The sequence below is a fragment of the Rathayibacter sp. AY1E6 genome (assembly GCF_002931115.1).
GTDB lineage: Bacteria > Actinomycetota > Actinomycetes > Actinomycetales > Microbacteriaceae > Rathayibacter.
The window spans coordinates 56,506-114,176 of record NZ_PSVK01000002.1; the positions used below are offsets into that span (position 1 = coordinate 56,506).

Sequence of the window (57,671 nt, forward strand, 5' to 3'; positions counted from 1 at the left end):
CGCGGCCAGGCGCTCGCCGAGGACGCGCGGAGCCTGTTCACGGTGGCGATCGGCCTGGTCTTCGTGCTGCTCGTCTCGGGCGTGATCGAGGGGTTCGTCACTCCGGCGCCCTGGCCCTGGTGGCTCAAGATCGGGATCGGGGCGCTCGCCCTCGGCGCGTTCCTCTTCTACATGATCGTCGTCGGCGGGCGCGCGGTGCGGGCGGGGGAGATGGGCGACCTCGACCGGTTCGAGGCCGGGTCGCGGAGCATCGCGGCCGGCTGAGCCGAGCCGGACGAGCACGGCCGTCGAGTCGCGCTCCCGGGAGCGGCGACGGCCCCTCTCGCAGGTCAGAGCCGTCCGGCCGCCTTGAGGGCGAGGTAGCGGTCCGCGAGCGCCGGCGGGAGCGCGGAGGGGCTGCCGAGCACGACGTCCCCGCCGAGACGGCGGACGGCGGCCGAGAGCCGGTCGACGTCCGCGAGCGAGCGCTCCGCGGCGGCGGCGGAGTAGACCGCGGCCCGGTCGCTCCGGTCCTCCGCCATCCGCTGCAGCTCGGGGTCGAGCGCGCAGGCGACCACGACCGTGTGCACGCGGGTGAGCTGCGGGAGCACCGCGAGGAGCCCCTCCGCCGAGCCGACCGAGTCGAGCGCGGTGAGGAGCACCACCAGCGAGCGCTGGGAGACCAGGGTGCGCACCTGCGCGGGGACCGCCGCCCAGTCGGTCTCGATGAGCTGGGGCTGCACGGGGGCGAGGGCGTCCACGACGCGGGTCAGCACCTCCGTGCCGGTGGCGCCGTGCACGCGGGCTCGCCGGGTGCGGTCGAACGCGAGCACGTCGACCCGGTCGCCGGCCGAGGCCGCGAGGGCCGCCAGGAGGAGCGACGCCTCGATCGCCGTGTCCAGGCGCGGCTCGTCCTCGATCCGTGCGGCGGACGTGCGGCCCGTGTCGAGCACGACGATCACGCGCCGGTCGCGCTCCGGGCGCCAGGTGCGGACGACCGGCTCCCGGCGCCGCGCGGTCGCCCGCCAGTCGAGCGAGCGGACGTCGTCGCCGCGGACGTACTCGCGCAGGCTGTCGAACTCGGTCCCCTGGCCGCGGATCATCACGCTGGTCCGCCCCTCCAGCTCACGCAGCCGCGCCAGGCGCGAGGGCAGGTGGCGGCGGGAGCGGAAGGCGGGCAGCACCCGGACGACGGCCGGCGCGGCCCGCGTCGCCTGGCGGCCGGCCATCCCGAGCGGCCCGCGGGAGCGGATGGTGACGTGGAGTGCCCGGCGCTCGCCGCGGCGGATCGGCTCCAGGACCGTGGTCACCGCGCGGCGCTCGCCCGGCGGCAGACGCAGGGGCGACCGGGTCTCGAGGGCACCGGCCGAGGGCTCCCAGGCGTCGCGGAGGACCCCCGTGATCCTCCTGCGGCCGGTGCTCGTGACCAGGAGGGTCGCCTCGGCCCTCTCGCCGAGCCGCACCCGGTCCGGCACCCGCCGCTCGAGCACCACGGCCCGGGGCGAGCCCGCGACCGCGACGTCGATCCCGACGAGGACCGCCCAGGCCAGGAGCCAGAGGCCGAGCACGGCGAAGGCGACCTCGGGGCGGCCGCCCAGGAGGACGACCGGCACCAGGCCGACGAGGAGGACGAGGATACTGCGTCCGGTGAGGTGCACGGCTCAGACCGGGACGCGGACCTGCTGCAGGATCCCGCCCAGGACGGCCTCGGTGCGGACGCCCTCGAGCTCCGCCTCCGGCTCCAGCTGGATGCGGTGGCGCAGCACGGGCAGGACCATCGCCTGCACGTGGTCGGGGGTGATCGAGCCGTAGCCGTTGAGCCAGGCCCAGGCGCGGGACGCCGCGAGCAGGGCGGTCGAGCCGCGGGGGCTGGTGCCGAGCTTGACGCTCGGGCTCTCGCGGGTGGCGCGGGCGAGGTCGACGATGTAGCCGAGGACGTCGGGACCGGCTCCGACTCGCCGGGCCGAGGCCTGGGCGGCGCGCAGACGGGCGGCGTCGAGCACGGGTCGCACGCCCGCGGCGTCGAGGTCGCGCGGGTCGAAGCCCGCGGCGTGGCGCGAGAGCACCTCCACCTCGACGTCGCGCGGCGGGATGTCGAGCACGAGCTTGAGCAGGAACCGGTCCAGCTGGGCCTCCGGGAGCACGTAGGTCCCCTCGTACTCGACCGGGTTCTGGGTGGCGGCGACGAGGAACGGGTCCGGCAGAGGCAGGGTGCGCCCGTCGACGCTGACCTGGCGCTCCTCCATCGCCTCGAGGAGCGCGGCCTGGGTCTTCGGCGGCGTGCGGTTGATCTCGTCCGCCAGCAGGAGGTTCGTGAAGACCGGGCCCTCGCGGAAGGCGAAGCCGGAGGTGGAGGCGTCGTAGACGAGGGAGCCGGTGATGTCGCCGGGCATCAGGTCCGGCGTGAACTGCACCCGGCGGGTGTCGAGGCCGAGCGAGACGGACAGGGCGCGCACGAGCAGCGTCTTCGCGACTCCGGGGACGCCCTCGAGCAGGACGTGGCCGCCCGCGAGGAGGGCGATCAGGAGCCCGGAGACGGCGCCGTCCTGGCCGACGACCGCGCGGCCGACCTCGGAGCGGACCCGGTCGAGCTCGGCGCGCAGGTCGTCGTCGGAGACCGGCGCTCCGTCGCGGGCGGAGGGGGTGGTGTCGCTCATCGGGAGGGGCCTTCCGGTCGTCGGGCGGTCGTCGGGGAGAGGGCGGCGCGGAGCGCGCTCTCGAAGCGGAGGAGCTCGTCGGAGGCGGCGACGAGGGCGGCGTCGTCGCCCGGCAGGTCGTCGACGAGCAGACGGCGCAGCGCGGCCTGATCGCGGCCGAGGCGCTCGGCGGCGACGGCGACGATCTCGTCGACCCCGGTCGCCGGAGCGAGTCCCAGGAGCGCGGCCGTCCGCCGGAGGGTGCCGATGCGCAGTGCGTCGAGGGCGCGGGGCCGCAGGGCTCCGCGCGCGTAGAGCCGCGCGCGGCCGCGGGCCGTCTCGCTCGCATGCACGACGACCGGCAGCGGCTCGACCGCGAGCGGGCCGAGCCGGCGGCCGCGCCAGACGGCGGAGGCGACGAACACGGCCACCAGCAGCAGGAGAGCCGGAGTCACCCAGCCGGGGGCGAGGTCGGCGGGTGCAGGGGTGGTGCTCGCCGAGTCGGCGGCTCCGGCGCGGTACCAGACCAGCCGGTCCTCACCGCCGAGCAGTCCGAGTGCGAGAGCGGCGCGGCCGTCCTGGCCGATGGTGCCGTTGCGGAGGAGGTCGGCGTCGCCGATCGCGGTGACGTCGGCGCCCTGCGGGAACCCGGTGCTCACGAGCAGGAAGCCGTCGTCGCCCGAGGGGAAGCAGCCGACCGCGTCGCCGTCGTCGAGGATCCGGTACGTGCTCCCTCCGGCGGGGAGCGTCCCGGCGCGCTCGGCCGCCGGGAGCGGGCACTCGGCGCGGAAGGGGCCGTCGCCGGCCGGGGAGCCGGCGAAGCGGACGTCCGGCAGCAGGGCGTCGAGCGCGGCTCCTCCCGGGGTCACCAGGACGAGCGAGGCCGAGGCGCGGGCGAGCCGGCGGTACTGGGCCTCGTCGAGGGCCACGTCCGGGTCGTCGACGAGCAGTGTCGCGTCCGGGGAGGAGGCGGCGAGAGCGGAGTCCAGGTCGTCGGCGCGGACGACCTCGACGCCCTGATCGCGCAGCACCTGGGCGAGCGCGCGGGCGCCGTCCGGGGTCGCGCTGTCGACGTCGAGGTCCGGGGCGGCCACCCGGGTCCCGGTCGCGACGGTGAGCAGCAGAGTGCCGACCGCGACGATCACGAGCAGGAGCACCCACACCCGTCCGCGGCGCAGCAGCGCGCCGAGGGTCGGGCTGGAGACCGTGTCGGCGCTCACCGGGGCGCCGCCAGGGCGTCCAGGACCGGCGAGGCCGCGGCGAGCTCGCGGTCCAGAGCCGCGACCCGCTCGTACTCGGCCGGGCCGCAGGGCTGCCCGAGGTAGCGCACGCGGTCGAAGTCGTCGGCCGTGCGGCGCAGCGCGGCGGCGGAGGAGGGGAAGGCCGCGGAGGCGCGCGACGCCAGGCCGAGCGCGGTCGTGCCGGGCGAGACCCGCAGGACGGTCCGCTGGTCGAGGGAGCGCACCAGGGCGCGGAAGCGCTCGACGAGCGCCTCGTCCCAGTCCCCGCGGGCGGCCGCGGCCTCGGCGAGCGAGCGGAGGGTCGCGGCCGAGCGGGTGTCGTCGTCGGCGAGCACCGCTCCCGTGACGGTGCTGCGGCGACCGGCGCGGGGCCGTCCGGCGATGACGAGCGCGGCGACCACGAGCGCCACCAGCACCAGCACACCGATCACGGCGGCGATCGGCACCGGCGGGCCGTCGCCCTGCAGCGTGAGGGAGGCGAACCAGTCGCGCACCGCCTGCACCACCCGGTCGAAGAGGGTCGGCTCGGCCGCCCGGTAGCGCGGGTCGGCGAGCTCCTCGAGGAGGAGTCGGCGCGCCTGCTCCGCGTCGGGCTCGAGAGGGGCCGCGGCGAGGATCACGGGCGCTCCGGCACGGGGAAGGGATCGGGGGAGGGGCGGCCCGCCGCGCGCTCCTCGACGTGGCGCATCAGCACCAGGTCGAAGCCCTCGCGGCGCATCCGTCGGTCGAGGTAGACGAGGCCCGTCACGGCCGACTGGAGCACGGTGCCGACGGCGCCGATCACGAAGCCCACGGCGACGGAGGCGATCGTCACCACGAGCGAGGTGACGAGCTGCGCGTCCGGGTCGGTCGGGGCGATCAGGGCGCCGGCGATCGGGATGAGCAGGCTGAACGGCGTGGCCACGATCTGGCCGGCGACCTGGATGATCACGGTCATCAGCGCGAGCGCGCCGAAGGTGCGCCAGAAGCCGCCCGCCACCAGCCGCCAGGAGCGCGCCACCGCACGGCGCAGCGGCAGCCGCTCGACGACGATCAGGCTCGGAACCAGGGCGAGCTTCGTCGACAGCCAGACCCCCAGCGCGAGGGCGAGCAGGCCGGAGCCGACGAGTACCAGGATCCCGCCGACGATCGCGCTCGACGTCCCGTCCATCGCTCCGATGACGAACAGCGGCACGGCGAGCGCCACGGCGAGGAGCACCAGGAGGAGGTAGCCGACGCCCTGCAGGACCGTCCAGCCGATCAGCGCCCAGAAGCGGCCCCGCAGCCGGGCGAGCAGCTGTCGGAAGGTCGCCCGCTCGCCGAGGACGCCGCGGGTGACCTCGAGCACGACCACGCCCTGCACGAGGGCGCCGCTGGCGAGCGAGACGGCGAGGGGGATGAGGGCGGCCAGGACCACGACCGCGAGGGAGCCCGCGCCGACGGCGTCGCGGTCGGCGGACTCCGCCTGCGCGATGCGCCCGACGGCGAGCACCGCGATCAGGCCGTAGACCGCCAGGGCGAGCACCGACCCGAGGCCCTGCACCAGCAGGGCGACGCCCAGGGTCGTGCGGGGGCTGCGGCGGAGGACCTGGAACGGGGCGCCGAGCAGGGTGCCGAAGCCGAGCGGGCGCAGCGGCACGAGACCGGGCTTGGGCGGGGGAGTCCAGCCGGGCGCTGGGCGTCCGGGCGACCAGGGGCCGGCGCCGGCGGGCGACCAGGAGCCCCCGGCGGGACCGGGTGGTACGGGGCCTGCGCTCGGCGGCGCGGGCGACCAGGCCGGGGCGACGGGAGCGGGCAGCGGCCTGCGCCGGTCGCCGTCCTGCGCCGGGACGGCCGCGTCGTCCGGACGCCCTGCGGGCGGGGGCCACTGAGCTGCGTCGGTCATCCCCTCCATGCTGTCACAGGCGTGCGGGCGGGGTCCTCCCCCGAGCGGACCCCCTTAGCCCGCAGAGCCCGCTCCCCGCCCACGGAGAGGTGCGTCGGTTAGCCTGGGTCGGGTCACCGTGCGCGCCGTGGGCGGGCGCGACCCGAGACGAGGAAGAGCAGACCGATGAGCGCGCGCATTCTGGTGGTCGACGACGACGCCGCCCTGGCCGAGATGATCGGCATCGTCCTGCGCGCCGACGGGTACGACGTCTCCTTCTGCGCGGACGGCTCAGGCGCCCTCGAGGCCTTCCGGCGGGCCCGGCCGGACCTGGTCCTGCTCGACCTGATGCTGCCCGGGATCGACGGGATCGAGGTGTGCCGCGCGATCCGCGCCGAGTCCGGCGTCCCCGTCATCATGCTGACGGCCAAGTCCGACACCTCCGACGTCGTGCAGGGCCTCGAGTCCGGCGCCGACGACTACATGGTCAAGCCGTTCGACCCCAAGGAGCTCGTCGCGCGGATCAGGACGCGCCTGCGTCCCGCCACCGCCGCCGCGAACGCGGTGCTGCAGGTCGGGGACCTGAGCCTCGACGTCGCCGGCCACGAGGTCCGCCGCGGCGAGACGCGCATCGGCCTGACCCCGCTCGAGTTCGACCTCCTCCTCGCCCTCGCCTCCAAGCCCCAGCAGGTCTTCACCCGCGAGATGCTGCTCGAGCAGGTCTGGGGCTACCACTACAAGGCCGACACCCGCCTCGTGAACGTGCACGTCCAGCGCCTGCGCGCCAAGGTCGAGAAGGACCCGGACGACCCCCGCATCGTGATGACCGTGCGCGGCGTCGGCTACCGCGCCGGCGCCGTCCTCCCGGGCTGACCGTGCCCCGCCTCGCCGCTCCCGACGTGCGCCGGTGGCCCCGCCGCGTGCTCGGGGTGTGGCGCACGTCGCTGCAGTTCCGCGCGGTCGCGATCACGGTCCTGCTCAGCGGCATCGCCATCGGCTCGACCGGCGTCTACCTCTCGTACAGCATCAGCGACAACCTGTTCCAGTCACGGCTGACGCAGGTCACGGGCGACACGTCGCGCGCGACCCGGGCCGCGCAGGGATACCTCGACGCAGCCACAGTCTCCACCCGCCAGGACATGGAGGAGGTGATGAGCTCGGTGCGCACCGCCGTCCGGGACGCCTCCTCCTCCGCGCTGATCGCCGTCGTGCGCTCGCCCGACCAGGAGGCGTCCTCGCTGGCGCCTCAGGACATCTACAACCGCGAGCTGCAGAACGGCGTGATCAGCGACGCGCTGCGCGAGCGGGTGCAGGCGGGCTCCGACGGGCAGTACTGGCAGTCGGTGACGCTCGACGCCTCCGGTCAGCAGCAGCCCGGCATCCTCGTCGGCTCGACCCTCGAGCTGCCGAGCTCGGCCGGGCGCTACGAGCTGTACATCGGCTACTCCCTCGCGGACGCGGAGCGCACGCTCCAGTTCGTGCAGCAGGTGCTCAACGTGGCGGGGATCCTGCTCATCCTGCTGATCGGAGCGGTCAGCTGGGTCGTCGTGCGGATCGTCGTCGCCCCGGTCCGGGTCGCGGCCGAGACGAGCCAGCGCCTCGCCGCCGGCGACTTCGACGTGCGGATCCCCGAGCGGGGCCAGGACGTGATCGCGACCCTCGCCCGGTCCTTCAACGGCATGGCCGACAGCCTGCAGGACCGGATCAGCGAGCTCGCGACGCTCAGCCAGGTCCAGCAGCGGTTCGTCTCGGACGTCTCGCACGAGCTCCGGACGCCGCTGACGACGATGAAGCTGGCCGGGGACGTGCTCTACGACCAGCGCGAGGACTTCGCCCCGGTCGCCGAGCGCACGGTCGAGCTGCTGCACAGCCAGATCGACCGCTTCGAGAGCCTCCTCGCCGACCTGCTCGAGATCTCCCGCCACGACGCGGGGTCGGCCGAGCTCGAGCTCGAGCCGGTCAACCTGGTGAAGCTGGCCGGCGACGAGATCGAGGCGATGCGGGGGATCGCGGAGGCGAACGGCTCCCGGCTCACTCTCTCCGCCCCGGGCGGCTACTTCGACGCCGACCTCGATCCGCGCCGCATCCGCCGGATCGTCCGCAACCTGCTGGGCAACGCGATCGAGCACGGCGACGGCCGCGAGGTCGTCGTCACCGTCGACAGCAACGCCAGCGCGGTCGCCCTCGCGGTGCGCGACTACGGGCACGGCATGAGCAGCGAGGAGGTGGTGCGCGTCTTCGACCGCTTCTGGCGCGCCGACCCGTCCCGCCGCCGCACGCTCGGCGGCACCGGCCTCGGCCTCTCCATCGCGCAGGAGGACACCGCCCTGCACCACGGCTGGCTGCAGGTCTGGTCCGTGCCCGATCGCGGCGCCTGCTTCCGCCTGACCGTGCCCCGGCACCGCGGCGAGCGGATCGAGGCCTCGCCGCTCCCGCTGCCCCCGGTCGACGCGGGCGAGCAGGCCTACAGCGGCCCGATCGTCCTCCCGCCGCTGCAGGCTCCTCCGGTCGGGGCCGCGGGGGTGCTCCCGTGAGGCGCGGCGTCCTCCGCGCCGTCGCGGCCGCCGCGCTGCTCGCGCTCGGGCTGGCCGGGTGCGCCGGCATCCCGCGGGACGGCGACGTCGGAGTTGGACGGCCCGACACCGCGCCGCAGGACCTCCAGTACGACTTCCTCCCGTCGGGACCCGCCGTCGGTGCGTCGCAGCGCGACATCCTGACCGGCTTCATCGACGCCGCGTCGAGCCCGCAGAACAACTACAAGATCGCCCGCGAGTTCCTCTCCACCGGAGCCGACTGGACGCCGGGCGAGCACGTGACGGTCGACGAGGGCCAGCGCTCCGCCTCGCCGCAGTCGGGATCCACGCTCTCGCTGACGATCACGCCCGTCGCCGAGGTCGACGCGACCGGCGTCTACACCGACGTCGCCACCACGGCCGGCCTGACCCTCGACTACGGCTTCGTCCAGGAGAACGGCGAGTGGCGCATCAGCGCGCCGCCGAGCGGCGTGGTGATCGACCGCACCACCTTCGAGCAGGTCTTCTCGACGCACGCGCTCTACTTCTTCGACCCCGGATACCAGTACCTCGTGCCGGACCTGCGCTGGTTCGCCTCGCGCGCCGACAGCTCCACCAGCACCACGATCGTCACCGAGCTGCTGCGCGGCCCCACGCCGTGGCTGCGGGACTCCGCCGCCGTCGTGTCGGCCTTCCCGACCGGCACGACGCTGGCGGCCGAGACCGTCCCGGTCGAGTCGCAGCGTGCCGTGGTGGACCTGAACCCTGCCGCGCTCGAGGCCGATCCGGCGCAGTGGCGGCTGATGGCGCTGCAGCTGAACCAGAGCCTCGCGAACGTCTCGAACGTCACCGGAGTCGCGCTCTCCGTCGAGCAGAACCCGATCGACGTCCCCCCCGAGGTCACCGGGCTGCCGACCTCGCCCCGCGTCGACACCCGGCCGCTCGTGCTGACCGACGACGCCTTCGGATTCCTCGGCTCCTCCGGGCTGGCCGGCCTCGGGATCTCGGATCGGATCGAGGCGCTGCAGCCGCGGGCCGCGGTCCTCGGCGAGCAGCGCGGGGCCGACTCGGACGCATCGGCCGCCGTGCTCACCGCCGCGGGCGTGAGCCTCGTGGAGCCCGACGGTGCCGACGTCCTCCTCGACGCGCGGTCGGGCCTCGTCGCGCCGTCCATCGATCCGCTCGGGTACGTCTGGTCGGTGCCGTCGGCCTCGCCCGGGCAGCTGGTGGCGTACTCCGCGGACGGCTCGCGCTCGATGCAGGTCGCGACGGCCTGGAGCGAGGTCGAGTCGCTCGCCTCGATCGCCGTGTCGCGCGACGGCACCCGGATGCTGGCGCTCGCCCAGGACGGGCAGCAGGCCACGGTGCTGGTGGCCGGCCTCACCCGCTCACGGGACGGCGACCCGGTGGCGGTCGGCGAGCCGGTCGTCCTCCGCTCGACCCTGGGGACCGCGGTCGCCGCGGCCTGGACGGACGAGCTCGACGTGGTGTCGGTCGTGCGCGGCTCGACGGGGGAGGACGCCGTCACGATGAACCTGCTCGGCGGAGGCGCCACGGCGCTCGGCACGACGACGGGCACGGTCCAGATCGCCGCGGGCAACACCTCGACCCAGGTCCGCATCCTCGCCGAGGGCGGGGAGCTCCGGCAGCAGCGGGGCTCGGCCTGGCAGACGACCGCGACGGACATCCGGCTGCTCGCGACGCAGACCGGCATGGGGTCCTGACGGGTCCTGTCGGCGACGACGAGCCCTGTCGACGACGGCGCTCCCCGGATGCTCCTCCCCAGGCGCGTCGGGCGGGCGGATCGTCCCGATCCGACGGATCCACCCCCCGCGCCGCGGCCCGGACGGCGAACGTGGAGGCATGCTCTCCGATCACCTGCTCGACGCCCTCGCCGTCCTCCTCCCGCTGGAGTGCCCCGCCTGCGGAGAGCCGACGAGCCGGGCGCCCTGTCCGGACTGCTCGGCCGACGCGGCCGCCTCGGCCTGCCTGCTGACCCGCGTCGTCGGGCCGCCGGACGATCCGCTCCTCGTCGTCACCGGTGCCCCCTACGAGGGCACGGTGCGCCGCCTCGTCGTCGCGCTGAAGGAGGAGGGCCGCACGGCCTGCCTCGCCCCGCTCGGCGCGCTGCTGCGTCCCGCCCTGGGTGCGGCGCTCGCCGGCAGCCCCGCGATCCTGGTCGTCCCGCCCGGCTCCTGGCTCGGCCGCGTGCGGCGGGGCGCCGATCCCGTCGCGCAGCTGGTCGCCGCGGCGGGAGGGCGGGCGGCGCGTCCTCTCCGGCGGTCGCGGATGGTCCGCGACCAGGTCGGGCTCGGCCGCATCGAGCGGCGCGGCAACCTCGACGGGGCGTTCCGCGCCTGCCGTCCGCTCTCGTCGTGGCCGCCGGTGGTCCTCGTCGACGACGTGGTCACCTCCGGCGCGACCCTGCTCGAGCTCCGGCGCGCCGTGCGTGCGGCCGGCGGGACGGTCCGGGCCGCGGCGGCCCTGGCCGGCACCGCGCAACGAGGAGGGAACGTAGCAGCAGAATCCGGACGAACTCCCGGTGACGATCCGGTGGCCGGGGTCTACGGTGGGGGCACGGCGTGAACGGTCCGCCCCGGAGAAAGGCGGCACGCCGTACTCGACTGGGAGGTTGTCATGGACATCGACATCACAGGACGCAACATCGACATCACCGATCGCTTCCGCGCGTACGCGACGGAGAAGTCGGACAAGGTGGCGCACCTCGCCGATCGTGCTCTCGCACTCGAGATCAAGGCGAGCAGGCACGCCGAGGGCAAGGGCTCGGCCGGCGGCGACCGCGTGGAGCTGACGCTGATCGGCAAGGGGCCCGTGGTCCGGGCCGAGGCGAGCGGAGCCGACAAGTACGCGGCGTTCGACGTCGCCATCGGCCGGCTGCTCGAACGGGTGAGACGCGCCAAGGACCGGAAGAAGGTCCATCGGGGCCAGCATCGGCCGACCTCGCTCCGCGACGCGGCCGCCGACGACTTCAGCGTCGTCGCCATCCAGCCGGCCGACGCGGCGGTGCTGGAGCAGCTGAGCACAGGCGTCATCCCCGTGCAGGAGGCGCCGGAGCCGGTCGAGGACGAGGTCGAGGAGCCGTACTGCCCCGTCGTCATCCGCAAGAAGGTCTTCGCCTCCGTCTCGATGACCGTCGACGACGCCGTCGACTACATGGAGCTGGTCGGACACGACTTCTACCTCTTCATCGACTCCGACACGAACCGCCCGAGCGTGGTCTACCGCCGCAAGGGCTGGGACTACGGCGTCATCGGCCTCGGCGACGAGGCCGACGAGCTCGCCGAGCAGGCCGCCGGCTGAGATCCGACCCCGGGCCCCGGAGCATCCGCTCCGGGGCCCTCCCCGTGCCCAGGCAGGGAGTCCGCCCAGGGCGGACGCGTCGCCCCGACCGCTCGCCGCCCGCCCCGGCTAGGCTGGTCGCGGTCCGCGCTCCGGCGCGCGACTCCTGTCTTCTACTTTTTTGGAGTACCCCGTGGCCTCTGTCCTCGAAAAGGTCCTTCGCGTCGGGGAGGGGCGGGTCATCCGCCGCCTCGAGAACTACGCGAAGGCCGTCAACGCCCTCGAAGAGGACTTCACGCACCTCAGCGACGAGGAGCTGAAGAACGAGACCGTCGAGCTACGCGAGCGCTACTCGAACGGCGAGTCCCTCGACGACCTGCTGCCGGAGGCGTTCGCCGCCGTCCGCGAGGCCTCGCGCCGGACGCTCGGCCTCCGCCACTTCGACGTGCAGCTCATGGGCGGCGCCGCCCTGCACCTGGGCAACATCGCCGAGATGAAGACCGGAGAGGGCAAGACGCTCGTCGCGACCCTTCCGGCCTACCTCAACGCGATCGCCAGCCGCGGCGTGCACATCGTCACGGTCAACGACTTCCTCGCGTCGTACCAGTCCGAGCTGATGGGGCGAGTGTTCCGCGCCCTCGGCATGACGACCGGAGTGATCCTCTCGGGCCAGACCCCGGAGCAGCGCCGCGAGCAGTACTCGGCCGACATCACCTACGGCACGAACAACGAGTTCGGCTTCGACTACCTCCGCGACAACATGGCGTGGCAGGCGCAGGACATGGTCCAGCGCGGCCACTTCTACGCCATCGTCGACGAGGTCGACTCGATCCTCATCGACGAGGCCCGCACCCCGCTGATCATCTCCGGACCGGCCTCGGGCGAGGCGAACCGCTGGTTCGCGGAGTTCGCCAACCTCGCCAAGCGCCTCGACGAGGGCGAGGACTTCGAGGTCGACGAGAAGAAGCGCACCGTCGGCGTCCTCGAGCCCGGCATCGAGAAGGTCGAGGACTACCTCGGCATCGACAACCTCTACGAGTCGGCGAACACCCCGCTGATCTCGTTCCTCAACAACGCCATCAAGGCGCGCGCGCTGTTCAAGAAGGACAAGGACTACGTCGTGCTGAACGGCGAGGTCCTGATCGTCGACGAGCACACCGGCCGCATCCTGGCCGGACGCCGCTACAACGAGGGCATCCACCAGGCCATCGAGGCGAAGGAGGGCGTGCAGGTCAAGGCCGAGAACCAGACCCTGGCCACCGTCACGCTCCAGAACTACTTCCGCCTCTACGCGAAGCTCTCCGGCATGACCGGAACGGCCGAGACCGAGGCCGCCGAGTTCATGTCGACCTACAAGCTCGGCGTCGTCCCGATCCCGACGAACCGCAAGATGCAGCGGATCGACAACGCCGACCTCGTCTACAAGAACGAGCAGGTCAAGTTCGCCCAGGTCGTCGAGGACATCGCGGAGCGCCACGCGGCCGGGCAGCCGGTCCTCGTCGGCACGACCAGCGTCGAGAAGAGCGAGTACCTCTCGCGCCTGCTCGCCAAGAAGGGCGTGCGCCACGAGGTCCTGAACGCCAAGAACCACGCGCGGGAGGCGGCCATCGTCGCCCAGGCCGGCCGCCTCGGCGCCGTCACCGTCGCGACCAACATGGCCGGTCGAGGCACCGACATCATGCTCGGCGGCAACGCCGAGTTCCTCGCGGTCTCCGAGATGACGGCCAAGGGCCTGAACCCCTCCGAGACCCCGGAGGAGTACGAGGCCGCATGGGACGAGGTCTTCGCCGCCGTCAAGGAGAAGGTGGGCGAGGAGGCCGAGAAGGTCCAGGCCGCCGGCGGCCTCTACGTGCTCGGCACCGAGCGCCACGAGTCGCGCCGCATCGACAACCAGCTCCGCGGACGCTCGGGCCGCCAGGGCGACCCGGGGGAGAGCCGCTTCTACCTCTCGCTCACCGACGACCTCATGCGCCTGTTCAACTCCGGCGCCGCCGAGGCGCTCATGGGCCGGGGCAACGTCCCGGACGACATCGCCATCGAGTCGAAGGTCGTCTCGCGCGCCATCCGCAGCGCCCAGTCGCAGGTCGAGGCCCGCAACGCCGAGATCCGCAAGAACGTCCTCAAGTACGACGACGTCCTCAACCGCCAGCGCGAGGCGATCTACTCGGACCGCCGCCACATCCTCGAGGGCGACGACCTGCACGAGCGCACCCAGAAGTTCCTCGTCGACGTGATCGACGAGATCCTCGAGGTGCACACCGGCGACGGCAACGGCGACGACTGGGACTTCGACGCCCTCTGGACCGAGCTGAAGACGCTGTACCCGATCAGCCTCACGATCGACGAGGTGGTGCAGGAGGCGGGCAGCCGCGGCCGCATCAACAAGGAGTTCATGCGCCGCGAGATCCTCTCGGACGCGCAGCTCGCCTACCAGCGCCGCGAGGAGCAGCTGGGCTCTCCCGCCATGCGCGAGCTCGAGCGCCGTGTCGTGCTCTCGGTGATCGACCGCCGCTGGCGCGACCACCTCTACGAGATGGACTACCTCAAGGACGGCATCGGCCTGCGCGCGATGGCCCAGCGCGACCCGCTGGTCGAGTACCAGCGCGAGGGCTTCGCCCTGTTCCAGCAGATGATGGGGCAGATCCGCGAGGAGACCGTCGGCTTCCTCTTCAACCTCGAGGTCGAGGTGACCCAGAAGCAGGGCGAGGTCGCCGGAGTCGCGGCCAAGGGCCTCGCTCAGCCGGTCGCTCCGGCCGAGAAGCTCAGCTACTCGGCTCCGAGCGACACCGGCGGCGTCGAGGTCCGCGACCAGCGCGGACAGGTGCAGCAGGCGGCCACCGCGAAGGCCCGCGCCGAGGAGGCCCGCAAGGCGCTCCCCGAGGGCGAGGCGGAGGAGACTCCGACGACCGGCGCCTTCGGCCAGAAGCCGGGCGGCTCGGACGCCCCCGCCAACCGCGAGGAGCGACGCGCGCAGTCCAAGCGCCGCTGAGTCCTCCCCGGACGACGCCGACGGCCCCGGTCCCGCAGCAGCGGGTGTCCGGGGCCGTCGGCGTTCCTGCGGAGGCTCGGACCCCGCCTCGCCCGCCGTCAGGACTCGCCGCGCGCGAGGGCCGAGACGAAGCCGCCGGCGAAGGTGTCGCCGAGGCCGATCGTCGTCGGCCGGTCCGTCTCGAGGACGAGCCCGGGGACGCAGCAGGCCTCGAGCGTCGACTCCACCGCTGCGCACACCGCTTGCGAGCCGGGCTGGGGAGGGAGTCCGCCGATGTGGTCGTAGTCGGCGGCGGTGAAGCCGTCCCCGAGGAGGTCGCGGAGCTCGGTCGCGCGGATCATCTCGTCACCGCCGCCCCCGGAGCTCGAGGAGGCCCTGCGCGACAGGGGAGTGGAGATCGTGCTCCCGGCCGGTGCGGCCGCCCGGGAGCGCTGACCCGCTCCTCACAGCACGTTGATCGCGGTGGCACGCCAGCGCGCGTCCGTGCCTTCGAGCCGGATCGCGACGGCCCGGCTCCGTGCGCGGTGATGCACCAGCACGACTCCCTCGACGACACCGTCCCGCGGCTCCGTGACGATCACCCGTCCGACCGTGAACGGGACGCGCTGCGCCGTCCGCTTCCGCAGGCTGCGGGCGCGGGCCGCGAGCACGACCCGCTTCTGCAGGTGGTGGTAGACCTCGTCGCTCAGCCACCGCGCGATCTGGTCGATCTCGCGCGAGCCCTCGAGGATCTCGATCACGAGGTGCGTGAGCCGGGCGAGCAGGGGCTCCGGTTCGGGCAGCTCCGCGCGGGTCGCAGGCTGCGGGGCGAAGAACTCCGCGAGGGTGAGCCGCTCCACGGCCGCCTCGGGGTCGAGGGGGAGGGTGCGGTAGTCGAAGGCGTGGAGGGGAAGGCTCATGCGGCGATCTCCTGGGGCAGGACGAGCTGTTCACGGGTCCGGGTCACCTCTCTGCTCGACGGGCGGGGCGCGCTGGGTCGGCACGCGAGGACGACCTCATCGAAGCAGTCGAGGGATGCTCATGGAAGGCAGAGGCGCAGACTGTGGATAATCGTCGGCCGTCCCGAGCTGTGGACAGCGAGCCCGGCGTGCGCCGCCCGGCCGCGCCCTAGGCTTGTCGGGTGTCGACCCTCAGTGACCTCGTCCTCTCCCACGGCCGATCCGACGAAGCGGACGTCGAATGGCTGCACCTGCTCGTCGGCGACCTGCAGCTGCTCGCCGACCTGGCCTTCGCCGACATCGTGCTCTGGGTGCCCACGGCCGACGACAGCTTCGTCGCCGTCGCCCACGCGCGCCCCAGCAGCGCGGCGACGCTCTTCTACCGCGACTTCGTCGGGCAGAGGATCAAGTCGGAGTGGCGCGCCCAGGTCGTCGAGGCGTTCGAGACCGCGCGGATCGTCGACACCTCCGCCCCGGACTGGTTCGAGGAGACGCCCACCCGCGTGCGCGCGGTGCCCGTCCTGCGCCGCCTGGGGGCCTCCGACGGCGGGACGACGGACCGCCCCATCGCGGTCGTCACGCGCCACACCAACCTCAGCGAGACGCGCACGCCGAGCCGGCAGGAGCTGACGTTCAACGACTGCGCGAACGACCTCTTCTCGATGATCGCCTCGGGCGACTTCCCGGACCTGGGCGCGCCGACCGGTCCTCGTCGCGGGGCGCCGCGCGCGTCCGACGGACTGATCCGCCTGGACGTCGACGGCGTCACCACGTTCGCGAGCCCCAACGCCCTCTCGGCGTTCAACCGCATCGGCTTCGCCGACGAGCTCGAGGGGGAGTCGCTCGCCGAGGTCACCACGAAGCTGATCGCGGGGAAGGTCGTCATCGACGAGTCGCTCCCGCTGGTCGTGACCGGCCGGGCGCCGTGGCGCACCGACATCGAGGCCCGCGGAGTGACGGTGTCGCTGCGCGCGATCCCGATCCGCGACCGCGGCGAGCGGGTCGGCGCCGTCGTCCTGTGCCGCGACGTGACGGAGCTGCGCCACCAGGAGCGGGAGCTCATCACCAAGGACGCGACGATCCGCGAGATCCACCACCGCGTGAAGAACAACCTGCAGACCGTGGCCTCGCTGCTGCGGATCCAGGCCAGGCGCACCCACTCCGACCTCGCCCGGGAGGCGCTCACGCAGGCGATGCGCCGCGTCGCCGCCATCGCGGTCGTGCACGACACGCTCTCGGAGGGGCTGAACCAGAACGTCGACTTCGACGCGGTCTTCGACCGGGTGCTGCTGCTGATCGCCGAGGTCGCCTCGACCCACAACACCACGGTGCACCCGAAGCTGACGGGGAGCTTCGGCAACCTGCCCAGCGAGTACGCGACTCCGCTCGCGCTCGCCCTGACCGAGCTGGTCACCAACGCCGTCGAGCACGGCCTGGCCGGACGGGAGGGCGACGTGGAGATCGTCGCCTCGCGCAGCGACGACGAGCTCACGGTGAAGGTGCGCGACACGGGCGTCGGGCTGCCGGAGGGCAAGGTCGGATCGGGCCTGGGCACGCAGATCGTGCGCACGCTCATCCAGGGCGAGCTCGGCGGCACCATCGACTGGCACACGCTGGTCGGGCGCGGCACCGAGGTCACCATCGAGGTGCCGCTGCGGTGGCTGGAGCGCGCCCGCTCCTGAGCCCGGAGACGACGCGACCCCCGCTGCCGAGAGGCGACGGGGGTCGGGGTCGTTCGTGCCGCCGAGCGGCTCGTGCGCCTAGGAGGCGCGGCGTGCGCGGGCGGCGCGGCGCTTCAGGGCTCGGCGCTCGTCCTCGCTGAGGCCGCCCCACACGCCCGAGTCCTGGCCGGTCTCGAGGGCGTACTGGAGGCAGACCTCGGTGACGGTGCAGCGTGCGCACACCGACTTCGCCTTCTCGATCTGGTCCACGGCCGGGCCGGTGTTGCCGACCGGGAAGAAAAGCTCGGGGTCTGCGGTGAGGCAAGCGGCCTTGTCGCGCCAGTCCATGCGGGTGCTCCTTGTGTGAAGGCGTGCGTGGAGGAACCACGCAGTGTTCGGGTGGGATGATCGATCCACGCCGACGATCCCGACCAGTACTCGACCTCCGCGCCCTCACCGGCGCACGCCACGAGGCCCCGTGCTGGAGCGCGGGGTGGATCGGGGTGGTGGACGGGAGAACGCTCGGTTCTTGCCGGTGCACTCGACGCGATGCGCGAGCACTGCGTCGGCCACCCGGCTCCAGTGCTGGTCATCCGGCTCGCCCCCGTGCCTGACGGCGCGGCGGGATCGGATGTTCACATCGGCGGAAACCCACGACCCTGTGAGCGGTGAAACGAACTGGACTAGCCTGTCACGGGGATGAGCCCGAATCAAGAGTCCTGGATGGGATGTGCCTGTGACCGCTGACGCGAACGGGTCCCGCGGACCCCGCCCGATCGCCTCCCGGCCGCTCGGTCTGGTGGCGCTGATCGCGGTCCTGGCCCTCGAGACGCTCGCCGTCGCCGGGGTCGCGGCGTGGCTCGTGCTCGAGCTGCTGACGACCCGGGCCGACACGGTCGGCGGAGGGATCGCCATCGTCGTCCTCGCGCTGATCGCCGTGTGCTGGGCCGCCGCGACGACGCTCGGCGCCGTGCGACGGCGTGGCTGGATGCGCGCGTCGGCGCTGACGATCCAGCTGGTGATGATGGCCGTGGCGCTCGGCGCCTTCCAGGGCCAGTACGCCGTGCCCGACATCGGCTGGGCGCTGCTGGCGCCGGCCGTGGTGGCCGTCGTCGCGCTGTTCCTCCCGAGCGTGGTCGCCGCCACTCGTCGCGATCCGACCGTGTAGTCGGACGGCTGGCGCGCCGCCGCTCGCGGGTGCGACGCTGGAGGGACCCCCTCCTCGACACGGAAGCGACGCGCATGGACTCCACCCGACTCGGCTCCAGCGGCCTGCAGATCTCCTCGACCGTCCTCGGCTGCATGAGCTTCGGCGCTCCCGACCGCGGGGCCCACGGCTGGAGCATGGGTGAGGAGGAGTCGCGGACCTTCCTCCGGCGGGCGCTGGACCTGGGGATCACCACGTTCGACACGGCGGACGTCTACTCCGACGGCACGAGCGAGGAGTTCGTCGGCCGGGCGCTCGCGGACTTCGCGGTCCGCGAGGAGGTCGTGATCGCCACGAAGGTCCACGGGCGGATGCGCCCCGGCCCCAACGGCGGCGGCCTCTCGCGGCGGCACATCCTCAGCGCGATCGACGACAGCCTCCGGCGTCTCGGCACGGACTACGTCGACCTCTACCAGATCCACCGCTGGGACCCCGAGACGCCGATCGAGGAGACGATGGAGACGCTCCACGACGTCGTCCGCTCGGGCAGGGCGCGCTACATCGGCGCCTCGAGCATGTGGGCGTGGCAGTTCGCGAAGGCGCAGTACACCGCGGATCTGGGCGGCTGGACGCGGTTCGTCTCGATGCAGGACCAGTACAACCTGATCCAGCGCGAGGACGAGCGCGAGCTGCACCCCTTCTGCGTCGACCAGGGAGTCGGCGTGATCCCGTGGTCGCCGCTCGCCCGGGGCCGGCTCACCCGCGACTGGGACGAGACCACGGCGCGCACCGAGACCGACGTCTTCGGCGGCACCCTCTACCGCCAGCAGGAGGAGGCCGACCGGCGGACCGTCGCGACCGTCGCACGCATCGCCGAGCAGCGCGGCGTGCCCCGTGCGCAGGTGGCGCTCGCCTGGGTCCGGCAGCAGGAGGCGGTCACCGCTCCGATCGTCGGAGCCACGAAGCTCCACCACCTCGACGACGCGGTCGCGTCGCTGGACGTGGAGCTGACCGCCGACGAGCTGGAGGCGCTGGGCGCCGACTACGCACCGCGCGCCAACGAGGGGTTCTGATCCGGCCGATGCGCCACCGCTGATCCGCCCGAGCGGTCTCCGCTACGCTTCCTCTCGAAGATGACGGAAGCTCGAATCGGGAGGCGGCATGGCGAGGAGTGCCGGGGATCCGTTGGGGGCGCGCTACCGCCTGCTCGAGCGGATCGGCTCGGGTGCCGCGGGCGAGGTGTGGCGCGTCGCCGACGCGCAGGGGCCGGACCGCGCGGCGAAGCTCCTCCGCGGTGAGCACGTGCACGACGCGGGCCTGGTCGAGCGGTTCGTCCGTGAGAGGTCGGTGCTCACCCGTCTGCGGCACCCGCACGTCGTGGAGGTGCTCGACCTCGTCGTGGAGGGGGAGACGCTCGGGATCGTGATGGAGCTCGTCGGCGGCGGATCGCTGCGGGAGCTGCTGCGGGACGAGGGCACCCTCCCGGCGGTCGATGCGCTGCCCGTGGCGGCCTCGATCCTCGACGCTCTCGCCGCCGCGCATGCGATCGGCACGGTCCACCGGGACGTGAAGCCCGACAACGTCCTGCTCGCGGAGGGTGCGGACGATGCGGGCTCCGCCGTCCGCGTCTCCGACTTCGGCATCGCTCACGTGGTCGCCGAGGGGCCGCGCGCGACGACGGGTGTCATCGGGACGCCGGAGTACCTCTCGCCCGAGATGCTCGCCACCGGAGCAGCCGGCCCGCCGAGCGACGTCTACTCGACGGGGATCCTGCTCTACGAGCTGCTGTGCGGCCGGACCCCGTTCGCCGGCCCCGGCGCCGACGTCGCGGTCGCCTACCGGCACGTCGCGATGCTCCCGCCGCCGCTGGATCTGCCGCCGCGGCTCGCGTCGCTCCTGGACCGGATGCTCGCGAAGGATCCGGCGTCGCGGCCGACGGCTGCGGAGGCGGCGGGGATCCTGCGACGCCTCTCCCCGGCGCTGGCCGGGCTGCCGGCGCTGCCGCTCGCGGCGGGCGCGGCGGAGTTCGAGGAGGCCGAGCGCCCGGGCACGGTCCTCCGCGGGATGGCGGTGGAGATGTCGTCGGAGCCGGTGGAGGAGGGGCCCGCTCCCGAGCTCGGCCCGTCGTCGCAGGCGACCGTGCTCCGCCCGGTGCCGCGCCGCGAGTTGCGCCTGGCGGAACGGCCGTTCGAGGCTCCTGCTCGGCGGGGGCGCGGCGGACGTCTGCGAATGATCCTCGCCGCCGTCGGCGCCGGCGTCCTGCTCATCGGGGCGGTGCTCCTCGCCGTCCAGCCGCGCGGCGGCGGAGCACCGGCCTCGGCACCGGATGCCGAGCTGTCGGCCCGGCAGCAGGACCGGCCGCTGCCGACGGGTCTCGGAGTGACGCGATTGGCCACCTGGGACGCGGAGCGGCGGGCCGTGGTCGTCGAGATCTCCTACTCCGCCCAGAGCGCGCCCCTCTCGGGGTCCTTCCTCGAGGTGCTGCCGGGCCCGGACGCGGCGGCGGCGTGCCCCGCGGCCAGCTGGTCCGGAGTGACGGCGGTGCGCAACCGGCCGAGCGTCACCGGAGTCGGGGTCGGCTGCGGTTGGAGCCTGACGGACCTGCACGTCCCGGCGCAGGGGATCGTCGACGTCACGGCGACCGTGCCGATCGCGGTGGCCGAGCAGAGCGCCCTGCACGGGTGGCTCGCGGCGGCCGCATCAGCGACGGCACAGGCGGTGGCCGACCCTGCGGTCACCGGGACGGCGTATCCCGTGCAGCGGCTGCGGGATGTGCGGATCGAGACTCCCGCGCGGACGGTCGGCCGGACCCCGCTGCCGGTGACGCTGGTGCCGGTCTGGCCGAGCGGGGCGGACCCCGTGAATCCCCTGCTGGTGACGCCGTCGTCTGCGCCGGCGAGCAGCATGCTCGACGCGATCGCGGGCGGAGTGGAGGGCGTGCGGTTCAGCGACGGCTGCGGCGGCGCGGTCGCCGTGTCGTCCGACGGGCTGACGGTGACCGCCCTCACGGTGACTCCGTCCTGCGAGCTGCGCGCCCGAGTGGGCGCGTTCTCGGACCTCTCGAGCAGTCCCTTCGCGATCACCACTCGCGAGTGAGTCGACCTCTCGCGCCAGTGTCGCGCCGTCGACGCCATGCGCGCCGTCTGCGCGGTCTCGCCTCCTACCATGACGAGACATCCTCATGAAACGACGGTGGAGTGGGGAGCGGGCGGGACGGTCCCGTCCGCAGGGGTAGAAAGGTGTGATCCATGTCACGTGTTCTCTCGACCGATGAGGCGAAGTCCGCGATCCAGCAGATCCAGTCGATCGTCAACGGCGGCCTCGCCGATCAGATCAGCCGGCTCGACGCACAGGGGCGGACACTGTCCGATCCGAACGTCTGGGACGGTCCGCTGGCCTCGCAGTTCCGCTCGTCGACCTGGCCGGAGACGAAGTCGGCCCTCGAGAAGGCCAAGCAGGAGCTCGAGGAGCTGCGCAGCCAGCTGGCGACGATCTCGCAGAACATCTTCGCCGCCGGCGGAGGGAGCTGACCGGCCGTCTCGCCCCTGCGTGCTCCGGCGAGCGGGGGCGGGACGTGCTCGTCGTCTCCGCGCTCCTTCCTCCGCGCACCTCCATCGGTGCGTCTCGGAGTGATCGGAGCGCTCTCGAGGAGGACGCGCCGATCGACTCGGTGGCGGAGGCGCGATCACCCGCCCGAGGGCGCTGATCAGCCGCCGTCCGCCGGCGTCGGCGAGACCGACTGCACGAAGTGGATCTCGCCGTCGAGGCTGACGAAGCCCCGGCCCACCGTGGGCGGGACGGGGAAGCGCCGCGGGATCTGCGCGCCGAGGAGAGTGCCGTCGTTGTCGACGTCGGGCTGGAGCAGCAGCACGGAGCGGGAGGCCGCCGCCTTCTTCGTCCAGTTCCCGAAATGGCTGCGGAGCTCGCTCGACCGGCCGGCCAGCACGACGCAGAGTCCCGGGCGACCCGACGAGACCAGCCTCATCAGCGCCTGGTCGGTGTCGTCCCAGCGCTCGGCGTCGTCGAGGAGGAGCAGCACGGGGCCCTCCTCCGTCGACAGCGACGCGAGGAGGGTGCGGAGCTCCTCCGCGCCCACGGCGAGTCGGTCGAGGTCGGCGCCCCTCAGCGGGGAGCGTCGATCGCACACTCCCCAGACGGCGACCGAGCCGGCGGCCCGCGCCGCCTCGGCCAGGGCGAGCAGCACGGTCGACTTGCCCGATCGGGCGGGTCCGGCGATGACGACGTGCTCGCCCTCGAAGACCTGGAACGCCAGCGGGGCGAGGTCCGACTCGCCGAGGCCGATCGGGAGCAGCCACGGCTCGCGATCGAAGCAGGCCTCGATCCCGAGTGCGCTCACGGCGACCCTGTCGGGAAGCGTGCCGACCGTGCTCGTCCTGCCGCGCGCGTCCGGCCAGGCGGCCGCGAGCTCGGCGATCGCGTCGTCGAGACCGGCCCTCGGAGTCGCGACCTGCGTCTGCAGGAGCGACGAGGTGATGACGCAGCGCCCCGGCACCGCTGCCGGCGCCTGCACCGGCTTCACCCCGGCGGCGGCGTAGTCCTGCGGGTCGGCGAGGCGGAACAGCCACTTCTGCGTCGTGACCTCCTCCATCACCGAGGGGATCGCCCTCGCCCGGGTGCTCGTCACCGCGAAGTGCAGGCCGAGCTCCGGTCCGTCGGCGTAGGCGCGGGTGAACGCCTCCATCAGAGCCAGGCCCTCCCAGTCCTGGAACTCGTCCTTCAGAGTGGCGAGACCGTCGACGAGCACCAGCGCACGACGGTGGCCCCCGGGCGATGCTCGGCGCCGGCGCACCTCGTCGCGCAGGTGACGGAGGAACCGGGTCTGCTTCTCGTGGGATCCGCCACCTGCGCCGACGTAGGAGACGGTGTGCGGGAGTCGCGCAAGCGGGGCGGAGTCGCGGGAACCGGCAGCGAGGACGTAGAGGTCGAGCTCGTCCGGGGGGAAGTGGCGGGCGGCCGTCAGCGCGATCGACGCGAGCGCCGTGCTGGTGCCGCTGCCGGGGATGCCGATGAGGAGCAGGTTCCCCTCGCCCAGATCCCAGCCGGTCGGCGTCCGGCGCTGCCGGTCGGGGTCGTCCGAGAGTGCGACGTGCAGGACGTCGCCGACGACGCGACCGAGGTCGGACTCCTCCGCACCGAACCCGCTGAGGGCCACGGTGTCCTCGAGCGGCTCCGGCCAGATCGGGCGGGGAGGGCCGAAGCCCGAAGCGACGTCCGCCTCGACCACCGCGTCGATCAGGAGGTCGAGATCGGTCGGGGCCGTCTCGTCGGCGGCGACCGGGGAGGGGCCCTCGACGGGGACGCCCGTGGGTCCGACCGGGCGGACCTCGATCGCCTCGACGGCCGCCGCCTCCGCGCGACCGGTGACCAGCGCCGTCTGGACGGGCGAGATGTCGTTCTGGCCCCGCTTCACGTACGCCCGGCCGGTCTGGGAGCGGGAGATCCCGGCCGCGCTCGCGACTCCGATCACGTCGGCGGAGTCGTCCCGGCTCTGCACCCGGAGGGCGACGCGGAGGTTGGTGTTGGCGAGGATGTCGTCGTTCACCACTCCGGCCGGACGCTGGGTGGCGAGGATCATGTGCACGCCGAGCGTCCTGCCGACCGCGGCGACGCTCACGAGGGACGTCAGGACGTCGGGATGCTCCTTCGCGAGAACGGCGAACTCGTCGACGACGAGCAGGAGCCGCGGCATCGGCTCCGGCGGCGAGGTGGCCCAGTACGCGTCGAGGTCGTCGACACCCTCGCCGGCGGCGGCGAAGAGCCGCTGACGACGCCGCATCTCGGCCTGGAGCGAGCGCAGCGCGCGGTCGGCGAGCTGGGCGTCGAGGTTGCTGATGGTGCCGATCGTGTGCGGGAGCCGCTCGCAGGACGCGAACGCTGCACCCCCCTTGAAGTCGATGAGCACGAAGGTGAGGCGCGTCGGATCGTTCCAGGCCGCGAGGCCGGCCACGAAGGAGCGCAGGAACTCGCTCTTGCCCGAGCCCGTGGTGCCGCCGACCAGGCCGTGCGGGCCGTCGGCGACGAGATCGAGCACGAGCGGACCGTGCTCGGACGAGCCGACGGGCGCGCGCACGCCCCGGGCGCTCGACCACCACCCCCGGACGTCCGCGGCGGTCGGACGATCGGCGCCCAGGAGCGGCGGCAGCCGCACGAGCGCGGAGAGGGCCGCCCCCGCGGTGACGAGCTCCGGGTCCTCGAAGCGCGCCAGGTCGCGCGCACAGCGCTCGGCCGTGGAGGAGGCGAGACCGGCGAGCACCACGTCCTCGACGGTGATCCGCTCGTCGGGCCGGGAGAGGAGCGCCGAGGCGTCCGCTCCGACCCGGACGACGACCGTGCAGGAGGCGGGGAGCTGCTCCTCCGACGCCGCGAGGACGAGGCCGGAGATCCGGGTCGCCGCCTCGCGCTCGCCGCGGCCGAGTCCGAGGAGTTCGCGCGCCGGAGCGGCGCGTCCCTCGGTCAGCACGTCGGAGTCGAGCACCAGGAGCACGCGCGGCGAGTCCTCGTCGCGGAGGGCGCGGAGGAGCTCGGAGCTGCGGTCGCGCCGGTCGGAGAGGCGGCGTCCGCCCCCGGCCAGACGCGTGTGGGGGAGCCAGGAGGCCCAGCTCCAGTCGGAGTCGCGTCGCCGGTCGCAGAACACCCCTATCGCCAGGTCGGCCGGACCGCAGTGGACCGCCGCCTGGCAGAGCAGGCTCCTCGCCAGAGCGAGGCCGCCCTCGCGGTCGCCGACGATCCCGACGACGCCCGAGTCCGCGAGATCGATGGACACCGGCGCGCTCGGGACGACGCTCACCGCGAGGATCGCGCGCACCTCCTCCTCGAGCCGCGGCACTCCGCGCTGATCGAGCGGGGGAGACCACGGGACGTCGCCGACGCCGATGTGCAGGCGGAGCACATCGGCGGAGGTCGCGCGCCGCTGCCACAGCGACGTGGCGGGCAGCGCCGCCCGGCGGATCGTCGTCGCCGGGTCGGGCGCGTCCTCCTCGAGGCGGGCCCGTTCGACACGCGCGGAACGGCCGATGTCGTCGCGGAGCGTCTGCAGCGCCTCGCCGTAGCGCTGCTCCTCGGACCGGGTCGCTCGGGCGTGCCGGTGCCGCTGCTCGAACCACATGCCCACCCCGGCCACGGGGCTGAGCGCGGCGAAGAGGGCGTAGCGCGCATCGCCCATGATGAGGACCATCGCGAAGGCGAGGACGAGCGGCGCGGCGACGGTGATCACGCTGAAGGTCGTGGCGGAGGCGATCTCGAGGCGGGCCGGCGGGACGACCGCCTCGCCGGCCGCCGGACGTCCCGGTCGCGGCGGCCGGTTGAAGGGAACGGTCGCCGTCGCGGTGACGTTGTCCGTGCTCCCCGGCTCGGGCGCGAGGAGCTCGGGAGGCGCGGGGCGCAGTCGGAGAGCCGCCCCACCGGCGATCACGACCACGGCGTCGGAGACGAGGACCCCGTCCCCGGTCGCGGAGACGCCGTCGACCAGGGTGCCGTTGGTGCTGTCGGCGTCGTGCACCCGCAGGCCGTCGCCCTCGCGGGTCACCGAGAAGTGCTCCCAGGAGGCGCTCGCCGTGTCGAGGACGACGTCGGCGTGCGGGGAGCGGCCCACGATCAGCGCGCGGGCCCGCGGGATCTCGACCACGGCTCCCGCGCCGAGACCGCCCGACAGCACGGCCGTCCACCCGCGGGCCGCGGCAGGTCGGGGCAGGGGGGAGCGGGCGATCCGCGTTCCCTCGAGCAGCAGCAGATCGGCCAGCCGGGTCTCCACAGGGTGCAGGACGGTGTCGACGGCGAGGGCCGTCCCGGGCGGGAGGCGGTGCCCGGTTGCGGTGGCGATCAGCTCGCCGAGTGTCGCGGAGTCGCGGTGGCGGCCGAGGTCGATGTCGGAGCGGGTGCCGTCGAGGTCGAGGAGGAGTCGCACCGGGGGCTCACGGTCGGGGCTGTCCGGCGAACCAGAGCAGCGGCGGGTCGGCGGGCCGCAGGCCGAGGCGCTGCGGCGAGGAGTGGAGGGGGAGTGCCGGGGCGTCCAGAGCGTGCGCGGCGCCGAAGTCGAGCGGCGGACCGGCGAGCCCGTCCGCCGGTCCGATCGTGGATCCCCGGAGTGCGGCGGCGACCGCCGCGGGTTCCCTGCTGCCTGCGACGGCCGCGGCTCGCACCAGCGCCACGACGGCGTCGTGGCTGGGGGCGTCCGCGACCGCGGCGAGATCGCGGAACGCGCGGTCGCCGAGGAGGGTCGTCCGCGCGGCATCGTCGGCGGTCATCCGCACAGCCCCCAGGAACGCGGAGGCCGCGCGCCCGCGCTCGTCGCCGCGGAGAGCGACCGCGTCGCCGGAATCCGTGCCGATCGTCGTCAGATCTCCCGAGAGGGTGCCTCCGGCCGCGGCCAGGGCGGGAGCGAAGGCGGGGCTCAGCGCGTCGGGCGTGAGCAGGATCGGGACGGACGCCCCCGCCGCCTGCAGAGCGGCGACCGCCGTCGCCTGCGCAGCGGCGGAGCCGGACACGACGACGCGCTCGACCGCCAGCTCGCCCTCGAGGTGCGGGCGGGCGGCGCTGACGATCACGTCCGCGGTGGCGCCGGGATCGGCGGTCACCGTCGCGGCGGGCGAGAGACCGGTCGGGGTGCCTCCACCGGTGTCGACGAGGAGTACCCGGGCGCCTCCGCCGGCCTCCTCCACGAGTGCCGCGTCGGCCGAGGCGGTGTCGGGTCCGAGGGACCAGACGCCGTCGCCGGGCAGGTCGGGGCCGCCTCCGTAGGGGAGGACGGCCGCTGTCCCCGCGGCCCGAGCGGCGTCCACGGCTGCAGCGGTGTGGGTGCCGTGGGCCGCGAGGACGAGGCCGGACACGCCCTGCCCCGTCAGCTCCTCGACGGCGGCGCGGGCACCCTCGGGCGTCCCGTGGTCGTCGACGGCGACGAGACCGATCTCGCAGCCGCCCATCGCTGACCGGTGCGCGGCGACGACGGCGCCGTTCGCCGCGTCCTTCCATTCCGCGCCCTCGCCCGGAGCCGAGCTGAGCGAGACCACCACCCCGAGCGTCATCCGCTCGGGCACCCGGGCGCACGAGAAGCCGACAGGCAGAGCGGCGACCTCCGTCATCGGAGCCGACTGCGGCGGCAGGAGGGAGACGAGGGCACCGCTGACGCCGAGGAGGGCGACCGCGCCGCCGACCAGCATCGTGGTCCGTCGAGCGGTGCGGGGGTGCTGCGCCGCGCGCCTGCCCAGGCGGGTCATCGCTCGTCCCCGATCCGGAAGGAGTAGACCGTTCGGGTCCGCGCGCCCTCGGGCAGGTCGAGGTGGAACGCGGGAAGCGCATCCCCGGCCCGGAGGGAGGCCCGCTCCTGGGCCTGCACCAGCAGGATGCCCGAGACGTCCTCGGACCGCACCGCGGCGTAGCTCCGTGCGCTCTGCGAGGCGAGGGCGAGCTGCACGTCGGCGGTGCCGACCTTCGCGGCACTCGTGGTCATCGATCCGAGCAGGCCGGAGCCGCCGACCGTCCGGTCGCCGAGGTCCAGGAGCACCTTGCGCAGATCGGCTGCGAGGAGCGCGGCGACCGCGTCGGTGTCGCGGGTCGAGGCGTCGATCGTCGTCGCGATGCCGGCCAGGGAGGCGCGCGTCCGCTCAGAGACGGCCCCGCCGATCCGGGCCTCCGCGGTGCGGAGAGCCCGGTGCCCGGCGTCCACCGTCGCTGCACCGTCGGAGTGGATGCCGGAGGAGGCCGTGCGCAGGCTCGAGACCGACCGGTCGAACATCGCGACGACCGCGTCGGCGTCGGCGCCGGAGCGCGTCGAGATCCGCCGCACCTGCTCGTCGAGGAGTGCGGTGACCGCGGATGCGGCTGCCGTGTCCGCCTCGGCGAACGCATTCTGGATCGCCGGTGCGAGAGCGTCCTGCTGGGCACCGAGAGCGTCGATGCGGGTGCCGAGTGCGTCGCGCTGAGCGGTCAGCGCGTCGACGCCGGTGCGGAGGGAGGCGAGCAGGCCGGTGAGGCGCGTGTCGTCCGAGCCGGCCGTCGCGCCGGCCTCGGCCACGCCTCCGCGGACCGTGGCGAGCGCGGCGCGCAGGGCGGCGAGGTCGGCGCTAGCGCCGGTGCTGCCGACGGTGGAGGCGACGGCGGTCCACGCGTGGACCTGGTCGCTCAGCCGGTCGGCCAGGGGGGCCGGATAGCCGTCGGGAGCGTCGAGGCGGCCCGTGCCGGAGCAGGGCGTCGCGGTCAGGTAGGCGCGGAGCTCCTCGACGGAGCCCCGGGTCACCTCCACGGGTGCGCGCGTCGGGCGCCTGGTCGGCGTGGGTGCGGCAGCAGGGGACTGTGTCGCCGGCGACAGCTCGCAGAGCCGATCGGCCAGCTCCTGGTTCTGCGCCGACAGCGACCCCGTGCTGGTCGGCGTGCCGAGCTCGTCCAGGGCGGTCGTGGCGGCGGTGCCGACCGAGGCGACCGTCGTCTCCAGGCCCGCGGTGTCCGCGTCGAGCTCGTCCAGCGTCGCCGACAGGGCGGCGAGTGCCCGGGTGACGGATCCCTCCGGGTCGGCCAGGGTGTCCACCGAGGCCGACGCGGCGTCCACCCTGCTCGCGAGGGCGGCGAACCCGGCCTGCACGCCGTCCATCAGCTCCGGCTGCAGGGAGTCGACGAGGTCCTGCCCGCGATCGAGCATCCCGAGCAGCACGGTGTCGACGGCGGCTCCGGAGGCGGCGAGGGAGCAGGTGGTCGAGGGTGCCGTGCAGGTCTCGGCGGAGGGATGTGCCGGCCCCGCGGCAGCACGGACAGCCGCGACGACCTCGTCGCGGCAGGACTCGGCCGCCGCTCCGTACGCGTCGAGCTCGGCCGTGAGCCGCAGCAGCTCGGAGTGGATCGAGCCGGAGCGGCCGCCGTCGACGGCGACTCCGCATCCGCTGCCCGAGACCGTCGGCGGCGGCACCGCGGCCGATGTATCGCCCAGCAGGGCGTCCACCGCGTCGATCGCCTCGGACAGCTGCGCCAGCAGGCCGGACTCGGTGCCCGAGACCGTCGACGACAGCTGCGCCCGGAGCGCGCCGAGCTGCCCGGAGAGGCTCTGCATCGAGGCCGCCGTCGAGGCGGCGCCGGCCCGCAGCTCCTCGGCCGTGCGGACACCGAGAGTCTCGGAGGTCGCGTCGAGCGAGGCCCGCACCTCGGCGACGGTGGTGCCGGCCTGCGTCAGCAGGTCGTCCACCGCGGTGACGACCTCGATCGTGCGGCGCTCGAGGGCGAGCGGCGAGGCGTCGGAGGAGTCGAACGCGGCGCCCAGCGCCCCCTCGGTGGTCGGGTCGGTGCTCAGGCCGGGCTGGACCGCCAGGTCGAAGGCGGGGACGGCGAAGTCGGCGACGTCGGCGACGAGGGTCAGCGTCGCCGTCGCGCCACCGCCCGGGGGAGCGAGGAGAGCGGCCCACTGCACGACGGCGTCTCCGTGCTCGTCACGGCTGAGCACGCCGTTGGTGACGGCACCCGACTCGCTCTCGGTGACGACGCGACTCGGCGAGACGCCCGGCAGGACCGCGGAGGCTGCGATCGTCAGCGGAGCGCCGACGAGTGCACTGCGGCGGGCTGCACGACCGGCCGCGTCGAACGCGACCTCCTCGGGCCGGACCGTCAGGTTCTCCACCGCGAGCGAGATCTCGATCCGACCCGAGCGCCCGGCGAGCTCGGCCGGATCGGTGCCCGAGGCGTCGGCGGTGCGCCACGAGGGCCGGACACGGACCGGCAGGTCCGCGGAGACCTCGGCGGGATCGTAGACGGTGGTGGTCGCCGAGGTGTCGGACGGGTCGTCGCCGATGCCGAGGGCCGTCCCCTCGATCGCACGGACACCCCCGTCGGACGAGACGGCGACGGACACCGCCTGCAGCACCCTGGCGGTGGTGAGCGCCGGCTCCGGTGGCGTGCAGCCCGCCAGAACAGCGGCCACGACCGCGATCGCCGCTCCGGCCGTCGTCCTGCGAGCATTCGAGCGCACCCTGACCACCCCTCGTCCCGACGGGGCACCGGGCGGTGCCGCTCACGTCGACATGAGAGATGCTCGCAGATGAGCGGAACCCCGAGAGCCGGTGGCGCGCGATGACCTGCACCGCGCGCCCCGGGGTCAGACGAGCTTCAGCTTCTTGCGGAGCGCCTGCACGTGCCCGGTCGCCCGGACGCCGTACTGCGCGAACTCGAGCGCTCCCTCGGCTCCGACGACGAACGTCGAGCGCAGCACGCCGACGACGGTCTTGCCGTAGAGGCTCTTCTCGCCCCACACCGCGTACGCGCGGTGCACGGTCATGTCGGGGTCGCTCAGCAGCGGGTACGCGATGCCCTGGGCGTCGGCCCAGCGGCGCAGCGCCTCCGGGGCGTCCCGCGAGATCCCGAGGACCTCGTAGCCGGAGTCGCGGAGGGACGCCGCGTTGTCGCGGAAGTCGCAGGCCTCCGTGGTGCAGCCGGGGGTGTCGGCCTCAGGGTAGAAGAACAGGATGACGCGCCGTCCGCGGTATTCCGTGAGCGAGACGGGCTCGCCGTCCTGGTTCGGCAGCGTGAACTCCGGAGCGGAGTCGCCGACGGCGAGGCGCGCCTCGGCGGGGAGGGGGGAGAGGTCGGTCATCGTCTGCTTCCGTCGGTCGTGGCGAAGGTGGTCAGGAGGCGCTGGAGCGAGTCGAGGCGCTCCGGTCCGCTGGCGCCCAGCAGTCCGCCCTCGACAGCCTCGATGATGGCGCAGTCGGGGGAGTCGGGCAGGTGCGTGCAGCCGCGCGGGCAGTCCCGGGCGATCACGGCGAGGGTCGTGAACGCGCCGAGGATGTTGTCGGTGTTCACGTGGCCGAGTCCGAACGAGCGGACGCCGGGGGTGTCGATGACCCAGCCGTGCCGGTCGCCGCGCTCCACGCGGAGCGAGACGGTGGAGGACGAGGTGTGCCGACCGCGGCCCGTCACGGTGTTCACGCGCCCGATGGCCCGGTGCGCGTCCGGGACGAGCTTGTTCACGAGGGTGGACTTGCCGACTCCGGAGTGCCCGACGACCACGGTCTCGTGGCCGAGGAGGGCGTCGGCGATCTCGTCGACCGGCGGCTCGTCCTGGCTCGAGAGGAACACGCGGAGGTCGAGCCCCTCGAAGTTGCGGAGGAACGGGGCCGGGTCCGCGAGGTCGGTCTTGGTGATGCAGAGCATCGGAGTGATCCCGGCGTCGAAGGCGGCGACCAGGTAGCGGTCGACCAGCCGGGTCCGGGGCTCGGGGTCGGCGGCGGCCACCACGCAGAGCATCTGGTCGGCGTTGGCGACGATCACGCGCTCGATCGCGTCGGTGTCGTCGGCGCTGCGGCGGAGGAGGGTCGACCGCTCGCGGATGCGGACGATGCGGGCGAGCGTCCCCTCGTCGCCGCTGGAGTCCCCGACCACGTCGACGCGGTCGCCGGCCACGATCGCCTGGCGCCGCAGCTCGCGGGCCCGGGCCGCCGTGAACTCGTGCTCCTCGGGCGTCCCGTCGCCGATCATCACCGTGTAGCGACCCCGGTCGACGCCGAGCACCATCGCGATCTCTGCGTCCTCGTAGGCGGGTCGGTTCTTGGTCCGGGGCTTCGTGCCCTTCGGGTTCGGGCGCACCCGCGCGTCCGACTCGTCGTACCCGTCGAAGTCGTCGAGAGCACCGTCGGCGTCGAGGCCGCTGTCCGTCCACCACGACACGGGTCAGACCGATCCGGCGAGGGTCGTCCACAGTTCCGGGAACTGGGGGAGGGTCTTCGCTGTCGTCGCGACGTCCTCGATCACCACGCCGGGGACCACGAGGCCGATCAGGGCGCCGGCGTGGGCCATGCGATGGTCCGAGTAGGTGCGCCAGCGGCCGCCGTGGAGCTCGGCGGGCTCGATGCGCAGACCGTCCTCGAGCTCCGTGACCCGGCCGCCGAGGCCGGTGATCTCGGCGGCGAGGGCGGCGAGGCGGTCCGTCTCGTGGTGACGGATGTGGCCGATCCCGGTCAGGGTGCTGGGAGTGGAGGCCAGCGCGGCGAGGGCGGCGAGGGCGGGGGCGAGCTCGCCTCCCTCCGACAGGTCGAGGTCCACGCCCAGGATCTCGTCGCCGCCCGTGACCACGAGGTCCTCGCCGTCGCGCTCGACGCGGGCGCCGAACAGCGGCAGGATCCGCTCGAGGTGCGCCCCGACCTGCGTGGTGACGGCCGGCCAGTGGCGAAGCCGGACGCGGCCGCCCGTGACGAGGGCCGCAGCGAGGAACGGCGCGGCGTTCGAGAGGTCGGGCTCGATCAGCACGTCGGCGCCGGCGATGGGCTGCGGCGCGACGGTCCACTCGCCGTCGGCGGGCGTGCCGACCTCGACGCCCCGTGCCGCCAGTGCGGCGACGGTCATGTCGATGTGGGGCCGGGAGGGGACGGCGCTGCCCTCATGGCGCAGGTGCAGTCCCTCCTCGAAGCGGGCGCCGGCCAGCAGGAGCGCCGAGACGAACTGGCTCGACCGCGAGGCGTCGACGACGACGTCGCCGCCCCGGACGGCCCCGGAGCCGTGGACGGTGAAGGGGAGCGCGCCGCGGCCGTCGTCGGCGACGTCGACGCCGAGCGCGCGGAGGGAGGCGATCGTCGCCCCCATCGGCCGCTTCGCCGCGTACGCGTCGCCGTCGAAGGTGGTGGGGCCGAGCGCGAGGCCGGCCAGCGGCGGGACGAAGCGCATCACGGTGCCCGCGAGCCCGCAGTCGATCGTCGTCGAGCCGAGCAGCTCCTCCGCGGGCTCCACGACCAGGTCGGCGCCGAAGCCGCCGGTCGAGCCGGACTCCCGGATCGTGGTGCCGAGCGAGCGCAGCGCCTCGATCATCAGGGCGCTGTCGCGGGAGTGCAGCGGCGCCCGCAGCGTGGAGGGTCCGTCCGCCAGAGCGGCGAGCACCAGCTCCCGGTTGGTCAGCGACTTGGAGCCGGGCAGGCCGACCTCGGCGTCGAGAGCGCCGGCCGCGAGGGGTGCGGGCCAGGCGTCGTCGCCGGGGAGCGCACGGGCGTCGCCGTACGGATCGAACTCGGGGGCGGAATAACGCGAGAAGACCATCGGTTGTCAGGATAGTCGGCGCGCAGGGCGTCGTCAGGAGCGTGACGGAGGCGGAGCATGACGGCAGCACCCCCGGTCCTCCGGAGCAGCAGGCCCGTCGCCCGGAGGCGCCCTCGTGCCGCAACCCCGGTCGTCCGCCGCGCCGCCGCTCTAGAATCGCTCGTGATGACTCGCGACGACGAACCCCGCACCACCCCCGCCGACGAGGCTCCCGAGCCCGCCGACGCGGAGCAGACGATCGTGGAGACCGTCGAGGAGTCGCTGGACGACGCCCCGGTCGAGGCTCCCGTCGATCTCCGCTCCCTCTTCGAGCAGCAGGCGCTGCCCTTCATCGACCAGCTCTACGCGGCCGGTCTGCGGATGACGAAGAACCCCTCCGACGCGCAGGACCTCGTGCAGGAGACGTTCGCGAAGGCGTTCGGCGCGTTCCGCCAGTTCGAGCAGGGCACCAACCTGAAGGCCTGGCTCTACCGCATCCTCACGAACACGTTCATCAACTCGTACCGCAAGAAGCAGCGCGAGCCCTACCAGAGCGCGATCGACGAGCTCGAGGACTGGCAGCTGGGCGGCGCCGAGTCGACCACGGCCACCTCCAGCCGCTCGGCCGAGGCGGAGGCGATCGACCACCTCCCCGACACCGCGGTGAAGGAGGCGCTCCAGGCGATCCCGGAGGACTTCCGGCTCGCCGTCTACTTCGCCGATGTCGAAGGCTTCTCCTACCAGGAGATCGCGGACATCATGAAGACCCCCGTCGGGACCGTCATGAGCCGGCTGCACCGCGGCCGGCGCATGCTGCGCGAACGACTCACCGACTACGCACGCGAGCGCGGATTCCGCGCCGCATTCACTTCCGGGAGCACGAAATGACCGACAGCGGCTGCACGAAGGCGAAGGCCGAGCTCGAGGAGTACCTCCACAACGAGCTGTGCAAGGAGGACGCCGCCGACATCCGCGAGCACATGGCGGGATGCGTCGACTGCGCCGACGAGGCGAAGGTCGGCGTGGTTCTGACGGTCGCCGTGCAGCGTGCGTGCAAGGAGACGGCGCCGGAGGACCTCCGCGCCCAGGTGCTCGGCATGCTCCGCGACGAGCACGCCGCGCACTCCCAGGCGCCCGCCCGCCTCTAGGCGCAGCACGACCCGGGGAGCCCCGGCCGTTCGAGACCTCCCGCGCACCGCGGGCCCTCGAGGGGCCGGGGCTCCGTCGTGTCCGGCGGCCTCCGGTCGCCGCGGCACCCGCATGTCGCGAGCGCTTCTGCCGGTCTCTGCGGGCCTGCGGTCAGGCACGGTCCGCCCGCAACGCGACGGGCCCGCCGGAACACGAGGTTCCGACGGGCCCGACCGCGTCGTGCGGACCGCGGGTCAGCGGGTGAGCGCCCGTGACAGCAGGTCGGCCTGCTCGGAGGCGTGCCGCTTGGCCGAGCCGGCCGCGGGGGAGGCCGCGGACGGGCGCGAGACCACGCGCATGGACCGGCCCAGCTTCGGAGCGACCTCGAGGGCCATGAACGGCCAGGCGCCCTGGTTCTCGGGCTCGTCCTGCACCCAGACGAGCTCCGCGTCCGGGTAGCGCTCGGCGATGCCGCGCAGCTCCTCGATCGGCGCCGGGTAGTACTGCTCGACCCGGACCAGCGCGATGCCGTCGTCGGGCTTCTTCTCGAGCTCCGCCTTGAGGTCGTAGTGGACCTTGCCGGCGTGGAGCAGGACGCGCTTCACGGCGGAGGCGTCGTGGATCCGCGCGTCGTCGATCACCGGCTGGAAGCGGCCCGAGGTGAAGTCCTCGACCGGGCTCGAGGCTCCGCGCAGGCGCAGCATCGCCTTCGGGGTGAAGACGATCAGCGGGCGGCGGGGCCGGGAGTAGGCCTGGCGGCGCAGCAGGTGGAAGTAGGACGCCGGCGTCGACGGGCGCGCGACGGTCATGTTCCGCTCCGCGCACATCTGCAGGTAGCGCTCGATCCGGGCCGACGAGTGGTCGGGGCCCTGGCCCTCGTAGCCGTGCGGAAGCAGGAGCACGAGCGACGAGCGCTGGCCCCACTTCTGCTCGGCCGAGGAGATGAACTCGTCGATCACGATCTGGGCGCCGTTCGCGAAGTCGCCGAACTGCGCCTCCCACAGCACGAGCGAGTCGGGCCGCTCCACCGAGTAGCCGTACTCGAACGCCATCGCCGCGTACTCCGAGAGCAGCGAGTCGTAGATCCAGAGCCGGGCCTGCTGGTCGGACAGGTTCATCAGCGGCAGCCACTCCTGGCCGTTCTCGCGGTCGTGGAGGACAGCGTGGCGCTGGACGAAGGTCCCGCGGCGCGTGTCCTGGCCGACGAGGCGCACCGGGGTGTCCTCGAGCAGCAGCGAGCCGAGCGCGAGCAGCTCGCCGAAGGCCCAGTCGATGGAGCCGGAGCGGCTCATCTCCTGGCGCTTCGCCAGCAGCTGCTGGAGCTTGGGGTGCACGGTGAAGCCCTCAGGGGGCGTCGTGAACGCGTCGCCGATGCGGGTGACGACCTCGGTCTTCACGCCGGTGACCTCGGGCTCGCCCGGGTAGTCCTCGCCCTGCTGCGCGTCGGGCAGCTCGAGGTCGGCCACGGAGTCGCCGTCGGCGGTGATCACGGGGATCGCGCCGGTCTGCGCGGCGTGGGTCTCGGCGAACGCGCGCTCCAGGCGGTCCTGGAAGTCCTGGTGGGCGCGGTCGTACTCCTCCTCGGTGATGTCGCCGCGGCCGACGAGCGCCTCGGTGTACAGCTTGCGGACCGAGCGCTTGGCCTCGATCAGGCTGTACATCAGCGGCTGGGTCATCGAGGGGTCGTCGCCCTCGTTGTGCCCGCGCCGGCGGTAGCAGATCAGGTCGATGACCACGTCGCGGTGGAACCGCTGGCGGTACTCGAACGCGAGCTGCCCGACATGGACGACCGCCTCGGGGTCGTCGCCGTTCACGTGGAAGATCGGCGCCTGGATCGTCTTCGCGCCGTCGGTCGAGTAGATCGAGGTGCGGGCCTCGTGAGGGGGAGTCGTGAACCCGACCTGGTTGTTGATGTTGATGTGGATCGTGCCGCCGGTGCGGTACGCGCGCAGCTGCGACATCTGCAGGGTCTCGACCACCACGCCCTGGCCCGCCATCGCGGCGTCGCCGTGCACGAGGATCGGCAGCGTGGTGAAGCTGCCGATGGGCTTGCGGTCCTGCTTGGCGCGGACGATGCCCTCGAGCACGCCGTTCACGGCCTCGAGGTGCGAGGGGTTCGCCGCCAGGTAGACCGGGATCTCCTCGCCCGCCGCGCCGCGGAAGGTGCCCTCGGTGCCGAGGTGGTACTTCACGTCTCCGGAGCCCTGGACCGTGCGCGGGTCCTGGGTGCCCTCGAACTCGCGGAAGATCTGGCCGTAGGTCTTGCCGGCGATGTTGGTCAGCACGTTCAGGCGGCCGCGGTGGGCCATGCCGATCGCGACCTCGTCGAGGTGCTCGTCGGCCGCGCCCTGCAGGACGGCGTCGAGCAGCGCGATGAGCGACTCCCCGCCCTCGAGCGAGAAGCGCTTCTGGCCCACGTACTTGGTCTGCAGGAAGGTCTCGAAGGCCTCGGCCTCGTTGAGCTTGCCCAGGATGCGCAGCTGCTCGTCGTGGCCCGGCTTCTCGTAGCCGCGCTCGAGCTTCTGCTGCATCCAGGCGCGCTGCTCCGGGTCCTGGATGTGCATGTACTCGACGCCGACGGTGCGGCAGTACGAGTCGCGGAGGATCCCGAGGATGTCGCGCAGCTTGAGCTGGCGCTTGCCGCCGAAGCCGTCCGTGACGAACTCGCGATCGAGGTCCCAGAAGGTGAGGCCGTGGCTCTCGATGGCGAGGTCGGGGTGCGAGCGCTGCACGTACTCCAGCGGGTCGACGTCGGCCATCAGATGCCCGCGGACGCGGAACGAGTTGATGAGCTCCTGCACGCGGGCGGTCTTGGAGACGCGCTCGGCGAGGTCGACGGCGATGTCCGTGGACCAGTGGATCGGGTCGTAGGGGATGCGCAGCGCGGCGAAGATGTCCTCGTAGAAGCCGCGGCCGCCGAGCAGGAGCTCGTGCACGATCTTGAGGAACTCGCCCGAGCCGGCGCCCTGGATGACGCGGTGGTCGTAGGTCGAGGTCAGGGTGATGGTCTTGCCGATGCCCAGCTCGACCAGCGTCTTCTCGGACGCGCCCTGGAACTCCGCCGGGTACTCGAGGGCGCCGGCTCCGATGATGCAGCCCTGGCCCTTCATCAGGCGGGGGACGGAGTGGACCGTGCCGATGCCGCCGGGGTTCGTCAGCGAGAGCGTGGTGCCCGCGAAGTCGCCGGCGACGAGCTTGTTGCCGCGCGCGCGCTTGACCAGGTCCTCGTAGGCCGAGAGGTAGGCCGTGAAGCTGAGCGTGTCGGCGCGCTTGATGCTCGGCACGAGCAGGGCGCGCGTGCCGTCGGGCTTCGGCATGTCGATCGCGATGCCGAGGTTGACGTGCGCCGGGGCGACGACCGCGGGCTTGCCGTCGACCTCGTCGTAGAACACGTTCTGGCTCGGGAAGTCCTTGAGCGCGCGGATGAGCGCCCAGCCGATCAGGTGCGTGAACGAGACCTTGCCGCCGCGGGTGCGGCGCAGGTGGTTGTTGATGACGATGCGGTTGTCGATCATCAGCTTCGCCGGGATCGTGCGGACGCTCGTCGCAGTGGGGATGCTGAGGCTGGCGTCCATGTTGGTCGCGAGGCTCTTCGCCATGCCGCGGAGCGGGGTGACGACGTCCTCGTCCGGCGTCGAGTCCTCGGCGGAGGGCTTGCTCACCGGAGCGTCGGCCGGGATCGGCTGCGCCTTCGGCTGCTTCGACGTGGTGCGGGAGGCGGGGGTCGACTCGGAGGAGGAGGCGGCGGCGGGATGGGTCACGGCGCCTCCGCCGCTCGACGAGACGCGCTCGGCGGCAGCGGCGGGCTTCGAGGCGGCGGGCGCGGGGGCCGCGGCAGGAGCCGGAGCCGGAGCGTCCTTGCCGGAGTTCGCGAGCTGGGCGCCGTAGCGCTCCAGGATGGGCCACCAGGACTCGTCCACCGAGGCGCGGTCGGCGCTGTACTGCTCGTACAGCTCCTCCACGAGCCACTCGTTGGCTCCGAAGTCCTCCGCGCCCTGCTCTGTTCCTGCTCCGGTCAACTGGCTCGACACAGCCGATCGCCCACTCTCTCCGTTGATTCGTCCTCGATCATCCGGACGGGCCCGTCGCATCCCTCGGCGCCTGCCACCGCGGCGGAGGAGGTCGTCCTCGCACCAGCGGGAACCGGTGCCGTCGCCTGGTCCCGTCCCGGTCGCCAAGCCTAGCCCCGTTCCCTGCACGGCCGACCCGGGGCCGCGCCGGAGTAGCGTTTCCCCCATGCGTTTCTCCGGCGGAACACCCTCAGGCGACCTCACCTACTCGGACGTCTTCCTCGTCCCCGGCCGCTCGTCGGTGACGAGCCGCCTCGACGTCTCGCTCGCTCCGGGCGACGGCACCGGGGCGACGATCCCCGTCGTCTCCTCCAACATGAACTCGGTCACCGGTCAGCGCCTCGCAGCGACGCTCGCGCGCCGGGGCGGGCTCGGCGTCCTCCCGCAGGACATGCCTCTGCAGGCGCTGGACGCCGCGATCCGCTGGGTGAAGCGCCAGCCGGTCGCTTTCTCCGGCGCCCTCACCGCCTCGCCGGCGACGACCGTGGAGGAGGCGCTGCGCATCCTGCCGGCCGTCGCCGGCCACGGCTTCGTGGTGCAGGAGGAGGGCGGCGCGATCCTCGGCTGCGTCCCGGCCGCGCGCCTGGCGACCGCGCTGCCGGACGCGCGTCTGGGCGACCTGGTGCACTCCGCCACGCCCTCGATCGACGCCGACGACGTGCCCACCGCGCGGGCCGCCTTCGACCTCATGGTGGCCGCCGACCTCGACTTCGCCCCGGTGCTGCACCACGGCGCCCTGGTCGGCACGCTGTCGCGCACCGGCGCCCTCCGCTCCACCGTCTACGACCCGGCGCTCGACGCGGACGGGCGTCTGCGCGTCGCGGCGGCGATCGGCATCAACGGCGACGTCGAGGCGAAGGCGCGCGCGCTCGTCTCCGCGGGCGTCGACGTCCTCGTCCTCGACACCGCGCACGGCCACCAGGAGGGGATGCTCCGGGCGCTCCGGACGGTCTCCGCGCTCGATCTCGGAGTGCCGATCGCGGCGGGCAACGTCGTCACGGCCGACGCGGTGCACGACCTCGTCGACGCGGGAGCGGACATCCTCAAGGTCGGCGTCGGCCCCGGCGCGATGTGCACCACCCGGATGATGACCGCGGTCGGCCGCCCGCAGTTCTCGGCCGTCCTCGAGACGGCCGAGCGCGCGCACGAGCTGGGCGCCCACGTCTGGGCGGACGGCGGGGTGCGCTACCCGCGCGACGTCGCCCTCGCGCTGGCCGCGGGCGCCGCCTCCGTGATGATCGGCTCCTGGTTCGCCGGCACGATCGAGGCTCCGGGGGAGCTGCACAGCGACGCGGCCGGCCGGGTCTACAAGGAGAGCTGGGGCATGGCCTCGGCCAAGGCGGTGCAGGAGCGCTTCGACCGCCTCGACGCGTACGAGCTCGCCCGCAAGCGCCTCTTCGCCGAGGGCATCTCCTCCTCCACCATCTACCTCGATCCGCTGCGGCCCTCGGTCGAGGACCTGCTCGACATGATCACGTCGGGGGTCCGCTCGTCCTTCACCTACGCCGGAGCCCGGAGCGTGGCCGACTTCCACGAGCGGGCGCACGTGGGCCTGCAGTCGGCCGCGGGCTACGAGGAGGGCAAGGCGCTGCCGGTCAGCTGGTGAGCGGGCGCCGCGTGCTAGAACCGAGCCCATGACCATCGTCGACAACGCCGTGTACGTCGACGGCCGCCGCATCCGGAACCCCGACTCGCTCGAGGACACCTTCGAGCTGATGCGCGACGAGCACGGCATGGCCTGGATCGGCCTCTACCGCCCGACGCGCGAGGAGGTCGAGGCGGTCGCCGAGGAGTTCGGGCTGCACCCGCTCGCCGTCGAGGACGCGCTGAGCGGGCACCAGCGGGCCAAGCTCGAGCGCTACGACGACGGGCTCTTCGTCGTGCTGCGGCCGGCGCGCTACGCGGACGCCGCCGAGACGGTCGTCTTCGGCGAGCTGCACGTCTTCGTCGGCCCCGACTTCGTGGTCACCATCCGGCACGCCGATTCCCCGGACCTCGCCCGCGTGCGCCGCCGCCTGGAGGAGGATCCGGCCCTTCTCGCCCGCGGGCCCGAAGCGGTGCTCTACGCGATCCTCGACCAGGTCGTCGACGAGTACGCGCCGGTGGTGTTCGGCGTCCAGGGCGACGTGGACGAGATCGAGGACCAGCTCTTCGGCGACGACTCGGACGACGGGCTCTCGGAGCGCATCTACCGGCTCTCGCGCGAGGTCATCCACTTCCAGCGCTCGGTGCAGCCGCTGACCGCCCTGCTGCACGAGCTGCTGCAGGAGTCGACGCCCGTGGAGGGGGAGCCCTCGCCCTCGCCGGAGCGGATCGAGCTGCGCCGGTCCCTCCGCGACGTGCTCGACCACACCATCCGCGTGACGGAGGCGGTCGACTCCCTGCGCGCGATCCTCGACAAGGCGCTCACGGTGCACTCGACGCTCGTCTCGCGCCGGCAGACCGAGACCGGGCTCGCCCAGAACGACGTGGTCCGCAAGATCTCCTCGTGGGCGGCGATCCTCTTCGCCCCGACGCTCGTGGCCGGCATCTACGGGATGAACTTCGACGACATGCCGGAGCTGCACTGGCGCCTCGGCTACCCCTGGGCGCTGGGCCTGATGGTGCTGTTCGGCTTCGCGCTCTACGCGGTGTTCAAGCGGAAGAAGTGGCTCTGAGCCGCGGCATCGGAGCACGCCCGGCGGCGCTCCGCGGCGGGTAGACTCGGCGCCACAATGGACGACCCTCCCTCTGCGCATCCGGCCTGTTCCGCTCACTGCAGTGCTCCTCGGACTCCCGCTCGCCGCTCACGGTCCGCCGCTCCGCCGGCCCGCCCCGTCCGGCCCTCCTCGCACCTCCCTCTCGTGACCGGGGGCGACCACCGTGGGAACTGAGTGGCTCCTCCTCGGCGTCGGCCTGCTGCTGACCCTGGGCACCGGCGTCTTCGTCGCCAGCGAGTTCGCGCTGGTGAACCTCGACCGGGCCGATCTCGAAGCCCGTCGCGACCGCGGCGAGACGCGCCTGGGCATGACCATCGCGGCCCTGCGCGTCACCTCCACGCACCTCTCGAGCGCGCAGCTGGGCATCACTCTCACGACGCTGCTCACCGGCTACACGATGGAGCCCGCCCTCTCGACGCTGCTCCAGGAGCCGTTCAGCGGACTCGGCATCCCGGAGGAGGCGCTCGCGCCGGTCATGACGGTGGTCGCCATCGTCATCGCGACCCTGCTGTCGATGATCCTCGGCGAGCTGGTCCCCAAGAACTTCGCCCTCGCTCTGCCGCGGGCGACCGCGAAGCTCGTCGTGCCGCTGCAGACCGCGTTCACGACGGTGTTCCGCCCGGCCGTCGCCCTGCTGAACGGCAGCGCGAACGCCCTGCTGCGCCTGGTCGGCATCGAGCCGAAGGAGGAGCTCTCGGGCGCCCGCAGCGCCGAGGAGCTCTCGAGCCTCGTGCGCCACTCCGCCAGCGCCGGACTGCTCGAGGAGGACACGGCCGACCTGCTCGGGCGCACCCTCCGCTTCTCCGCCCTCACCGCGGGCGACGTGATGACGCCGCGCCTGCGCCTGTCGACGGTCGAGCGCGCGAGCACCGCGCAGGACGTGCTCGACCTCGCCCGCACCACCGGGTTCTCGCGCTTCCCGATCACGGACGACGACATCGACGACATCGTCGGAGTCGTGCACGTCAAGCAGGCCGTCGCCGTGCCCCGCGGCAAGAGGTCCGACGTGCCCGTCACGGCGCTGCGCTCCGAGCCGCTCCGCGTCCCCGAGACCATGAAGCTCGACGTGCTGCTCACCGAGCTGCGCGGACGCGGCTTCCAGCTCGCGGTCGTCGTCGACGAGTACGGCGGCACGGCGGGCGTCGCCACGCTCGAGGACCTGGTCGAGGAGCTGGTCGGCGAGGTCGCCGACGAGCACGACCGCTCCCGGGCCGACGTGGTCAAGCTCCCCGGCTCCACCACCTTCCCCGGCATGCTCCGCCCCGACGAGGTCCTCGACCGCGCCGGCGTGCACATCCCCGAGGAGGGGCCCTACGAGACGGTCGCCGGATTCGTGATGAGCGAGCTCGGCCGCCTCCCCGCCGTCGGCGACCGGGTCGACGTCGAGGGCGGCTCGCTGCGCGTCGAGCGCCTGGACGGCCGCCGCATCGACCGCCTCCGCTTCACGCCCGACCCCGACGCGGATCCCGACGGGATCCCCGACCCGCTCGCCGACGTCGCCCGCGGACACCGCGGACGGAAGGAGTCCGACGATGAGTGACTGGGCCGGAATCGCCTGGCTCGTGGTGCTCCTCGCCGCGAACGCCTTCTTCGTCGGAGCGGAGTTCGCGGTCATCTCCGCGCGCCGCTCCCAGATCGAGCCCCTCGCGGAGAGCGGACGCCGCAGCGCGATCACCGCGCTCGCCGCGATGGAGCACGCCACACTCATGCTCGCGACCACGCAGCTGGGCATCACCGTCTGCTCGCTGCTGATCCTCAACGTGAGCGAGCCGGCGATCCACCACCTGCTCGAGGTGCCGCTGCACGCCGTCGGCATCCCCGACGAGCTCTCCGGCACCGTCGCCTTCGTCATCACGCTGCTGATCGTGTCGTTCCTGCACGTGGTGCTCGGCGAGATGGTCCCCAAGAACATCTCGTTCTCCATGCCCGACCGCGCCGTGCTCCTCCTGGCGCCGCCGCTCGTCGCCATCGCCCGGGTCCTCCGCCCGATCATCGTCGCCCTCAACGCGGTCTCGAACGGAGTGCTCCGCCTCTTCAAGGTGGAGCCCAAGGACGAGGCGAACAGCACCTTCACGCTCGAGGAGGTGCAGACGATCGTCGACCAGTCCACCCGCGAGGGCACGCTCCGCGACTCGACCGGGACCCTCCTCGCCGCGTTCGAGTTCACGGAGAAGAAGGTCCACGACGTCGCCCTGCCCCTCGACGGGATCGTCAGCCTCCCCAGCGGAGCGACCCCCGCCGACGTCGAGCGCGCCGTCGCCAAGCACGGCTTCTCGCGCTACGTGATCCTCGGCGAGGACGGCACCCCCGAGGGGTACATCCACCTCAAGGACGTCCTCGACCTCGACGGCGACACGGAGGGCGCCAAGTTCCGCCTCCCCGTCCCCGCCAAGCGCATCCGCCAGCTCGCCTCGATCTTCGAGGCCACCGACCTCGAGGACGCCCTCGCGATCATGCGGCGCACCGGCGCCCACCTCGCCCGGGCGTTCGACGAGCAGGGCCGCGCCACCGGAGTGCTGTTCCTCGAGGACATCATCGAGGAGCTCGTCGGCGAAGTCGACGACGCCACCCGCCGCTAGGCGCGGGTCGCGGAGGGGCCGTCTGCGGCGTTGTCGTCGGGCGCGATACCGCCGGTATCGCTTCCTCCTCCGCCTTGCATCCGACCCCTCCGCGGCCCGCGCCCGCGGGTGCTGGTGGGGGCGTTCGCGGCGTTGTCGTCGGGCGCGGTACCGCCGGTACCGCTTCCTCCTCCGCCCAGCGACTGCCCCCTCCAGCACCCGCGCCCCCCCTGGAGAAAGGGGAGAGGGGTGCGGCTGCGCCGGCACCAGTGCGCTGCGCCGGCACCGGGCGGATCCGCCGCAGGGCGACGTAGGGTGGCGGGATGGGTGAGCGGGTCGGGACGGCGGAGGCGGCGCGGAGCATCAGGGTGCCGCGGGAGGACGACGACAAGTACACGCGCGGGGTGCTGGGGATCGCGACCGGGTCGGAGCGGTACCCGGGAGCGGCGGTGCTCGGCGTCGAGGCGGCGGTGCGGACGGGAGTCGGCATGGTCCGGTACCTCGGACCGGAGCGGCCCGCGGGACTGGTGCTCGCCCGGCGGCCGGAGGTCGTGACCGCGGTGGGGCGCGTGCAGGCCTGGCTCGTCGGCTCCGGCACCAGCGCCGAGGACCGCAGCGACGAGGAGCGGCGCACCCTGATCGAGCAGCTGCACTCGGGAGTCCCGGTGGTGCTCGACGCGGGCGCGCTCGACCTGATCGACGAGGCCGCAGGCCCGGTCGTCATCACGCCGCACTACCGCGAGCTCGCCGGAGTGCTCGGCCGAGCGGGTCTGGACGCGGACGCCGCGACGATCGCCGAGGCCCCGAGGGAGTGGGCGCGCCGGGCGGCGGACGGCCTCGGAGTCTGCGTGCTCCTCAAGGGCGGCACCACCCACGTCGTCGCGGGCGGCGTCGAGCTCGAGGTCTCCGGATCCACGCCCTGGCTGGCGACCGCGGGCAGCGGCGACGTCCTCGGCGGCGTGCTCGGCGCACTCCTCGCCGGTCGTGCCGCGGACGCCGAGGCGGCCGGGGCGACTCTGACCGCGGAGGACCTCGCCCCCGTGGCCGCCGCGGCCGCCGTCCTGCACGCGGAGGCCGGACGGAGCGCCTCCGCCGGCGGCCCGATCGCCGCGCTCGACATCGCGGAGCACCTGCCCGGAGTGGTCGCCGCACTCCTGCGCTGACACGCCCGTTGGACGAGCGCTGAACCGAACCGGGACCGCCGCCGTTGTCCTGGAGGAAGCGACGCCCGCGGCCCGGCTCACCGGCTCCGCACCGCCGCCTCATCGGGTGCTCGAAGCGAGCACCTCTACCGTCGGATCCGCCGCGTCCGCCTTGACCAGGAGAACAGACATGACCGCGAAGACCACGACTCCCGCCCGCTACGCCCTGACCCTCCTCGCCGGCGCCGGCACCCTCGCCGCGCTCGCCGCTTGCTCCAGCACCACCACGACCGGGAGCGACGCCGCCGACGCGGCGACCACCACCGCTCCGAGCACCGCCACCAGCTCCGCCCCCGAGGCGACCGGCGCCGCGTCCTCCGCCGCGAGCGGCAGCAGCTACGCCGACGGCACCTACGAGGCCGAGGGCGCCTACACCTCGCCCGGAGGGAACGAGAAGGTGGGCGTCTCGCTGACCCTCGCCGACGGCGTCGTCACCGACGTGACCGTGACCCCGGAGTCGGAGAACCCCACCGGCCAGCAGTACCAGTCGCGCTTCGCGGGTGGCATCGCGGGCGAGGTCGTCGGCAAGCAGCTCGACGAGCTGAAGGTCTCCAAGGTGTCGGGGTCCTCCCTCACCTCCGGCGGCTTCAACGACGCCGTCGAGACCATCAAGGCCGATGCCACGGCCTGACGCCCCGACGGTCCTCGGCCACGCGTGGCGGTTCGACGCGATCGGCACCGGCTGGCAGATCGACACCGCCGAGCCGCTCGAGCCCTCCCACCGCTCGCGGGTCGAGGCGCGCATCGCGGAGTACGACCGCACCTGGTCGCGGTTCCGTGACGACTCCGCCGTCTCGCAGCTGCGGGTCGGAGGCGAGCACGTCTTCCCCGACGAGGCGGCCGACCTCTTCGCACTGTACGACGTGCTCGACGAGCTGACCGGCGGGGCGGTCACCCCCTTCGTCGGCGGCTCTCTCGAGCAGCTCGGCTACGACTCCGCGTACACCCTCGTCCCGCGCGGACCCGCCGTCCCCGCTCCCTCCTGGGCCGCCGCCCGACGCGGGGCGGCGGGACTGCGGGTCGAGCCCGGGACCGTCGTCGACGTCGGCGCCGCGGGCAAGGGCCAGCTCGTCGACCTCGTCCTCGAGGAGCTCGACGGAGTCGGGCCCGCCGTCGTCGACGCGAGCGGCGACCTCCGGGGCATCGGAGCCGGACCCGTCCGGGTCGGCCTCGAGCACCCGTGGGACCCGAGCAGCGCACTGGGAGTGGCGGTGCCCGGCGACCGCGCGCTCTGCGGCTCGGCGAGCAACCGCCGCGCCTGGGGCAGCGGCCTCCACCACGTCCTCGACGGGCGGACCGGAGCTCCGGTCGAGAGCATCGTCGCCGCCTGGGCGGTGGCCGACACGGCCCTCGTCGCCGACGGGCTCGCGACCGCGCTGTTCGTCTGTCCGCCCGAGGCCCTCGCCGAGCGCTTCGACTTCGAATTCGTCCGCGTCCGCAGCAACGGCACCCTCCACTACTCGCCTTCCTTCCCCGGAGAGGTCTTCCGATGATCGGCACCTTCGACCGCGCCCTCGGCCGCGTCACCACCTACCGGCTGGTCTGGATGACGCTCGCCGCGCTCCTGCTCGTCGCCGTCGGCTACGCCGCAGCCGGCCTGATCTTCTCGACGCCGCTCGAGATCCTCGGCACGACGCTCGTCGCCGTCGCCTCGACGGCCCTGGTCAGCGCGGTCCTCGCGCGGCTGTTCCGCAGCCGCGCGCACCTGGAGTCCTCGCTCGTCACCGGTCTGCTGATCGCCTGCCTGCTCTTCCCGACGGCCGATCCCCGCGGGCTCGCCGTGATCGCGCTCGTCGGCGCGATCGCCGCCGCGTCCAAGTACGTCCTGGCCTGGCGGGGCCGCCACCTCTTCAATCCGGCCGCGGTCGCCGTGCTGATCATCGGCTTCACCGGGCTCAACGCCGGAGCCTGGTGGATCGCCAGTGGCGCGATCTGGCCGTTCGTCGTCGTGGGTTCCCTCCTGATCGTCGCGCGGGTCCGCCGCTGGGCCGTCTTCGCCGTCTTCGTCGTCGTCGCCGGCGGGGTTTCCGTGCAGCAGGCGGTGCAGAACGGCCAGGACCTCGGCGCCGCGGCGGCTCTGGTCCTCACGGCCTACCCCTTCGTCTTCGCCGGCGCCTTCATGCTGACGGAGCCGCTCACGCTCGCGCCGCGCCGCTCGCAGCAGCTGATCATCGCGGTCGTCGCAGCGCTCGTGGCGAGCGTCCCCTTCCACATCGGCGTCGTCTCCGCCACTCCGGAGCTGGGCCTCGTGGTCGGCAACGCCCTCGCGTTCGCCTTCGCATTCCGCCAGCGTCGGCGGCACACGCTCGAGCTCGCCTCTACCCGCGTGCTGGCGCCGGGCATCGCGGAGTACCGCTTCCGCTCCCGCTCGCCGCTGACCTTCGAGCCGGGCCAGTGGCTCGAGCTCGACCTGCCGCACCGCGCCGACAGCCGGGGCAGCCGGCGCACCTTCTCGGTCTCCTCCGCTCCGTCCGACGGCGAGATCGCGATCGCCCTGCGGATGCCGGAGAAGGCGAGCAGCTTCAAGCGCGCCCTCGCCGCGCTGGAGCCCGGCGACTCGCTCCGGGCGACGAGCGTCGGCGGTGACTTCGTCCTGCCGGCCGATCCCACCGTGCCGCTGCTGCTTGTGGCGGGCGGCATCGGGATCACCCCGTTCGCCAGTCAGCTCCGCTCGCTCGCGGATGGTCCGCGGCGGGACGTCGTCGTCGTGGTCGCCGCGCCGAGCCTCGCCGAGGTCGCGTACCGCGACCTGCTGCAGGAGTCAGGGGCCCGGGTCGTGCTCTGCTCGAAGGAGACGCCGACCGACCTGCCCGCACGGTGGTCGCACGTCACAGGCCGACTGACCGCCGAGCTGCTCGCGGACGCGGTGCCGGACGCCGGCCGCCGCGTGGGCTACGTCTCCGGGTCGCCGTCGTTCGTCGACTCGGTCCGCGGCGCCCTGCGCGGTGCCGGGGCGAAGCGGATCCGCACCGACGCGTTCGCCGGCTACTGAGTTCGTCGGGTCGCGACGCCGTCTGCTGACGCCCGGCGGCGACCGACGCCGCCGGGCAACCGATGCCCGGCGGGAGCGGCGCTCCCAGGCGGGCTCAGGTGCTGCCAGGGTCCCGTTCAGCGGCCCCTCTACAATGACGCGGTGCCGTCCTCCCCTCCTCGAGCGTCCTCCCGCCCCCTCGCCCGGCTGCGCGAGAACCGCGACTCCGTCGCCGTGCTCTGGGGCGCCTTCGCGCTGGTGCACGTGGTGCTCTCCCTCCTGGCGCTGTTCGCTCCGGGTCTGCCGATGGGCGACGTCAGCATCGTCTACAAGGAGTGGATGAGGACCGCCGTCGAGGGCGGCGGCATCGCCGGGATCGACACGGGCTGGGTCTACCCGATCCTCGCCTGGGGCCCGATCGCCGCCTCCTGGCTCTTCGGCTCGGCGGGCTACGACCTGATGTGGCTCGTCCTCGTCGCGCTCGCCGACGCCGCCGCCTTCGCCCTGCTGCTGCGCGGCCGGTCGGCACCGCGCCTCGCGGCGGCGCGCTGGTGGCTGCTGTTCCTCGTCCTCCTCGGGCCGATCGCCATCGGCCGCATCGACGCCTTCACCGCGCCGCCGGCCATCGCCGGGATGCTCTGGGCGGCGACCCGTCCGGGCGTCGCGGCGCTGCTGCTGACCGTGGCCACCTGGATCAAGGTGTGGCCGGCCGCGATCCTCGCCGCTGCCGTGCTGGTCCTGCGCGGACGGCTGCGGATGATCCTCGTCCCCGCGGTCGCCTCCGTGATCATCGTGCTCGCGGTCGTCCTCGTCGGCGGCGGGGACCAGGTCTTCAGCTTCGTCACCGACCAGACCGATCGGGGCCTCCAGATCGAGGCCGTCGTGAGCACTCCCTGGATGTGGCTGTCGGTTCTCCCGGGATCGGGGAGCTACGTCTACTACGCCGCCGACATCAACACCTTCGAGATGCACGGGCCCGGCACCGAGTTCGCGGCGAGCCTGATGACCCCGCTGCTCGCTCTGGCCATGCTCGGCGTGGCCCTGCTGGGTGCCCGTGCTCTCGCCCGCCGGGCCGACCCCGCCAGGTTGTTCCCGCTGCTCGCGCTGACCTTCGTGGTCGTGTTCATCGACACCAACAAGGTGCTCTCGCCGCAGTACATCGTCTGGCTCGCGCCGCCGGTGATCGCCGGGCTGATCGCGTGCCGCGACGGCGCGTTCGACCGGCCCGCGAAGCTGACGCTCGTCACTGCGGCTCTGACCCAGGTGGTCTACCCGTACCTCTACCTCTTCCTCCTCTGGTCGCACTGGTGGATGGTGCTCGTGCTGACCGTGCGGAACATCCTCCTCGTGGTGCTGCTCGGCTGGCTGCTGCGCGAGCTGTGGAGGATGGGGACGGCGCGGGTCGTCGCACCCGGCGCCACGACTTCCGCGTCGTCGCTGACCGGCGAGACCCGCCTGGCGCCCCAGGGCTCGTAGGCTCGGAGGGCGCGGGGCCGGTACGCGGTGCGCGCAGTGAAGGAGGCTCCCATGCTCGTCGCATTCTCGGTCGCACCGTCCGGGGGCGAGGCGCCCGACGCGTCCGTCCATGACGCCGTCGCCGCCGCCGTCCGCATCGTCCGCGAGAGCGGCCTGCCGTCGCGGACAACCTCGATGTTCACCGAGATCGAGGGGGAGTGGGACGAGGTCTTCGAGGTCGTCAAGCGCGCGACGGAGGCCGTCGGAGCGTTCGGGACGCGCGTGTCGCTCGTCCTGAAGGCGGACATCCGCCCCGGCTACTCGGGCGAGATCGACGGCAAGATCGCCCGGCTGAACGACGCGCTGGGGGAGTAGCGGGTCCCCGCCGCGACCTCTCGTGTCCGGGCGTGCTCGAATCGATTCGACATCCGTCCGATCCTGAGTAGCCTTGACCGGTGACGCTCTCGCCCGCTCGGACCCGCCTCGCCCTGCTCGCCCTCGCGATGGGGGGCTTCGGCATCGGCTCGACCGAGTTCGTCGCGATGGGGCTCCTCCCGCAGCTCGCCGCCGACCTCCTCCCCGGGGTCTGGGCCGCGAGCCAGGAGCAGGCCGTCTCGCAGGCGGGGATGCTGATCTCGGCCTACGCGCTCGGTGTCGTGGTCGGCGCCCCCACCATCGCCGCCGCAGCGGCGCGCTGGCCGCGCAAGAGGCTCCTCCTGACCCTCCTCGTCGCCTTCACCGTCGGGACGATCGGCTCGGCGCTGCTCCCGAGCTTCCCGCTCGTCCTCGCCGCGCGCTTCGTCGCCGCGCTCCCGCACGGCGCCTACTTCGGCATCGCCTCCCTGGTCGCCGCCGACCTGATGGGTCCCGGCAAGCGCGGCAAGGGAGTCGCGTTCGTCCTCTCCGGGCTCACGATCGCGAACGTCATCGGCGTGCCCGCGATCACCTGGGTCGGGCAGGTGGCCGGCTGGCGCACCGCCTACCTCGTGGTCGCGGTGCTCTTCGCGCTGACCGTCGTGGCCGTCCAGCTTCTGGTGCCCGCGCAACCCGGGAATCCGGCGGCGACCGTCCGCAACGAGCTGCGGGCGTTCGGGCGCCTGCAGGTCTGGATGACCCTGCTCGTCGGCGCCATCGGCTTCGGCGGACTCTTCGCGATGTACAGCTACATCTCGCCGCTCGCGACCGAGGTGACGGGCCTGCCGCTCGGCGCGGTCCCGTGGATCCTGGTCGTCATCGGCCTCGGGATGACCGTCGGCAACCTCGTCGGCGGCTGGGCCGCCGACCGCGACGTGCGGCGGGCGCTGGTGGTGTTCTTCGCCGGCGTCGGCGTCTCGCTGATCGGACTCGCGCTGTCGGCCTCGTCGGTCGTCGGCCTGGTGGTGTTCGCGTTCCTCTCGGCGGGCTTCTCGGCGGCCGCGTCGCCCGCGATCCAGACCCGGCTGATGGACGTGGCGCGCGACAGCCAGACGATCGCGGCAGCGCTCAACCACTCCGCGCTCAACATCGGCAACTCGGTGGGTGCCGCGCTCGGCGGCCTGACGATCGCCGCCGGACTGGGCTACCTGTCTCCCATCTGGGTCGGCGTGGGCCTGACCGCGGCCGGAATCGTGCTCGCTCTCGGCAGCATCGCGATCGACCGCGCCCGAGGCACGGTCTACCCGGTCCACCGCGAGCCCGCCCAGCCGGGCACCGGCGGCATCCCGGTCGACGCACTGTAGGCAGAGCGCCGCCCGGGCCTCTGGAAGACTCTCGGCATGCGCGCCGTGAGCTACTCGTCCTTCTCCGCCCTCCCCGCGATCGTCGAGGTCCCGGAGCCCGTCTGCCCCGTCGACGGCGTCGTCGTCCGCGTCGCGGCGACCGGGGTGTGCCGGAGCGACTGGCACGCGTGGAAGGGGCACGACGACTCGGTCGTCCTGCCGCAGATCCCCGGGCACGAGTTCGCCGGGACGGTGATCGCGACGGGAGCCCAGGTGTCGCTCTTCGCGGTCGGTGACCGGGTCACGGCGCCGTTCGTGTTCGCCTGCGGCGACTGCGAGCAGTGCCGGGAGGGGGCGACGCAGGTGTGCCTCCGGCAGCAGCAGCCGGGATTCACCCTCGACGGGTCGTTCGCCGAGGCGGTGGCCGTGACGGGTGCGGACCTGAACCTGGTGCGCCTGCCCGACTCCGTCGGCTTCGTCGAGGCGGCCGGTCTCGGCTGCCGCTTCGGGACCGCGTACCACGCCCTGCACGAGCGCGGCCGGGTCGCCCCGGGGGAGTGGGTCGCGGTGCTGGGCTGCGGCGGAGTCGGCCTCTCCGCGGTGATCGTCGCGCTCGCGGCCGGGGCCCGCGTGGTGGCGTCGGACGTCTCCGCCCCGGCGCGGGAGGCCGCGGCCGCGCTCGGGGCGGTGACCGTCCCCGCAGGCGAGGGTGCCGCCGAGGCGATCCGGGCGGCGACCGGAGGAGGGGCGCATCTGGCGGTCGACGCCGTCGGCAGCAGGGTCACCGCGGAGGCGTCGATCGCCGCCCTGCGTCCGCGCGGCCGGCACGTGCAGGTGGGTCTGCTGCTCGGGCCCGACGCCGCACCGGCGATCCCGCTCGGCCGGGTCATCGCCCAGGAGCTGGAGCTGCTGGGCAGCCACGGCATCGCCCGGAGCGGCTACACGGCCCTCCTCGACGACATCGTCGCCGGCCGTCTGCGCCCCGCCGAATCCGTCGGCCGCACCATCGCCTTCGAGGACCTGCCCGCCGCTCTCGCCGCGATGGACGCCCCCGCCGCGACGCCCGGCATGACGGTCGCCGTCCTGGCCCCCTGACGCGGGCCCGCAGGAGCACTCGCAGTCCCGGTCCGGTGGGTCTCGATGCCCAGCGTCCCGCGGCATCTCGACCAGCATCGACCCGTTGTCCGTGCCTGGCGGGTCTCGATACGCCGCGTCCCCGGCGACTCGACCGGCACGACTCGGGCACGCCCGCCCGGCTCGACTGCAGGAGCAGGTGGCCGCCGCTCGACGAGGTGGAGTCCGCCGACAGCGATCCGCGTGCCAGCGGATCGATGCCGGGCGACGCACCCCGCTCTGCGGATCGCACCACGTCGTGAAGCCGACCGCGCCGCGGCGGGCGGGGACCGCCGCGCCCTCGTGGAGCCCGCCGACAGTGATCCGCGTGCCGGCGGATCGATGCCTGGCGACGCACTCCGCTCTGCGGATCGCACCACGTCGTGAAGCCGACCGCGCCGTGGCGGGCGGGGACCGCCACGCCTTCGTGGAGCCCGCCGACAGTGATCCGCGTGCCGGCGGATCGATGCCGGGCGTCGCACCCCGCTCTGCGGAGCGCACCACGTCGTGAAGCCGACCGCGCCGTGGCGGGCAGGGACCGCCACGCCTTCGTGGAGCCCGCCGACAGTGATCCGCGTGCCGGCGGATCGATGCCGGGCGACGTACCTCGCTCTGCGGAGCGCACCACGTCGTGAAGCCGACCGCGCCGCGGCGGGCAGGGACCGCCGCGCCTTCGTGGAGCCCGCCGACAGTGATCCGCGTGCCGGCGGATCGATGCCGGGCGTCGCACCTCGCTCTGCGGAGCGCACCACGTCGTGAAGCCGACCGCGCCGTGGCGGGCAGGGACCGCCGCGCCCTCGTGGAGCCCGCCGACAGCGATCCGCGTGCCAGCGGATCGATGCCGGGCGACGCACCCCGCTCCGCGGAACGCACCACGTCGTGAAGCCGACCGCGCCGTGGCGGGCAGGGACCGCCACGGAAGAGGACTCAGTCCGTCTCGATGAGGATCCCGTCGTGGATGGCGCGCTTGCGGAGCGCCACCTTCGTGCCGACGTCGATGCCGACGACGCGGTACTTCTCGCGGATCCGCTTGAGGTACGACTTCGCCGTCTCCTCCGAGATGCCCAGCTCGAACGCGACCGACTTCACCGGCTCGCCGCCGCCGTAGAGGGCCATCACTCGGCGCTCCTGCGCACTGAGCTTCGGCGCTCCGTCGGAGTCGCCGGTGGAGAGCGCCATGTCGAGCTCGTGCGAGATGTAGGAGTGGCCGTCCTTGGCCGCGCGGATCGCCTCGACGATCATGTCCGCGTCCTCGGTCTTCACCAGGTAGCCGAGGGCTCCGGAGGCGAGCGCCTCGCGGACCACGGCGGGCTCGGAGTAGGTGCTCATCAGCACGGTCTTCACCCCGGTGGTCTTGAGGGTCGAGAGCTTCACCGAGATCGGGATGTTGTCCTTGAGGTCGAGGTCGAGGAGCACGACGTCGACGGGGAACTCGGGGTGCGTGAGCAGCTCGGGCCAGGAGGCGACCGCGGCCACCAGCTGGATGTCGGAGGCGGCTCCGCGGATCCACTCCGTGAGCGCTCCGAGGAGCATCTTGTGGTCGTCCACGACCGCGAGAGTGATCTTCGCGTCAGCGGTGGGTGTCATCGGTGTCCTTCGGTCGGCGGTCGTCGGCGGTCTCTCGGCGGCTGCTCACCGGTCGGCGGGATTCTCGACCAGGCAGTCGATCTCGATGCGGAGCTCCCCGTCGCGCGAGGTGTCGCGGAAGACGCCGACCTGAGCGATAGCCTCCCACGTCGCAGGATCGACGCCGCGCAAGGGCGCGCCTGAGGAGCGGAGCGTGATCGGCACGAGCAGTCCTCGGGCGGCCGTCCCGGCTCCGGGATCGCGGGGGCTGCCCGACTCGACGTGGAGGACCACGGCGAGCCCGGTCGCGCTGTCGGCCATCAGCCAGATCGCCGAGAGGAGCCCGTCGCGCTGCTGGTGCCCGAGGAGTCCGGCGGTGCCGTCCGGGTCGTCGAGCTCGACGAGCGGCGCGAGCAGCTCGGACTCGAGCACGGCGTGGTGCAGCCAGGTCTCGCGCCGCCCCTCGATGAGGTGGAGGCGGAGCTGGGTGGCGAGCGAGGTCGCGTGCGCGGCGCGCTGGGCGTCGAGGGGCAGGCGGACCGAGCCGTCGCCCACCTCGGCGAGGAGGCGCTCGGCGGCGAGGTCGAGCCGTGCGAGCTCCTCCGAGGCGAGCATCCCGACCGCGTAGCGCGGGCCGAGCGTGGTGCTCTGCACGAGGGCGCGGTCGATCTCGAGCTGGACCATCCGGCGGAATCCGCGCATCATCACGACCACGACGACGGCCGGCGCGATCGTCACCACGAGGGCGCTGATGCGCACCGAGAGCGCGCCCGCGCCGCCCGACTCCATCGAGAGGAACGCGATCACCTCGGCGATCGCGACGAGGGCGCTCACCGCGAGGATCTCGATCCCGCGCCGGTGGACGATCAGCGCGGCGTGCGCGACGGCGCCCGCGACCGCGGCGGTGGGGACGGTGCGGGCCGCGCCGGAGTCGGTCACGGCCACCAGGTCGAGCACGACGGCGGCTCCGAGGGCGACGAGGAAGCAGAGGTAGACCGGGAGCGGCAGGCGGCGTCCGCCGAGGTGGATCGCGAGGACGGTGGACCCGAAGGCCAGGACGACGAGGACCCAGGCGATCGCCGCGGGTGCGAGGTCGCTGTAGCGGGCGGAGGTCGAGAGGAAGATCAGCAGCTCGTAGGCGAGGATCGCGGCGGCGATGCCGTTGAGGCCGCTGCCGAGGTAGTTGGTGCCGAGCCCCTCCTGCTGGCGGCGGACCGAGCGGGCGGACCGGGAGGAGCGGCCGTGCGTCGCGGGCACGCGTCCCAGCAGCGGGGCCCGCGACTCCGGCGCGGGGCTCACTTGGGGACCTCCAGCACCACGGTCGTCCCCGATCCGGGGGCGCTGAACAGTCTGGTGCGGCCGCCGACGTCGCCGAGCCGGGCGATCACCGACTCCTTGAAGCCGAGCTTCGTGTCGGGGACGGTCGCGATGTCGAAGCCCGCGCCCGCGTCCGTGACCATCGCGCGGACGGTCGTCTCGTCCTCGGTGATCGTCACGTCGGCCGAGGCGACGCCGGAGTGGCGGCGCACGTTCTCGAGGCACTCCGCCAGGGCGAGCACGAAGGAGTCGAGGGCCGCGCCGGTGAGCGCCACCTGGCCGGAGCCGTGCCAGATCACGTCGAGCCCCATCCGGCCGAAGCGGTTGCGGACGGTCTCGAGGGTGTTGGCCGCGGGGGCGGAGGTGACGCTGGTCAGCTGGTAGGAGCCGGACGCGCTCGGGGTGGGGGTCCCGCCGAGCCGGAGCTGGCGCAGGAGCTGCGCGTCCTGCGCCGCCTGCTGCCGGAGCGCGTCGACCGACACTCCGCGGCCCGAGTGCGCGAGGAGCGTGAGGGTGGCCAGCACCGTGTCGTGCAGGAGCCGCGCGCCCTGCCGGCGCTGCGCCTCCGTCTCGCTGGCGAGGCGCTCCACGCGGTGGGCGTTGCCGATGCTGTCGATCCGCCGCACCACCCGCGGGACCGCTGTGCCGATCCAGAGGGCGAAGCCGCAGAGCGTGCCCCAGGGCAGCAGGCTCTGGACGACCACGGTGGGGATCATGGTGCCGCTCGAGACGAGCACCGACGGGATCAGGCTCGGGAGGAGCACCGGCAGCAGCAGGAGCAGGCGGCGCGCGGACGTCGTCACGACCACGGCGATGCTCGCGGTCACGGCGTTCGCGGTGTTGACCAGGACGAACCCGGCGAAGTCGGCGCCCGGAGCGAGCCCCAGGGCGAGGCCCCAGCCCAGCAGCAGGCCGCCGACGGCGACCGCGATCACGCGGCTGCGGCGCCCCGTCCGGGCGAGCTCGACGTGGGCGGCCATCATGCCCAGGAGCAGCGCGACGGCGAACGGCACGGCGGCGGGCTGGAGCGTTCCGGGGATGAGGGCCATGCCGAGCGCCCCCGCTTCCGTGAGCAGGCCGATCCCGCAGGCGGAGTGGCGCAGCAGCCGGTCGCGCTCGCGGGCGCTGCGGATCATCGGCACGCTCTGGCCCCCTCCGGTCGTGGCGCGGGGCTGGCCCCCGTCTCACGATAGCCACTGCCCGGGCCGGTCGGAGCGGTTCGGGGCGTCGAACCGCGCCGGGGTCGGGCGGGTCAGGCCGTCGCGGGATGCGCCAGCAGCCGGGCGAGGTGCGCGCCGACCGCGTCGTCCTCGATGAGGAACCCGTCGTGGCCGAACGTCGAGGTGATCACCGCGACCTCTCCGCCGTCGAGAGCGCCGGGAGCGTGCGCCGCGATGATCCGCTGGCCCTCGACCGGGAAGAGCCGGTCGCTGTCGATGCCGAGGACGAGGGTCGGGCTGGTGATCCGGGAGAGGGCGGCCGCCTCGCCGCCCCGGCCGCGGCCGACGTCGTGCGAGTTCATCGCCTCGACGAGCGTGATGTAGCTGTTCGCGTCGAAGCGGCGCGTGAACTTGTTGCCGTGGAAGTCGAGGTACGACTCCACTGCGAAGCGGCCGCCGCCGCCGAGCGGGCTGAGCCCCGACTGCCAGCTGCGCTCGAAGCGGTCGTTGAGCTCGGAGGGGCTGCGGTAGTTGAGCAGTGCCATCCGGCGGGCGAGCGCGAGGCCGTGGTACGGGCCCTGGCCGTCGCCGGCGTCGTAGTAGGAGCCGCCCGCGAAGGCCGCGTCGTTGCGGATCGCCTCGAGCTGCACGAAGTTGAGGGCGATCTGGTCGGCCGTGGCCCGCGGGGGAGCGGCCAGGACCGCGAGGCGCGCGACCCGCTCCGCGTGGTCGATCCCCCACTCCAGCGCCTGCATCCCGCCCATCGAGCCGCCGATGACGGTGTGCCAGCGCTCGACGCCGAGCAGGTCGCTGAACTGCACCTGCGCCCGTACCTGGTCGCGGATGCTCGTGTACGGGAACCGTGCGCCCCACTCGTGGCCGTCGGGGGCGAGGGACGCGGGCCCGGTGGAGCCCTGGCAGCCGCCGAGCATGTTCGGGGCGACCACGAAGAAGCGGTCGGTGTCGATCACGAGGCCGGGGCCGACGAGTCCCGACCACCAGCCGTCCGTCGCGTGGCCGGGATCGCCGCGGCCGAGCAGGTGGGAGTCGCCGGTCAGCGCGTGCAGGACGAGGACGGCGTTGTCGCGGCGCTCGTTCAGAGCGCCCCAGCTCTCGTAGGCGATGCGGGCGTGGGGGAGGCGGCCGCCCGCCTCGAAGTCGAACGGGCCGAGGTCGACGAAGCGGCGTCCGCCCGGGTGGTCGCCGTCGCGCCAGGCTCCGGTGGCGGGCGGCTTGCCGATGACCGAGAGGAGCTGGCGCTCGGTGACGAACGCCGACGGGACCGTGTCCTCGAGTGTCTGCTGCCAGTCCATAGCGCTGTCCATCGTGTCAGAGCGCCGCGGGGCGGAGCCGTTTGTTACGCCCTGCTCCCGCGCTCCTCCGCCCGCGCGCGGAGCGCCCCGACGCGATCCCCGCGGACGGGGACCCCGTCAGGGCGCCGAGGGGCCTCAGGCGTTCGCGCGGGAGGCCTCGACGACGGCGCGCGCGGCG

At 73.5% G+C, this 57,671-nt stretch carries 46 protein-coding genes (2 of these 46 only partly in view); 26 read left to right on the top strand and 20 right to left on the bottom strand.

Features of this window, described 5'->3' with window-relative positions; genetic code table 11:
• Positions 1-264: the 3' end of a stage II sporulation protein M gene (locus C5C46_RS02045; protein ID WP_104225483.1), read on the top strand. It extends 732 nt beyond the left edge of the window; 264 of the gene's 996 nt are visible here — the last part of the coding sequence; its start codon lies off the left edge, out of view; it ends in the stop codon at positions 262-264.
• Between the two features lie 65 nt (positions 265-329).
• On the opposite strand, the gene C5C46_RS02050 is transcribed toward C5C46_RS02045, so the two are convergent.
• From C5C46_RS02050 to C5C46_RS02070, 5 genes are read right to left on the bottom strand one after another with little or no spacing between them, the layout of a single operon-like run.
• Entirely contained in the window at positions 330-1,637 is a 1,308-nt protein-coding gene (locus C5C46_RS02050) for a DUF58 domain-containing protein (protein WP_104225484.1), read from the bottom strand.
• A gap of 3 nt (positions 1,638-1,640) precedes the next feature.
• Positions 1,641-2,636: a MoxR family ATPase gene (locus C5C46_RS02055; RefSeq protein ID WP_104224137.1), complete on the bottom strand. Its 996-nt coding sequence runs from the start codon at positions 2,634-2,636 to the stop codon at positions 1,641-1,643.
• The gene (locus tag C5C46_RS02060) at positions 2,633-3,835 is read right to left on the bottom strand and encodes a DUF4350 domain-containing protein (protein WP_104225485.1); all 1,203 of its coding nucleotides are present in this window, start codon (positions 3,833-3,835) and stop codon (positions 2,633-2,635) included. Before C5C46_RS02060 ends, C5C46_RS02055 begins: the two co-directional genes overlap by 4 nt.
• Complete coding sequence (locus tag C5C46_RS02065) at positions 3,832-4,476, bottom strand: DUF4129 domain-containing protein (RefSeq protein WP_104225486.1); 645 nt, start codon at positions 4,474-4,476, stop codon at positions 3,832-3,834. The genes C5C46_RS02060 and C5C46_RS02065 overlap by 4 nt, the downstream gene beginning before the upstream one ends.
• On the bottom strand, positions 4,473-5,720 hold the full coding sequence (locus C5C46_RS02070) for a hypothetical protein (protein WP_146078919.1): 1,248 nt from the start codon (positions 5,718-5,720) through the stop codon (positions 4,473-4,475). Before C5C46_RS02070 ends, C5C46_RS02065 begins: the two co-directional genes overlap by 4 nt.
• 165 nt (positions 5,721-5,885) lie before the next feature.
• Between C5C46_RS02070 and mtrA the strand changes: the two genes are divergently transcribed.
• The 6 genes from mtrA to secA all read left to right on the top strand — a co-directional run bounded on the left by mtrA (position 5,886) and on the right by secA (position 14,501).
• Positions 5,886-6,572: an MtrAB system response regulator MtrA gene (gene mtrA / locus C5C46_RS02075; RefSeq protein WP_104224133.1), complete on the top strand. Its 687-nt coding sequence runs from the start codon at positions 5,886-5,888 to the stop codon at positions 6,570-6,572.
• A 2-nt stretch (positions 6,573-6,574) separates the two neighbouring features.
• The gene (gene mtrB / locus C5C46_RS02080; RefSeq protein WP_244229464.1) at positions 6,575-8,233 is read left to right on the top strand and encodes an MtrAB system histidine kinase MtrB; all 1,659 of its coding nucleotides are present in this window, start codon (positions 6,575-6,577) and stop codon (positions 8,231-8,233) included.
• A complete protein-coding gene (locus tag C5C46_RS16720) occupies positions 8,230-9,936 on the top strand; it encodes an LpqB family beta-propeller domain-containing protein (RefSeq protein ID WP_181136479.1) in 1,707 nt (568 codons plus the stop codon). Before mtrB ends, C5C46_RS16720 begins: the two co-directional genes overlap by 4 nt.
• A gap of 139 nt (positions 9,937-10,075) precedes the next feature.
• The gene (locus C5C46_RS02090; RefSeq protein ID WP_104224132.1) at positions 10,076-10,798 is read left to right on the top strand and encodes a ComF family protein; all 723 of its coding nucleotides are present in this window, start codon (positions 10,076-10,078) and stop codon (positions 10,796-10,798) included.
• Positions 10,799-10,849: 51 nt separating this feature from the next.
• Positions 10,850-11,533, top strand: coding sequence for a ribosome hibernation-promoting factor, HPF/YfiA family (gene hpf / locus C5C46_RS02095; protein WP_104224131.1), 684 nt, complete (start codon positions 10,850-10,852; stop codon positions 11,531-11,533).
• Positions 11,534-11,705: 172 nt separating this feature from the next.
• Positions 11,706-14,501 (top strand): preprotein translocase subunit SecA, encoded by a 2,796-nt coding sequence (secA, locus tag C5C46_RS02100; RefSeq protein WP_104225488.1) that lies wholly within the window; start codon positions 11,706-11,708, stop codon positions 14,499-14,501.
• 98 nt (positions 14,502-14,599) lie between these two features.
• Here secA and C5C46_RS02105 read toward each other — a convergent pair whose 3' ends face one another.
• Positions 14,600-14,842: a hypothetical protein gene (locus tag C5C46_RS02105; RefSeq protein ID WP_104225489.1), complete on the bottom strand. Its 243-nt coding sequence runs from the start codon at positions 14,840-14,842 to the stop codon at positions 14,600-14,602.
• Between the two features lie 102 nt (positions 14,843-14,944).
• Positions 14,945-15,400: an Rv3235 family protein gene (locus tag C5C46_RS02110; RefSeq protein ID WP_219812255.1), complete on the bottom strand. Its 456-nt coding sequence runs from the start codon at positions 15,398-15,400 to the stop codon at positions 14,945-14,947.
• Positions 15,401-15,621: 221 nt separating this feature from the next.
• On the opposite strand from C5C46_RS02110, the gene C5C46_RS02115 reads away from it, so the two are divergent.
• Complete coding sequence (locus C5C46_RS02115) at positions 15,622-17,121, top strand: sensor histidine kinase (protein WP_104224128.1); 1,500 nt, start codon at positions 15,622-15,624, stop codon at positions 17,119-17,121.
• 78 nt (positions 17,122-17,199) lie between these two features.
• Here the strand turns inward: C5C46_RS02115 and C5C46_RS02120 are convergent, their stop codons facing one another.
• Positions 17,200-17,448 carry a WhiB family transcriptional regulator gene (locus C5C46_RS02120; protein ID WP_055788231.1) on the bottom strand — a complete coding sequence of 83 codons (249 nt, stop codon included), beginning with the start codon at positions 17,446-17,448 and terminating at the stop codon, positions 17,200-17,202.
• Between the two features lie 388 nt (positions 17,449-17,836).
• Here C5C46_RS02120 and C5C46_RS02125 point away from each other — a divergent pair, with 388 nt between their 5' ends.
• The 4 genes from C5C46_RS02125 (at position 17,837) to C5C46_RS02140 (ending at position 21,777) form a co-directional block, all read left to right on the top strand.
• Positions 17,837-18,268: a hypothetical protein gene (locus tag C5C46_RS02125; RefSeq protein ID WP_258059261.1), complete on the top strand. Its 432-nt coding sequence runs from the start codon at positions 17,837-17,839 to the stop codon at positions 18,266-18,268.
• Between the two features lie 74 nt (positions 18,269-18,342).
• Positions 18,343-19,320 (top strand): aldo/keto reductase, encoded by a 978-nt coding sequence (locus C5C46_RS02130; RefSeq protein ID WP_104225490.1) that lies wholly within the window; start codon positions 18,343-18,345, stop codon positions 19,318-19,320.
• 88 nt (positions 19,321-19,408) lie between these two features.
• Entirely contained in the window at positions 19,409-21,343 is a 1,935-nt protein-coding gene (locus tag C5C46_RS02135; RefSeq protein ID WP_104225491.1) for a serine/threonine-protein kinase, read from the top strand.
• Positions 21,344-21,495: 152 nt separating this feature from the next.
• The gene (locus tag C5C46_RS02140) at positions 21,496-21,777 is read left to right on the top strand and encodes a pyrophosphorylase (protein ID WP_104224124.1); all 282 of its coding nucleotides are present in this window, start codon (positions 21,496-21,498) and stop codon (positions 21,775-21,777) included.
• A 176-nt stretch (positions 21,778-21,953) separates the two neighbouring features.
• Here the strand turns inward: C5C46_RS02140 and C5C46_RS02145 are convergent, their stop codons facing one another.
• The 6 genes from C5C46_RS02145 to aroA form a co-directional block, all read right to left on the bottom strand.
• Complete coding sequence (locus C5C46_RS02145; RefSeq protein ID WP_104225492.1) at positions 21,954-26,171, bottom strand: FtsK/SpoIIIE domain-containing protein; 4,218 nt, start codon at positions 26,169-26,171, stop codon at positions 21,954-21,956.
• A 7-nt stretch (positions 26,172-26,178) separates the two neighbouring features.
• Positions 26,179-27,480: an ABC transporter substrate-binding protein gene (locus tag C5C46_RS02150; protein WP_104225493.1), complete on the bottom strand. Its 1,302-nt coding sequence runs from the start codon at positions 27,478-27,480 to the stop codon at positions 26,179-26,181.
• Complete coding sequence (locus C5C46_RS02155) at positions 27,477-30,212, bottom strand: hypothetical protein (RefSeq protein ID WP_146078920.1); 2,736 nt, start codon at positions 30,210-30,212, stop codon at positions 27,477-27,479. The genes C5C46_RS02150 and C5C46_RS02155 overlap by 4 nt, the downstream gene beginning before the upstream one ends.
• A gap of 126 nt (positions 30,213-30,338) precedes the next feature.
• Complete coding sequence (gene bcp, locus C5C46_RS02160; protein WP_104225495.1) at positions 30,339-30,833, bottom strand: thioredoxin-dependent thiol peroxidase; 495 nt, start codon at positions 30,831-30,833, stop codon at positions 30,339-30,341.
• Complete coding sequence (gene rsgA / locus C5C46_RS02165) at positions 30,830-31,906, bottom strand: ribosome small subunit-dependent GTPase A (RefSeq protein WP_104224119.1); 1,077 nt, start codon at positions 31,904-31,906, stop codon at positions 30,830-30,832. The genes bcp and rsgA overlap by 4 nt, the downstream gene beginning before the upstream one ends.
• 3 nt (positions 31,907-31,909) lie before the next feature.
• The gene (gene aroA, locus C5C46_RS02170; RefSeq protein ID WP_104225496.1) at positions 31,910-33,265 is read right to left on the bottom strand and encodes a 3-phosphoshikimate 1-carboxyvinyltransferase; all 1,356 of its coding nucleotides are present in this window, start codon (positions 33,263-33,265) and stop codon (positions 31,910-31,912) included.
• Positions 33,266-33,430: 165 nt separating this feature from the next.
• Here aroA and C5C46_RS02175 point away from each other — a divergent pair, with 165 nt between their 5' ends.
• Entirely contained in the window at positions 33,431-34,132 is a 702-nt protein-coding gene (locus C5C46_RS02175) for a sigma-70 family RNA polymerase sigma factor (protein ID WP_104224117.1), read from the top strand.
• On the top strand, positions 34,129-34,392 hold the full coding sequence (locus C5C46_RS02180) for a zf-HC2 domain-containing protein (RefSeq protein ID WP_104224116.1): 264 nt from the start codon (positions 34,129-34,131) through the stop codon (positions 34,390-34,392). The genes C5C46_RS02175 and C5C46_RS02180 overlap by 4 nt, the downstream gene beginning before the upstream one ends.
• Before the next feature lie 234 nt (positions 34,393-34,626).
• On the opposite strand, the gene C5C46_RS02185 is transcribed toward C5C46_RS02180, so the two are convergent.
• The gene (locus tag C5C46_RS02185; protein WP_181074533.1) at positions 34,627-38,403 is read right to left on the bottom strand and encodes a multifunctional oxoglutarate decarboxylase/oxoglutarate dehydrogenase thiamine pyrophosphate-binding subunit/dihydrolipoyllysine-residue succinyltransferase subunit; all 3,777 of its coding nucleotides are present in this window, start codon (positions 38,401-38,403) and stop codon (positions 34,627-34,629) included.
• 205 nt (positions 38,404-38,608) lie between these two features.
• Between C5C46_RS02185 and C5C46_RS02190 the strand changes: the two genes are divergently transcribed.
• The 12 genes from C5C46_RS02190 to C5C46_RS02245 all read left to right on the top strand — a co-directional run bounded on the left by C5C46_RS02190 (position 38,609) and on the right by C5C46_RS02245 (position 52,119).
• Positions 38,609-40,048 carry a GuaB1 family IMP dehydrogenase-related protein gene (locus C5C46_RS02190; protein WP_104225498.1) on the top strand — a complete coding sequence of 480 codons (1,440 nt, stop codon included), beginning with the start codon at positions 38,609-38,611 and terminating at the stop codon, positions 40,046-40,048.
• A gap of 28 nt (positions 40,049-40,076) precedes the next feature.
• A complete protein-coding gene (gene corA / locus C5C46_RS02195) occupies positions 40,077-41,099 on the top strand; it encodes a magnesium/cobalt transporter CorA (RefSeq protein ID WP_104224113.1) in 1,023 nt (340 codons plus the stop codon).
• A gap of 205 nt (positions 41,100-41,304) precedes the next feature.
• Positions 41,305-42,681, top strand: coding sequence for a hemolysin family protein (locus C5C46_RS02200; RefSeq protein ID WP_104225499.1), 1,377 nt, complete (start codon positions 41,305-41,307; stop codon positions 42,679-42,681).
• Positions 42,674-43,720, top strand: a complete 1,047-nt coding sequence (locus tag C5C46_RS02205) for a hemolysin family protein (protein WP_104224111.1) — start codon at positions 42,674-42,676, stop codon at positions 43,718-43,720. The genes C5C46_RS02200 and C5C46_RS02205 overlap by 8 nt, the downstream gene beginning before the upstream one ends.
• A gap of 302 nt (positions 43,721-44,022) precedes the next feature.
• The gene (locus C5C46_RS02210) at positions 44,023-44,862 is read left to right on the top strand and encodes an ADP/ATP-dependent (S)-NAD(P)H-hydrate dehydratase (RefSeq protein ID WP_104225500.1); all 840 of its coding nucleotides are present in this window, start codon (positions 44,023-44,025) and stop codon (positions 44,860-44,862) included.
• A gap of 169 nt (positions 44,863-45,031) precedes the next feature.
• Positions 45,032-45,532, top strand: coding sequence for an FMN-binding protein (locus C5C46_RS02215; RefSeq protein WP_104224453.1), 501 nt, complete (start codon positions 45,032-45,034; stop codon positions 45,530-45,532).
• The gene (locus tag C5C46_RS02220; protein WP_104225501.1) at positions 45,519-46,394 is read left to right on the top strand and encodes an FAD:protein FMN transferase; all 876 of its coding nucleotides are present in this window, start codon (positions 45,519-45,521) and stop codon (positions 46,392-46,394) included. Before C5C46_RS02215 ends, C5C46_RS02220 begins: the two co-directional genes overlap by 14 nt.
• Complete coding sequence (locus C5C46_RS02225) at positions 46,391-47,893, top strand: oxidoreductase (protein WP_104225502.1); 1,503 nt, start codon at positions 46,391-46,393, stop codon at positions 47,891-47,893. Before C5C46_RS02220 ends, C5C46_RS02225 begins: the two co-directional genes overlap by 4 nt.
• Positions 47,894-48,034: 141 nt before the next feature.
• The gene (locus C5C46_RS02230; RefSeq protein ID WP_104225503.1) at positions 48,035-49,348 is read left to right on the top strand and encodes a glycosyltransferase 87 family protein; all 1,314 of its coding nucleotides are present in this window, start codon (positions 48,035-48,037) and stop codon (positions 49,346-49,348) included.
• 51 nt (positions 49,349-49,399) lie between these two features.
• The gene (locus tag C5C46_RS02235) at positions 49,400-49,702 is read left to right on the top strand and encodes a thiamine-binding protein (protein WP_104225504.1); all 303 of its coding nucleotides are present in this window, start codon (positions 49,400-49,402) and stop codon (positions 49,700-49,702) included.
• A 128-nt stretch (positions 49,703-49,830) separates the two neighbouring features.
• Positions 49,831-51,045: an MFS transporter gene (locus tag C5C46_RS02240; protein ID WP_104225656.1), complete on the top strand. Its 1,215-nt coding sequence runs from the start codon at positions 49,831-49,833 to the stop codon at positions 51,043-51,045.
• A gap of 36 nt (positions 51,046-51,081) precedes the next feature.
• Positions 51,082-52,119 (top strand): alcohol dehydrogenase catalytic domain-containing protein, encoded by a 1,038-nt coding sequence (locus C5C46_RS02245; protein WP_104225505.1) that lies wholly within the window; start codon positions 51,082-51,084, stop codon positions 52,117-52,119.
• A 945-nt stretch (positions 52,120-53,064) separates the two neighbouring features.
• Here C5C46_RS02245 and C5C46_RS02250 read toward each other — a convergent pair.
• The 5 genes from C5C46_RS02250 to C5C46_RS02270 all read right to left on the bottom strand — a co-directional run.
• A complete protein-coding gene (locus C5C46_RS02250; protein WP_104224447.1) occupies positions 53,065-53,724 on the bottom strand; it encodes a response regulator in 660 nt (219 codons plus the stop codon).
• Between the two features lie 45 nt (positions 53,725-53,769).
• Positions 53,770-55,002, bottom strand: coding sequence for a hypothetical protein (locus C5C46_RS02255; protein ID WP_104225506.1), 1,233 nt, complete (start codon positions 55,000-55,002; stop codon positions 53,770-53,772).
• Positions 54,999-56,156 carry a sensor histidine kinase gene (locus C5C46_RS02260; RefSeq protein ID WP_104224445.1) on the bottom strand — a complete coding sequence of 386 codons (1,158 nt, stop codon included), beginning with the start codon at positions 56,154-56,156 and terminating at the stop codon, positions 54,999-55,001. The genes C5C46_RS02255 and C5C46_RS02260 overlap by 4 nt, the downstream gene beginning before the upstream one ends.
• A 116-nt stretch (positions 56,157-56,272) precedes the next feature.
• Positions 56,273-57,493, bottom strand: coding sequence for a homoserine O-acetyltransferase (locus tag C5C46_RS02265; protein ID WP_104224444.1), 1,221 nt, complete (start codon positions 57,491-57,493; stop codon positions 56,273-56,275).
• Positions 57,494-57,628: 135 nt separating this feature from the next.
• Positions 57,629-57,671, bottom strand: partial view of a bifunctional o-acetylhomoserine/o-acetylserine sulfhydrylase gene (locus C5C46_RS02270; RefSeq protein ID WP_104225507.1) — the 3' portion only. The gene runs 1,286 nt beyond the window's last position; 43 of the gene's 1,329 nt are visible here — the last part of the coding sequence; its start codon lies beyond the right edge, outside the window — the gene reads right to left on this strand; the stop codon is at positions 57,629-57,631.

Coding starts and splice junctions, on each gene's coding strand:
- C5C46_RS02055 (WP_104224137.1), bottom strand. CDS start 2,636: ATGAGCGACACCACCCCCTCCGCCCGCGACGGAGCGCCGGTCTCCGAC.
- C5C46_RS02070 (WP_146078919.1), bottom strand. CDS start 5,720: ATGACCGACGCAGCTCAGTGGCCCCCGCCCGCAGGGCGTCCGGACGAC.
- mtrA (WP_104224133.1), top strand. CDS start 5,886: ATGAGCGCGCGCATTCTGGTGGTCGACGACGACGCCGCCCTGGCCGAG.
- C5C46_RS02090 (WP_104224132.1), top strand. CDS start 10,076: ATGCTCTCCGATCACCTGCTCGACGCCCTCGCCGTCCTCCTCCCGCTG.
- hpf (WP_104224131.1), top strand. CDS start 10,850: ATGGACATCGACATCACAGGACGCAACATCGACATCACCGATCGCTTC.
- C5C46_RS02105 (WP_104225489.1), bottom strand. CDS start 14,842: ATGATCCGCGCGACCGAGCTCCGCGACCTCCTCGGGGACGGCTTCACC.
- C5C46_RS02110 (WP_219812255.1), bottom strand. CDS start 15,400: ATGAGCCTTCCCCTCCACGCCTTCGACTACCGCACCCTCCCCCTCGAC.
- C5C46_RS02120 (WP_055788231.1), bottom strand. CDS start 17,448: ATGGACTGGCGCGACAAGGCCGCTTGCCTCACCGCAGACCCCGAGCTT.
- C5C46_RS02130 (WP_104225490.1), top strand. CDS start 18,343: ATGGACTCCACCCGACTCGGCTCCAGCGGCCTGCAGATCTCCTCGACC.
- C5C46_RS02135 (WP_104225491.1), top strand. CDS start 19,409: ATGGCGAGGAGTGCCGGGGATCCGTTGGGGGCGCGCTACCGCCTGCTC.
- C5C46_RS02140 (WP_104224124.1), top strand. CDS start 21,496: ATGTCACGTGTTCTCTCGACCGATGAGGCGAAGTCCGCGATCCAGCAG.
- C5C46_RS02150 (WP_104225493.1), bottom strand. CDS start 27,480: ATGACCCGCCTGGGCAGGCGCGCGGCGCAGCACCCCCGCACCGCTCGA.
- bcp (WP_104225495.1), bottom strand. CDS start 30,833: ATGACCGACCTCTCCCCCCTCCCCGCCGAGGCGCGCCTCGCCGTCGGC.
- aroA (WP_104225496.1), bottom strand. CDS start 33,265: ATGGTCTTCTCGCGTTATTCCGCCCCCGAGTTCGATCCGTACGGCGAC.
- C5C46_RS02175 (WP_104224117.1), top strand. CDS start 33,431: ATGACTCGCGACGACGAACCCCGCACCACCCCCGCCGACGAGGCTCCC.
- C5C46_RS02180 (WP_104224116.1), top strand. CDS start 34,129: ATGACCGACAGCGGCTGCACGAAGGCGAAGGCCGAGCTCGAGGAGTAC.
- C5C46_RS02190 (WP_104225498.1), top strand. CDS start 38,609: ATGCGTTTCTCCGGCGGAACACCCTCAGGCGACCTCACCTACTCGGAC.
- corA (WP_104224113.1), top strand. CDS start 40,077: ATGACCATCGTCGACAACGCCGTGTACGTCGACGGCCGCCGCATCCGG.
- C5C46_RS02205 (WP_104224111.1), top strand. CDS start 42,674: ATGAGTGACTGGGCCGGAATCGCCTGGCTCGTGGTGCTCCTCGCCGCG.
- C5C46_RS02210 (WP_104225500.1), top strand. CDS start 44,023: ATGGGTGAGCGGGTCGGGACGGCGGAGGCGGCGCGGAGCATCAGGGTG.
- C5C46_RS02215 (WP_104224453.1), top strand. CDS start 45,032: ATGACCGCGAAGACCACGACTCCCGCCCGCTACGCCCTGACCCTCCTC.
- C5C46_RS02220 (WP_104225501.1), top strand. CDS start 45,519: ATGCCACGGCCTGACGCCCCGACGGTCCTCGGCCACGCGTGGCGGTTC.
- C5C46_RS02225 (WP_104225502.1), top strand. CDS start 46,391: ATGATCGGCACCTTCGACCGCGCCCTCGGCCGCGTCACCACCTACCGG.
- C5C46_RS02235 (WP_104225504.1), top strand. CDS start 49,400: ATGCTCGTCGCATTCTCGGTCGCACCGTCCGGGGGCGAGGCGCCCGAC.
- C5C46_RS02240 (WP_104225656.1), top strand. CDS start 49,831: ATGGGGGGCTTCGGCATCGGCTCGACCGAGTTCGTCGCGATGGGGCTC.
- C5C46_RS02245 (WP_104225505.1), top strand. CDS start 51,082: ATGCGCGCCGTGAGCTACTCGTCCTTCTCCGCCCTCCCCGCGATCGTC.
- C5C46_RS02250 (WP_104224447.1), bottom strand. CDS start 53,724: ATGACACCCACCGCTGACGCGAAGATCACTCTCGCGGTCGTGGACGAC.
- C5C46_RS02260 (WP_104224445.1), bottom strand. CDS start 56,156: ATGATCCGCAGCGCCCGCGAGCGCGACCGGCTGCTGCGCCACTCCGCC.
- C5C46_RS02265 (WP_104224444.1), bottom strand. CDS start 57,493: ATGGACTGGCAGCAGACACTCGAGGACACGGTCCCGTCGGCGTTCGTC.